Source organism: Dongia deserti (assembly GCF_003574735.1).
GTDB lineage: Bacteria > Pseudomonadota > Alphaproteobacteria > Dongiales > Dongiaceae > Dongia_A > Dongia_A deserti.
In genome coordinates this window covers 1-56709 of sequence record NZ_QORW01000009.1, presented here as the reverse complement: position 1 = coordinate 56709, position 56709 = coordinate 1, and the positions used below count along the sequence as shown (strand labels likewise).

Below are 56709 nucleotides of genomic sequence, written 5' to 3'. Positions count from 1 at the left end.
CCAGCTTCCTGGATATATCCGGCAAGACGCGCGCCAAGCGTGATCAAGCCCAGTACGCTGCTGATCGTGCAGCCAATGACGCCCAGCCAGAGCACTACCATGATCGGCAGGTCGGAAAAGGAAAAGATGCTGTCCATCATGTAACGAAAGCGCCGCGACAGGGCCCACGCGCTCTTTCCCTCCAGTCTCGGGCGGCGCATATACGGTATGAATTCGCGTCGGAAGCCCACCCAGAACAGCTGGGCGATCAAGGAACTGTTGGGCTCCTCGATCTCCAGGACGGCGTCGCGCACCTTCCGACAGCACGCAAACACGTCGATCCCGCCCGCCGGCATGTCCGGCAGGATGAAGCGGCGATACATGCGCCAGAAGACCGCTGATAGCAAGCGCGACAACAGCGGATCGCCGCGTCCTTCACGTTTGGCGAAGACGACCTCCGCGCGCCCGGCGGCAAGGACTCGGAAGAACTCCACCATGAGCTCGGGCGGCTCCTGGAGGTCGGCTGCCATGACCGCTAGGTGCTCTCCTTGCGCCAGTTCCATCCCAGTGCGGATCGCCGTGAATGACCCGAAGTTCCGGCTGTGGAAGGCAACCTTGCTCGGAAAGGAGCATTTCGGCGCACGCTCGAGGAGCAGGGCCCCGGATTCGTCCGGCGAACCATCGACAACAAAGACGACCTCGAGCTCGCCATTCAGCGCGGCGCTGATGCCTTCGAGTGCCTCAAGGAGACGAGGGACGCTCTCCGCATTGCGGTAGATGGGAATGATGAGTGAACGCGCGGTCATTGCCTCCACTCCTCGAGCGCAGTGCAGAGCGCGGTGAGCTCGTGCTTCGTCATGCCGGGAAAGCAGGGCAGGGTCAAAATCTCGCCCACGCTCCGGCGCGCGATCGGTAGTCCGCCGGGTGCGATGCGCATCGGCAGGTGTTCCCAGCCCAGCTGATCGCAGTCCAGTACCGGATAGTGGATTTCGGATTCCACACCCCGCTCGACCAGGAAACGTCTGAGGGCATCGCGCGTAGGCGATCTTACGACGGCGAGATGCACAACGGCGCCCGGGCCACCGTCCACGAACTCCAACGAATCTCCGGCCGCCTCGCTCAACCGCGAACGGATCCGGGCTCGTTCGGCGTTCAGTGCGCCAAGACGCGGCAACATGGTTTGGAGAATTGCGGCTTGAACCTCATCCATGCGCGAATTCCGACCGCCACCGAGGTCCACGTGATACTTAGCACTCCAGCCGTACTGCCGAAGCTTTCGAACGATGTCCGCCAACACCGCGTCAGAAGTTACGATCGCGCCGGCATCTCCCATGGCACCGAGGTTCTTGGTAGGATAGAAACTGAACGCCGCGATGTCACCTAACGAGCCGACCGGTGCGTCGCCTGAGCGAGCGCCATGCGCTTGGGCGCAGTCCTCTACGATTGCGACGTGGCCGTAGCCCGCCTCCCGTAGCATCCGCCTGAGCACGGGAACATCGACCACCCCACCATAGAGATGCGTTGCGACGATGGCGAGGGTCTGGTCCGACAGTGCCGCGACCGCCGATTCGATTGCGAGGAGCTGGCTACGTTCCTCGACATCCGCGTAGACCGGCACCAACTGGCTCTGCCGGCAGGCGACTGTAGTATATCCGCCCGCATTGGCGACGGTGATCACCTCCCGGCCTGCTGGAGAGCGGGCCGTCGCGACGGCGCGTAGGGCGATCTCTAACGCGTCGGTTCCGTTGGCCACCGGGATGCATTCTGATGCCCCACACGCACGCGCGAAGCTGGCACAGAATGATTTGGCGCAGCCTCCATTCAACCACCAGCCCGATCTCATCGCTGCCAACGCCGCGGTTTCGATATCTGCTTGGTATGCAGTGTATAGGCGCTTAAGGTCATTCATCGGAACGATGAGATTACGGGACATCGGCAGTCTCTGCGGAGGGGGCCATTGTCAGGCCGAGATACCGATGTACATCCGCTAAATGCTTCTGCGCTTTGGCGCGGCAATCTTCGTTTAGCTTCACTTCACGTGCGGCGAGCATCTGGATCTGCCGAATCTCTTCAACATGCCGCTCCTTCTGCAGTGAACTCGTTATGCTTTGTTTGTGCCGACGGTGCCCATTCAATGCTTTCGCCAGATAGGCCACACTCTGGCCTGCCGCACAGGCCGCCGCGTAGAGGCGCCAGTCGCCGGCGATCCTGAAGCTTTGAAGTTCCTCGCCGGTGGCCTTGATGGCCTGCTCCAAGGCTTCGCGACGCCATAGCACACCACTCATGTTCAAGATGACGTTCTTGACGCTCAGGAAGCGGCGCAGGAACTCCTCGCCCGCCATGACGAAATCGTGCGTGAATGTCCCCGGTTCGATCTCGTCGACGTAGCGTATGTAGCTGTCACCGACGCGTTTGCCGTCGTCATCGATCTGCCAGGAATCGGTGAAGCAGAAATCAGCGCCGCTGCGCTCGAGCGCCTGCACGCATTCCGCAAGGAATGCCGGATCGGCGACATCGTCGGATTCGGCGATCCAGACGAAATCGCCGGTGCACTGGGCGAGCCCCTTTCTCCACTGCTTGGCCAGGCTGCCGCCATTGGTTTCGTTGGCAATCAGTGCGATCTCGCGCCGATGCTCGGTTGCTATGCGGCGGATCACGGCAACACTGTTGTCCGTCGAGGCGTCGTCGAGAACAACAATCTGGCAGATGGGCCACGATTGCCTGAAAATGCTGCCGAGTCGCTCCCGAAGGTATCGCTCATGGTTGTAGTTCGGCACCACGACAGAGACGCGCTGCAGGTCGGGGCTGAGCTGCTGCAGCAGCCAGAAGCAGTAGTCCTTGAAATCATAGTTGGTCCGGATCTCCGCAATCCTCGCCTCGGCGTTCGCGCGGGCGCGATCGGTTGGGATCTCCAGAACGCCTTCGATCGCCCCGACCGCGGCATCGATGTCTTCGAACGGCACGATGGTGCCGTGCGCCTTGATCAGGTCCTCGCATCCGGTCGCGCCAGCGAAGCCCAGCACTGGAAGCCCCGCGGCCATCGCCTCGAGCACGACCGAGGGGTAGGGATCCTCCCGCGATGACAGAAAGAACACATCGGCCGCAGCATAGTATCGAGAGACGTCCTCCTGTTGGCCAACGGCCATGACCTTGTCGTTGTTGCGCCTGCCACCACCATCTAATGAGTCTACGTCGGGTCCTTTGCTCAGCACCTTTCCGACCCAAACGAAGTACACATCATGCCGGTGCTTCGCGACAGTCTTCGCGGTGCGAATGAACAGATCGAATCCCTTGCGGAGATCGCCGTACCCGACATTCAGTACCAGCTTCGCATCGCGCGGCACACCGAGAGCGTCGCGTACCGCCCCGGCCGCAGCGGGATCTGGTGCGATCTCGTTACGATAGAGACCTTGAGGCTTTATGAGCGTGCGGCCGGTGATTTCGCCGGATATCTGCCGGAAGCTGTCACGGACGAACGATCCCGCAAACACCACCAGATCGCTGCTGCGTCCGACGGCAGCCGCGCTCTCCTCATGACCATAGCTTCGAATGAGGTGAGGCAGCTCATGAATGAGCGACAAGGTGCGAAGTCCCGCCGCTTTCATCTCCGTGACTAGACTGCCGACCACCGTCGTGTTGCTGATCCCCAGCGTGTAGCCCTGCTCCGCCAGGTCCGCCAACACATCCTTTGCCGAGCGCATGGGGGACAGGATGATGCAGGGCGCGATTGCCTCGTAGCGCGGGAGCAGAGAACCACCCTCGAACAGGACATACCGCACCCGAACTCCGAATTGACGGGTCAGCACGCCGCCGATGTTCAACAGCAGTCGCTGAGCCCCGAAATCAAGAGCATCGTGGCCGACGAGGACGACACCGTTCTTGGACCGTCGGGCATCAACCTCCGAGTGCGGCAGCAGCGCCCGGGCGGTTGCATTCAAATAGGCGGAGCCATAGTACAGGTCCGGCTCGAGATAGGCGCCCTCCGCCCACTCGTTCCAAGCGTTGATCGCAACGATCCGCTCGCCCAGCGTGGGCTTTGCCCTGGCTCGTGCAACGAGTTCTGTAAGCCACCGCCCGTATTTGCGCGGGGTCGAACCTTCCAGGGTCGTCCCGCGCATCGGGCGGCGAGCATCGTTGTCCCAGCCCGGAGCAATAGTCTTGATGAGCGGATAGGCGGGCTCTGCCTCCGCGAGCGAGATCGCTGCCACCTCATCGTAGCTGACGACCCTGCCTTTGAACGCAGGATCGAATGCGTCGGGGACGGGGCGTCCGGGCAAGTTGTTCGTCAGCTTGTGCGGCGGGAACTCGATCGCGCCATCCAGACCGAATTCGCTCGGGTCCTCCACGCCGAAGGTCTGGGCCATGAAGATGAGCGGCTCCAGTCCAAACTCGGACTTCCAGCGCGCGCGCCAGCGGGCGAAGGTCTCTCGCGGATCGGGAACATGCCTCGGCTGGTAGATCACGAAGAACGGCCGATTACCGAACCGAATATACCGCGGGTCCTTGAAATGGCGCGCAAGGTCGGCGAGCAGCGCCGGTTCGTGCTGCGGATCATAGTTCTGGTGCAGCAGGATCTCGCCGCTCATGCCATCCCAGGTCCGGGTCCAGTTCTCGTTCGCCCAGATCGCCATGAACGGCATATCCATGTCGGGGGAAGTCAGAAAGGTTTCGACCGGTTGCTCGAGCACGCGGTGAGAGTCGAACCAGTAGTAGTAGAATCCAAACCCGTTAATGCCTGCCGCCTTGGCGAGCGCGATCTGCCGACGCATAACATCGGGATCGGTCAGGTCGTAGAAGCCAAGATCACGCGGCAGGCGCGGCTGGTAGTGGCCCGGAAATCTCGGCAGGCCTCGGGCGACCTGGCGCCACTCAGTGAAACCCTTTCCCCAACTCCGGTCGTTCTCGGGGATGGCATGAAACTGCGGCAGATAGAATGCCAGCACCTTCACGTCCGGGGTGACGCCTGCCAGGATTCCAGAATCGAACTCTTCATATTCGGGTCCGCGGCGCGTGAATTTGAGATGCTCGGCCGTGACGCCTGCCCCGGATGGCTCCTGCTTCGCCGGCTCGGCAATTGCTGTCGCTGTCGGCGGCAAGCCGCCCGCCGGCTCGATCAGGCGCGCTTCGTTGATGCCGAACTCCAGAAAATGCACCAGCGGATTCGCCTTGGCCGACGCCACGTCCAGGTGGCGCCGCAGGTACGCGCTGGTCGAGAAGCGGGGCCCTGGATCACGAAGCTCCGCCCAGCCGTGGCGCAGATAGTGGAGCACCGGGTCGATACCGGCCTGGCTGACGTCGGGGTAGTGCAACAGGTACCATTCGGAACTGAACAACCCGGACACCCGGATGAGATCCGCCTGCCGCTGCTCGCGTTCGGCCTTCGACATGCGCTGCTTGCCGGCGGAACCCGGCCAACCGACCGAGAGCTTTCGAGCAGCATCCTTGTTCAGCGCCTTGTGAAGGGCAACGCGCGCCCTGACGAGATCGAGCCAGGACTGTGCGTTCTCCGTCTCCAACACGCTTATCCGCGCCTGCATTTCTGAACGCGTTCTGCCGGACTCCTGTGTTTGCGCCGCCAGGCTCACCTCGGATGCTGCCAGCCTGCTACGGTAGTCCTCCGCCTCTTGTGCGCTCCGCTCGAGTCGTTTGCGGGCAATTTCGGTCTCTGTCTTGGCTCGCGCGGACACTTCCTGGAGATTTGCATTGAGGATGGCGATCTGCTCGCGAGCCACCTCGGCCTGTTCCTGGGCGCGCGTGGACACCTCCTGCAGTTTCGTATTGAGAGCCGCGATCTGCTCGCGCGCGGTCTCGGCCTGGGCGTGTGTGCGCGCGGACAATTCGTGGAGATCGGTTTCGAGGCGGGCGACCTGCTCGCGGGCGGCCGTTTCGAGGTCGCGCGCTTCGCGCGCAAGGCTCTCGCGTGCCCGAATGATCGAGCGGAAAGCCGGCGTCGCGGTATTGAAGTTACGGCGGACGTCATCCAGCTGCTCAGCCCTGGCGGGCGTCAGCTCCCCGCCACGCGCCAATTCCAACATTATCTCGTATACGCAGGGCACCCACGCGGGCACCCAGTGAAGCTGCTTGAGCTCATCCAACGGAATACGATGATGGCGCAGTTCGGCGGACAAAAAGGCGTCGATCGTTTCTTCCGCCGCCGGGTTCGTGGGCCACTCGATGCCCAAGGTCGCCGTCAGCCGATCCGCGACCCGTCGCCAGTCGTCCAACAGATCGTCGAACCAAACGAAGCAACGAGGATGGCCGCGGCTCGCTTTCTCCGCGTCGAGCATATGCCGCAACCACAACAGTAGCCCTTCCTCCAGAGCCATCCGATCGCGCTCATAGAGCGACTGTGCCGATTCCAACGGGTTTCTGACTGGAATGACAATTCGTGGTTGGACCGATAGATTCTCCAGCGCGCGCATCAATAGCGGCGCGATGCGACAAAGCCGCGGATCTTTAACAACAAAGAGACGCGATTCTCCGTATTCTTGAGTGATGACTTCGGCAAGTCGTTCTGCTCGCTCAGCTGTCTCGCTTGAAAGAGAATCAAACCGAAGCTCGCTCCAGTCGCTCCAGTTGCTTCCCGAAGCGCTCAGCAACTGATCATCGAATGCGCGAATGGCGGCACTCTCCCAGTAACCCTTGGGATTGTATTGGTTGGCGTCGTCAAAGCGTGATGGACCGCCAGCACCAAGCATGTGAAGGATGCCGCTTAGTGCGGATGTGCCGGTACGATGCATCCCGAGCACGATGACGGCCGTGCGTTTGCCTCTACTATCCACTGCCTGCGCCTGCTTACGTCGCGAATCGTTCACCTGAATAACCTTACGCCAATCACTATTCCGAAATACCGGGCTCGTTGCGCGACGCATGCCACCGCCACGCCGATGCGATGATGCTGTCCGCGTCGCGATAGCGGGGCGTCCAGCCGAGCACCGAACGCGCGCGGCTCCCATCCGCGACCAGTGCGCTCGGGTCGCCGGCTCGCCGCGCGCAATGCGTGGTCGGCACTGGCCTGCCCGTGACGCGCTCCACCGCGCGGATGATCTCCAGGACCGAGGTACCCTGTCCCGTTCCGAGATTGAGGGCAAGAGAGTCGCCACCACCCGCGAGGTAGTCCAGCGCCTTCACATGCGCCGTCGCGAGATCGGCGACATGGATGTAGTCGCGCACGGCGGTGCCGTCCCGCGTCGGGTAATCGGTGCCGTAAAGCTGGAATGACGGGATCCGGCCGAGCGCGGCGAAGATCGCGAGCGGGATGGCGTGAGTCTCGGGCTCGTGCATCTCGCCGATCTCACCGTCGGCATCCGCCCCGGCCGCGTTGAAGTAGCGCAAGGCCGCCCAGCGCAGGCCGTACGCCTGTCCATAATCGTGCAGCATGCGCTCCACGGCCAGCTTGGTCGCCCCATAGGGATTGACCGGCTGCTGCGGGTGGTCCTCGTCGATCGGCGTCCGAAGCGGCGGGCCATAGGTCGCGCACGTGCTCGAGAAGACCAGCCGGTTGATGCTGTGCCGTCGCATGGCGTCGAGCAGGCAGTGGCTGCCGACGACATTGTTCCGGTAATACAGCGCCGGATCCTCGACCGATTCGCCGACATAGGCGAGGGCCGCGAAATGCAGCACGCCGTCCGGCCGGTGGCGGCCAAGAACCTCGTCCAGCCGCGACGGGTCGAGAATGTCCCCCTGCTCGAAGGTTCCCCACTTCACCAGGCTCCGGTGGCCGCGGGAGAGATTGTCGTAGACGATGGGGTGGTGACCTGCCTGAGCCAGCGCCTTGCAGGCATGGCTCCCGACATAGCCTGCGCCACCTGTCACCAGAATCTTCATCGTCTTTGAACGACCCTACTCGCCAGCAAGCTGGCTTTGAAAATACGCGATGGTCTTCTTCAGCCCCTCGGCGCGGGGGACCGTGGGCTGCCAGCCCAGGACACTGGTCGCCAGCGAAATGTCCGGCCGCCGGCGCACCGGGTCGTTCTGGGGCAACGGGTGGAACGACAGCGTCGAGCGCGAGCCGGTCAGCGCGATGATCTCCTCGGCCACCTCTTTCACCGTGACCTCCGCCGGGTTGCCGAGGTTGATCGGGCCCGTCACCTCATCGGGGCTGTTCATCAGGCGGATCAGCCCGTCGATGAGATCCTCGACATAGCAAAAAGACCGGGTCTGGCTGCCGTCGCCGTAGATGGTGATCGGCTCGCCGCGCAGCGCCTGCACCGCGAAGTTCGAGATCACGCGCCCGTCGTTGTGCAGCATGCGCGGGCCGTAGGTATTAAAGATGCGCGCCACCTTGATGCGCGTGCCATGCTGCCGGTAGTAGTCGAAGAAGAGGGTCTCGGCGCACCGCTTGGCCTCGTCGTAGCAGGCGCGCGGACCGGTCGGGTTCACGTGGCCCCAATAATCCTCGCGCTGCGGATGGACCTGGGGATCGCCATAGACCTCGCTGGTCGAGGCCTGCAGGATCCTGGCGCCGCAGCGCTTGGCGAGCCCCAGCATGTTGATGGTGCCATGGACGCAGGTCTTCGTCGTCTGCACCGGGTCATACTGGTAGTGAACGGGCGAGGCCGGGCACGCCAAGTTGTAGATCTGGTCCACCTCCACATAGAGGGAGAAGGTGATGTCGTGGCGCAGGACCTCGAAGTTCTCGTGCGGCGTCAGATGGAAGATGTTCTGTCTGCGGCCGGTATAGAAATTGTCGACGCAGATCACGTCGTGGCCATCCTGCACCAGCCGCTCGCACAGGAAGCTTCCCAGAAATCCAGCGCCTCCGGTGACGAGCACCCTCGGCCGATCGCGCAGAGCCATAGGCGTTTCGCAGCCCCCAATTATTCAACGGCCGGCAAATCGGTATCCGGCTGGGCAAGTCTGGACCGTATAGCCAAGACCATGGGCGGTGGGAAGAAATCTTGTTCGGGAAAATGCCCCAAAAAGCGAACGCCCGGCCAGGGGAGGACCGGGCGTTCTTTCTCCGTTGTCGGAGCCCAGGGGCGGTGGGGGAGACCGCTTCCTGGGAAAACCGCAGCCATTGCGGCTACGGCTATCTGCTCTAGTAAACTATGTGGCAATGCTTTCCAAAGTTTCAACAGCGCTTTCCAAGAATCTGCTCACAAAATCGCGAAGCCTTGAAATGTAAGCGAAAACGGCCTGCTGCCGCTGTTTCTTTAGTCGTACATCCTTTTTCCCGCCGTCCTGTGAATTGCCTACGCCGCTGCGCCGGCCTTCCTGGCTGCTGATTTCGCGCCACCGCCCAGGCGCTGCTGACGCCGTGCGCGAGCAGCCGCGCCGAACGCTTTGAAAAGGGCCATGGAATCGGCGTTCTCGGTCACCCGGAATTCCGGATGCCACTGCGCGCCCAGGCAGAAGCCGGCATAATCCTGGAGGCTCACCGCCTCGATAACCCCGTCTTCGGCGCGGCCTTCCACCTGGATCCGCGGTGCCGGCTTTGCGATGCCCTGCCAGTGCAGCGAGTTCACCTCCGTCTCGTTCTTGCCGAGGATGCGCGCGAACTGGCCACCGGCCGCGAAGGTGACCTTGTGGCGCGGCCCATACATCTGCTCGTACGGCACGTCCTGCGGCGCACGGTGGTCCATGCGCCCGTCAGCGATGTGGACCTGGGTGTCCAGCGTGCCGCCCAGCGCCACGTTCAGCTCCTGGAAGCCGCGGCAGATGCAGAAGATCGGCACCTCCCGCGCGATCGCCGCGCGGATCAGCGGCAGTGTGACCGCATCGCGCCCGGGATCCTGGGGGCTGTCGGGCCGGTCCGGCTCGCCCTCGTAGTGATGTACCGCGACATTGGACGGGCTGCCGGTGAACAGCACGCCATCCACCTGGCCCAGCAGCGCCGCCGGGTCCAGCACCGGCCCCAGGGCCGGGAAGGACAGCGGATAGGCCTCCGCGCCCTGGATCACCGCGGTCAGGTATTTCTCGCCGACGGTGTGGAAATTCTGCCCGTCGATCTGCTTCACGCACATCGGGACAGCCACGATCGGCGCGTCGTTCGCAAGCTTCATCAGACGTCAGGTATCAGGTATCAGGTATCTGACAAAGCGGAATCTGATCTGACATCTGATTCCTGATCCCTGTCATCTGTTCCTCGGCCGCTTGCGTGGGGTGGCGAACAGGGCTGCACTGAGGGGGATGCCGAACTCGGTGTTATAGAGGCCGACGCGCACCTCGCTGCCGGCGGAATCGGTAATCGACCATTGCCGCAGCTCCAGCGGCTTGTCGCCAAACTCCAGCAGGACTGAGCCGGCTTCCGGTTCGTCCGACTGCACCATGCCGATCAGGATAGCGTTGGCAGCCTTCTTGAACGACGTGACGGTCACGTCGCCGCCCAGCCGCACGTTGTCGCGCAGCAGGAACCACATGGGCGAGAGTCTCAGCGGCACCTGCTCAATGTGGTTGAGCTCCGCGTCGTAGTAGGAGAGCAGGGTGCCGTCCGCGATCAGCAGGATTTCCGACGGCGGATCATATTCGACGCGCAGCCGCCCCGGCCGGCGCAAATAGATGCGCCCGAATGCCAGGCCCTCGCCCTGGGTGAATTGCTGGAAGCTCGCCTTCATCGAGCTGATGCCGTTGAGGTAATCCTCGACGCGCGTAAGGTCCGCCTTATCGGACTCGCTCAGCTGCGCCGCCTGAATGCCTTGCGCCAGGGCCATGGATGGCAGGAGGCTGCCGACCGCGGCGGCGCCAACGAGGCCAGCGCTCGCGCGCAACAGGCCGCGGCGATCCATGTGATAGTGCTGTCGCTTCGAGGTCTTCATGCGCTCCCTTCTGCGCTTTGGGGCTCTGGGTCCAGTCTCGTAACCAATGGCAAGAGATATAGTTTGTTGCGCGACCCATTGCCACGACCGGCCCATCACGATCGCGCAAGCGCGCTCTAGTCCATTAAATCTCTGAAATCGTGTCCTTTTGATGGGTGCGAGCGCGATCTCCGGAGAGCCATTGACGGCGACGTGGTACATTAGTACAAACATACCAATGGCCAAGAACGAGCCCACTGTCGCGGTCGAGCGGGTGCAGACCGGCATCCGGCTGGAAAGGCGCCTGCTGAAGGTGCTGAAGGCGCTCGCGGAATATTGCGACATGACCCTGGGCGACCTGGTCGAGGGCATCGTGCTGCATTCCTTCGAAGGCAAGGCGCCGTTCGAAAAGACGACGCTGAAGCACATCGAGGATCTGAAGCGGATCTATGGGCTGACCTTGAGTGCGAACGACAGCCACCGGCTGAAGGAGAAACGCGGATGACGTGCGATGAGCTGATCGAGCGGCTGGAGGACCTGACGTTGCCACCGGCCGCGTTGGATCACCGCGCCCATGTGCGGGCGGGCTTCACGTATCTGCAGCGTCTCGGGTTTGCCGGGGCCTTGAGCGCGATGGCGCAGGCATTGCGCCGCTTCGCCGCCCATCACGGCAAGCAGGGGCTCTATCACGAGACCGTCACCGCCGCCTTTCTCGCACTGATCCACCAGCGCATGGCGGAGGACCTGGTCGAGCAAGGGACTGTCGTCGAGCTGGCGGGTGCAAGAGTGCTCGTGTGGGAGGACTTCGCCGCGCGTCACCCGGAGCTGTTCGCGCCGGACCTTCTGTTGCGCTACTACCCGAAGGAGACGCTGCGCTCCGAGCTGGCGCGCGACTGTTTCGTGCTGCCGAAGGCGAGCTAGCCGACAGGGCGAGAACACCCCGCCAATCAATTGCGCAGCCCTGCTCGGCGCGAATTGAACTCAGAAGGGCGGAGCGGCGGGACTTCCTTCAGTCCGCCGCGAGCCGAGGATCGCCGGCCCTGAGGCGGCCGGCGGCAACCCACTGAGCGCAGGCCGACGACAGCATCGCTGCGGCTTTGATCTCGTAGAGCGAGAGGTCCTCGTCGCGGAAGACGCTCCGCCAGCGCTCGTTCGTGCCCTTGTGGAAGAAGTGGTCCGCGCCCCCGCGGAAGCTCTCTGCGACACGCCCCATCAGCGCGGCGCCGCTCCGGCGCATCGCCTCGAAGCCGGCGGCCTCGACGAGCGAGGGCCAGAGATCCGGGTCGATCGCGATGCCGAGGAAGTCGGCGAGGCGCCACATCTCTCCCGCAAGATCTGCCTTCAGGTCATTGAAGTGGACGAGCAGCACGTTCGGCCGGTGCCGCTCCGCCCACCAGGTCCGCTCGCAGTGGAAAAAGGACATTGTGGGCAGGCCATCCTCGTTGCCTGGCACCGCGCCTTCGGTCAGCCATCGGTGGAAGAACACTTCCGGGTCGGCAGGGACGCGCGGGTAGGGCCGACCGACAGACTCGTCCGCCAGTCCGGCCCGATCGAGATCTTCCAGCATCCGGGGTGTGAAGCCCGAGCCGTGGTTGTGGAAGGACATGCACGCGTCGCGCCCGTCCCGCGCGACATGCACGTACTTCACGTCGTCGTAAATCGGCAGGCCATCGGCAGGCAAATGCGCCTTGAGGAAGCGGCGGTGTTCCTGTGCGTCGAGCCGGCCGAGAACGGCCTCGATCGGCTCGGGGAAGCGGCGATCAATCCACGGCGAGATCTGCATCACCGGCAGTGGTTCCGGGCTTTGAAAGATGAGCAGCCCGACGATCCGCTGCATCCAAGTGGTGCCGCATTTCGGATAGGTCGCAATGACGATGTCGTCTGAACGCGGCCGATACTGTCCCCAGCGACGGCTGTCGAGTATCCAGGTGCGATAGTCGCGCCGCGCAGGCCGGACGAGCATGGGGACTCACCCCGAGAGGATACACAAAGCGAACGGGTTTAGGCCGATCGAGGTCCGGTGAAGGCGCACATTCTACCGCAGCATCGGTGCATAAGCGATCAGCTTCTTACCCGTGGCGGCAGATCGCATACGGCGCCCTGCCCTACCGTGCGCCGCCTTCCGGTGCCAGCACTTCGCGTTTGCCGACGTGGTTGGCTTGGCTCACCACGCCTTCCTTTTCCATGCGCTCGACGATGCGGGCGGCGCGGTTGTAGCCGATCTGCAGGTAGCGCTGGATGAAGCTGGTGGAGCATTTGCGCTCGCGCGCGACCAGCGCAACGGCCTGGTCGTAGAGATCGTCGCCGGAGCCGCTGTTGCTGCCGAATCCCCCGTCCTCGCCGAGCGGGCTGTCCTCGTCGCTCTCGGTCACTTCCTGCAGGTAGGCGGGTTCGCCCTGGGTCTTCAGGAACTTCACGATTGATTCGACTTCGCGGTCGGAGATGAAGGGACCGTGGATGCGCGTGATGCGCCCACCGTTCGCCATGTAGAGCATGTCGCCCTGGCCCAGCAGCTGCTCCGCGCCGGTTTCCCCCAAGATGGTGCGGCTGTCGATCTTGGTCGTCACGTGGAAGGAAACGCGAGTCGGGAAGTTCGCCTTGATGGTGCCGGTGATGACGTCGACCGACGGCCGCTGGGTCGCCATGATGATGTGGATGCCGGCCGCGCGCGCCATCTGCGCCAGGCGCTGGATGGCGGCCTCGATATCCTTGCCGGCCACCAGCATGAGGTCGGCCATCTCGTCGACCACCACGACGATGAACGGCAGGGGCGAGAGATCGAACGGCTCTTCCTCGTAGATCGGCTTGCCGGTCTCGGGATCGAACCCGGTCTGGACGCGCCGCGTCAGCTGCTCGCCGGCGTTGCGCGCCTGCTCGAGGCGCTGGTTGTAGCCCTCGATGTTGCGCACGCCGAGCTTGGACATGGCGCGATAGCGGTTCTCCATCTCGCGCACCACCCATTTCAGCGCGACGATGGCCTTCTTCGGCTCGGTGACGACCGGCGACAGCAGATGCGGGATATCGTCATAGACCGACAGCTCCAGCATCTTGGGATCGATCATGATGAACTTGCACTGGTCGGGCGTCAGCCGATAGAGCAGCGACATGATCATGGTGTTGATCGCGACCGACTTGCCCGAGCCGGTGGTGCCGGCGATCAAGAGATGCGGCATGCGCGCGAGGTCCACCACGATCGGCTGCCCGCCGATATCCTTGCCCAGCACCAGCGCCAGCTTCGCCTGCGACGAATGGTAGGCGTCGTCCTCTAAGAGCTCGCGCAACGCCACGGTCTCGCGCTCACGGTTCGGCAGCTCGATGCCGATGACCGAGCGGCCGGGCACCACCGCGATGCGCACGCTGACGGCACTCATGGAGCGCGCGACGTCGTCGGCGAGGGAGACGACGCGCGAGGTCTTGGTGCCGGGCGCGGGTTCCAATTCGTAGAGCGTCACGACCGGCCCAGGGCGGATGCGCACGATCTGGCCCTTGACCCCGAAATCGTCCAGCACGGTCTCGAGCAGCCGCGCGTTCTTCTCCAGGCTCTCTTCGTTGATGCGTTGCGCGGCGGCGTTGGCGACAGGGCGAGACAGCAGATCGACCGAGGGCAGTTCGAACTCGCCTTCGAAATCGAGCTTGGTCTGCTTCACGCTTTCGCGCTTGGCCGGCTTGGCCTTCGGCTTCTTCTCACGCTGGAACACGGAGACCAGGCCGCCTTTCGGCTCCGGCTGGACGGAAGGCGCGGGCGGCAGATCGATGTCCTGGGCGCGGGCGGCGGCGCCGAGGCTCGGCTCGATCCGCGCGCGCGGCGCGGCGGCGGGCTTCGGAGACCGCTGGAACAGGCGCTTGAAGAAACCCGGGCGTTGCGCGGCGGCTGAGTCTTCGTCTTCGTCGTCCTCATCGGCCTTGCGACGGCCCAACGACAGACGGCCGCGATCCAAGGCCTCGCCGAACTTCTGGCCGGCGGTGGCGACGCGCTTGCCGGCGCGGATATAGCCGCCCAGGGTGATGCCGAGGGTGAAGAACAGAGCGACGGCCGCCGCGAGCGCAAGGATGAGCGTAGGGAGCAGCAGCGGGTGCTCCAGCACTGCCGGCACGCCGAGCGTGTCGAGCAGCGCTCGGAGCCCTTGCTTGCCATCGGCGCCGATCAGCAGCAGGCGGCCAGAGAACCCGCCCATGCCCGCCGTCCACGGCCATTGCCCGCTCGAGGGGATGGCGGCGCAGGCGCCGGCGCTGAGCAAAGCGGCAAGGGGCAGCAGCGTGATCTTGAGCCACCAGCGCTCGAGCCGCCGGTCGCGGATCAGCTTCCAGCCCCAGGCTGCGGGCGCCAACACGAAGATGATCGCGGCTAGCCCTAAGCCCTGCAGCGCGAAGTCGCCGACATGGGCGCCGATCGGCCCCATCAGGTTCAGCGTCGGCCCATCGACCGCGCGGTTGAAGCTGGGGTCGCTCTCGTGCGCGGTGAGCACGCTCAGCAGGTACGCGAGCGCGATCAGAAGGAGCGTGCCGCCCGCGATCTCGGCCAGCCGCCGGCGCACAAACGCGCCCCACCCGCCGCCACTCATCCGCGGCAGCGAAGGCCGTCCATAAATCTGATCGCCGGTCATCGCCATGCAGTCACCGTTGTTCGCACTCGCTCACCGCCTCACCACCTGTCATCCCGGCCAAGCGCAGCGCGAGCCGGGATCCATGGGGCCGGCGCTGGAGCAGTTGACGAATGGACCCCGGCTCAAGGCCGGGGTGACGTGCGAGAGTGGGTCGAGTCCGAGTGTTCATTCAAAACATCATACCATCTTCGCCCGCTCTTGTGCTTTGCGCTGTTGGTCCACCACGCGCTCGAGCACCGGCGCCATGCGTTTCAAAGCGGCAGACATTTCAGCGGGTTCGAGCACGAGTGCGACGCGAATGTAACGCTGGCCGGGATTCATTCCGTTCGCATCGGGTCTTGCCATGTAGCCGCCGGGCAACACCCTGATCGCGGCATGCTGCCACAACGCTTGCGCGGCCGCTTCGCCATCGCCGACGTCGAGCCACAGGAAGAAGCCGCCTTCCGCGCGCACTTCGCCAAAGATGTCTTCCAGTGCATCCTGCGCGGCGTTGAAGTTCTCGATATATTTGGCGCGGTAGCCCTGGACGTGCTCCTCGTCCTGCCACAGCTCGGTCGCGGCGGCGAGGATGGGATACGGCGTCGCGACGCCGCCGAAATTGATCAACTGCGCCTGGCGCTGGATCAGCCGCGCCTCGCCCGCGACGAAACCGGAGCGCATGCCCGCCCCGCTCGAGCGCTTGGAGAGCGAATGGAAGATGATGAGGTTGTCGAGGCTCGCTGGATTCTGGCCGCCCAGATCGCGTGCGGCTTCCAGCGCGCCATGCGGCGGTGTCCCGCGATAGATCTCCGAATAGCATTCATCGCTCGCCAGCACGAAGTTGTGCCGCCGCGCGAGCGCGAGCCAGTCGCAGAGATAGGAGAGCGGCGCGACGGCGCCTTGCGGATTGGACGGTGAGCAGATGTAGGCGAGCGCGGTGCGCTTCAGGATCGCCTCGGGGATCGCGGCGATCTCCGGCAGGAAGCTGTTCTCTCCCGTCGCGTTGAGGAAATAGGGTTCGGCGCCAGCCGCGGCCGCAGCGCCGGCATAGACGTGATAGAACGGGTTCGGCATCAGCACGACCGGCTTCTCCTCGCCCGGGCCGACTTCCGGCACGGCGGAGAGCGCGATGTGGAACAGTGCCTCGCGCGTGCCGGTGACCGGCATCACGTGGCGCGCGGGGTCGACCATGTCGTCGGGCAGGCGGAACCGGCGGGTGAGCCATCCCGCCACCGCTTGGCGGAACGGCTCGGTGCCGGTCGGCAGCGGATACTTGCCCCAGAGCGGCGCCTGCTCGTGGATCAGGCGGGCGACCATGGCGGGCGGGGCGAATTGCGGCTCCCCCACGGACAACGCGAGCGGCGTATTCCCGCCGCCCGCTTGTACGCTTTCCAACAGTTTGTTGAGGCGCGTGAACGGGTGAAACCGCATCAGCGACTCGAGTCGGTCTGTCGTCATTCGCGCCTGTTACCCGCCGAAATCCGAAAATGCCAGCCGCTTCAATGTGCGACTCGGGCGCGACTCGGGGCGGCCCAACCGGCACAAAGCGGAAACATCGAAACCACTTTAAGAACGCTACCGCAAGCCATTGTATTGGCTCACTTTGAATCGCACAACCGCGTTCTCCTCCGGAATCTCGAATCGTTCCGATTCAGTTCCGCGGCGAAAGGGCGCGTTGGGTTTACGTAAAAGGCGGTAAGGCTGCTCTCAATCTGCAAGGGCTCCCTCCACCAAGTTTTAGGGAATCCCATCCCAGGATGGCAGCGCACGAATTTTCACGTCCTCGCCACATGCCTCTCCTCCCCATTCCGGCCTCGTCCAAGAAACTCTGGTGGCTCCTCGCCGCGCTAGTCGCGCTTGGCTCGTTCGCCCTCTGGGAGCTTTCGAAGCGGCCCGATCAAATTCCACCGCGCATTTACGGCAGCGGCTACAGCACCGGCAGCATGACTCCTGTCGATGTTACCATCTACGAATACACCGATCGCGAAAGGTGGATCACGAATGGTCGCAGCATCACATTTCGAGTCCCGCTCGCTTATTTCAACTTCACGACGGCCCTAAGCGGTGGGGCGCAGTCCGAAATATCGATCGATTTCGACTACGATACCGGCGAGCCCTGGACACGAGAGTATTTCGCTAGATTGCGAGATCAAGGAGCAGCGGAAGCTCCAAAAAGTTCGGATGCGCAGACGACTTACCCTTGGCTCAGGAGATTGGGTGCAAAGCTCAGCGTGTTCCGCCACCCATTTGATGAGCGGGAGGCAAACGGCCTACTCGGCGCGAAGCTAGGGAATCCAGACTGGTATTATAAGAACCACGTCTACTTGGATGATGCAATCTGCGACTATGATATGTACAGAAGGCGTCGGCATGGAGCCCAACACCTCACGCCTCCCCGCTATCCATTCGATAGAGCGACGGTATTTGCGCGCGTGCGCGAAGGAAAGAGCTACGACACGATGGTGGAATGTACCGCGCTCTATCATCATGCGTGGTGCCACGCGACGCGGGAATTCGAAGGGTTTCCGCTAACGATCTACTTTGATGGAAGCCGCTTGTGCAAGGTGGATGCGGTATTTGATCGCGCGACCGAAGTGCTCGAAGGATTTGTTATCCAAAGGACATCGCCAGTAGAGGGATGGGGATCGACGGAGTAAGTTGGCCCTTTCGGCATCACATCGCTTCCCGCAGCATCTTCTCATAATCCCCCGCGCTCGCCTCGCGCGGATTGGTCTTGTGCGTGTGGTCGGCGAGGGCGCCTTGGATGATCTTGGGGAAGAGGTCTTCCGTCACGCCCATCGCCTTCAGGCCGCTGGGCAGGGCGAGCTTGGTGTTCATCGTCTTGATGGCTGGGGCGACGTCCTCGGCGCTCTTGAGGCCCATGCATTCAGCGAGGCGTTCGATCTTGCGCTCGCGCTTCACGCTCTCGGCTTTGGCGTTGAAGCGGATCACGGCGGGCAGGAACATCGCGTTCAAGGTGCCGTGGTGGAGCTTGGGGTTCACGCCGCCCAGTGAGTGGCTGAGCGAGTGCACGCAGCCCAATCCTTTCTGGAAGGCGAGCGCGCCTTGCATCGAGGCGCTCATCATGTTGAGACGCGCTTCAGGGTCGGCGCTGCCGTTCTTGGTCGCGCGCTCGATATGCGCCCAGGCGCGGCGCAATCCGTCGAGCGCGATGCCGTCGGCCGGCGGGTTGAAGGCCGGCGACAGGAAGGTCTCGATGCAATGGGCGATCGCGTCCATGCCGGTCGCGGCGGTCAGCAGCGGCGGCAAGCCATAGGTCAGCTCGGGATCGCAGATCGCCACCTTCGGGATCATGTGCGGCGAGATCATGGTGAGCTTGCGCCCGTCTTCCATGATGATGACGGCACCGCGGCCCACTTCGCTGCCGGTGCCCGCCGTGGTGGGAATGGCGATGATCGGCGCCATCGCGGCGGTGATCTTCGGAATGCCGCCTTCGATCACGGCGTAGCCCTTGAGCGGCCCCTCGTGGGTGGCGGCAAGCGCGACACCTTTGGCGAGGTCGATGGAAGAGCCGCCGCCCAAGGCGATCACGCCGTCGCAAGCGTGCGCCTTGTAGAGCTGCGTGGCGTCCAGGACCGAGGCTTCGGTCGGGTTGGATTGCGTGCCGTCATAGACCGGCACGCCTTCCTTCAGGTGCACCATCACGCGGTCAAGCAGGCCGGCCGCGCGCACGCCTTTGTCGGTCACGATCAGCGGCCGCGCGATGTTGAGGCGCGCGCATTCCTGCCCGACGAGGCGCACCGCGCCGGGGTCGAACTGGATGAGGGTGAGATATTGGATCAATGCCATGCCAGCGTGCGCTCGCTCTTGCCACTCTCCAATTTGTCATCCCGGCCGAGCGTTAGCGAGAGCCGGGACCTATGCGCCTGGTCCGCGTCGCTGAGCCATTGTATGGGTCCCAGGGCGCGCTACGCTTGCCCGGGATGACATTATAATGTGCCACTCATGGCGCGCTATCTATGATGCGTCGTGGTGAGGAACTGGCGCAGGCGGTCGGACTTGGGGTTGGCAAACACCTCTTTGGGGTTGCCTTGCTCCTCGATCCGGCCCTGGTGGAGGAAGATGCATTTGTTGGCGACCTCGCGGGCGAAGCCGATCTCGTGAGTCACCACCAGCATGGTGCGCCCCTCTTCGGCGAGCTGGCGCATGACCCGCAGCACCTCGCCAACCAGCTCGGGATCGAGCGCAGAGGTGGGCTCGTCGAACAGCATCACCTTCGGCTCCATCGCCAGCGCGCGGGCGATGGCGGCGCGCTGCTGCTGGCCGCCGGAGAGGTGGCTCGGATAGTGGTTGCGCTTGTCGGCGATGCCGACCTTGGCAAGCAGCTTCTCGGCTCGCTCGACCGCTTCCTTTTTCGGCACCTTCAGCACATGGACCGGCGCCTCGATCACGTTCTCGATTACCGTCATGTGGGACCAGAGGTTGAAGCTCTGGAACACCATGCCAAGGGTGGAGCGGATGCGGTCGACCTGCTTCCAGTCCTCCGGCACCGCATGGCCATCCTTGGTCGGGCGCATGCGGATCAGCTCGCCGCTGACATAGACATGGCCGGAATCCGGCGTCTCCAGGAGGTTGATGCAGCGAAGCAGGGTGCTCTTGCCGGAGCCGGAGGAGCCGATCATGGCGACCACATCACCGACATTGGCGTCGACCGACACGCCTTTCAGCACCTCCAGGTCGCCGAATCGCTTGTGCAGATCCTCGACGACCAGCGCCTTTTCCGCCATTCAGACCCCCTGTTTACGCCTTGCGCTCGTCACTCGTCAGACCGGCGCGGCGGGCTTTTTACCCGCGTTAACGCGAGATTAGGCCCGGCTTACTAGGGATGGCAAGAAGTCAGATGTCAGATACCAGATGCCAGCAATCAGGAGCGAGAGGTTCCAGCAAGCCTCCTGACATCTGACGCCTGATATCTGTCCTCTGGCTTCTGACCTACTTGCGGGCCGGGCGGCAGTTCGGCAAGAGTTGTCACTATATTTGGGGCCTCGCGGAGGGGGCGGATTTCATGAAGGTCTGGATGGCGGCCTTGGCGGCCGCATTGGTGTGCGGCGCACTAATGGCTTCGCCGGCCTCGTCGGCCGAAGAAGACGCGATCGATTGCAGCAGCACGCCGTTCAGCTTCTCAGGCGACGGCTATCTGGTCGACTGCCTGCGCTACGAGGCGCAGCCCCGCAAGGACGGCGCCACCGGCCAGAGCCAATCGGACGTGATCAGCGTCACCTCCGACGAGCGCTCGATGTTCCTCACTCTGGTCAGCATCCGCCTCACCTCCAGCGGCCTCCACATGCGCTACCAGAACCTGCGGGAGAACACGCGCGACTTCTTTTCCGGCGTCGAGGTGAAGGACTGGAACGGCATCGGCAACAAGGCCGGCTATGACACCGCCGAGTTCGTTTCCGATATCAGCGGTACGCCCTCGCACTGCATCGCAATCCAGCGCTACCTTCACCCGGCTTTCGGCGGGTTCAAGCGCCACGTGATCGGTGTGGGCTGCGCAGCCGGCGGCCTGGACCCGGTCTACGCCGCCCTGGCCAAGATGCGGGCGCCGGGGGACTAACCAGCCTATAAAGTTCGTCATGCCAAGGCTTGGCCTTGGCATCCACGAGTTTGACAGAGGTAGGATAGGGTGGATGGGTCTACATCACGACCAACAAGCCCAATGGGACGCTTTACGTCGGCGTCACCAGCAGCCTTGCCCATCGTGTGTGGCAGCATCGCACGGGCGCGATACCGGGCTTCACGAAACGCCACGGATTGAAACGGCTGGTTTTTGTCGAGCCCCACGAGACAATCCAAGGTGCCATCCGGCGCGAGAAGGTCATCAAAGGCTGGCCGCGGGCCTGGAAAATCAGGCTGATTGTTAAGGAAAATCCTGAGTGGAATGACCTCTATGACCTGATCCTGGCCTAGGCAAACTCGTGGATGCCAAGGCCAAGCCTTGGCATGACGGAGTTGAAAGGGCGGCGGAGCTTCGCTTTCCCTATAGGCCTTCAGGTCTTATGTTCGCCCCATGAACATCCAGACTCGGCCCGACATCGAGAAACAGCGGGAGATCCTGGACCGGCGGGCGCTGACCCAGGCGTTGAAGGACGCCGTCGCCGGGTCGCGCGATCCCCACGCCGACACGGCGGCGGTGGGGGCGGTCCTGCGCGAGCACCTGGCGCTGGGCCGGGCGGAGATCCGACGCCGGTTCGAGGCCGACCCGCGCGCGGCGGAAAGCGGGCGGCGCCTGGCGCGCGAGACCAGCTTCATGATCGACCAGCTGATCCGCGCCATCTACGACTTCACCACCACGCAGCTCTATCCGCTGTCCAATCCGTCGGAAGCGGAGAAGATCGCGCTGGTGGCGGTCGGCGGCTACGGCCGCGCGGAGCTGGCGCCCTATTCCGATATCGACCTCTTGTTCCTGCTGCCCTACAAGCTGACGCCGCATTGCGAGCAGGTAGTGGAGTACATCCTCTACCGCCTGTGGGACCTGGGCCTGAAGGTCGGGCAGTCGGCGCGTTCGATCGACGAGTGCATCGGCCGGGCGAAGGGGGACCTCACCATCCTCACCAGTCTGCTCGAGGCGCGCTACCTGTGGGGCGAGCAGGCGCTGTTCGACAAGTTCCGCAAGCGGTTCCACAAGGAATGCGTCGCGGGGCAGGGCGAGGCCTTCTACCAGGCCAAGCTGAACGAGCGGCGCGTGCGGCACGAGAGGTTCGGCCCGTCGCGCTACGCCCTCGAGCCCAACATCAAGGAAGGCAAAGGCGGGCTCAGGGACCTGCAGACCCTGCGCTGGATCGGGCGCTTCCTCTATGGCTCTGACACGATCGACAAGCTGGTGGATGAAGGGGTGCTGACGCGAGATGCGGCGCACCGCTTCGACAAGGCGGAGGCGTATCTCTGGCTGCTGCGCTGCCACCTGCATTTCCTGCGCGAGCGGGGCGAGGAGAAGCTCACCTTCGACATCCAGCTCGAGATCGCCCGGCGGTTGGGCTATCGCGACCATGCCGGCAACAACGCGGTCGAGCGGCTGATGAAGCATTACTTCCTCACCGCGAAGTCGGTGGGCGAGCTGACGCGCTTCTTCTGCACGGCGGTGGAGGCGCAGCACGTGAAGCGCTCCTTCATCCGCCTGCCGTCGATCGGACTGCGCAAGCGCGAGCTGGAAGGGTTTGGGCTTGATGGCGGGCGGCTCTCCGTCCCCAATGCCAAGCATTTCGACAAGCATCCGCTGGATCTCCTGCGCATCTTCCGCGTGGCGCAGAAGCACGACCTCGACGTCCAGCCGATGACCTTCACCTGGATCGCGGAAAAAACCCGGTTGATCGACAGGGCCTATCGCGAGAATCCGGAGGCCAACGCCATCTTCATGAAGATCCTCACCTCGCGGTCGAAGGGGCCGGAGGTGGCGGTGCGCCGGATGAACGAAGCGGGCGTGTTCGGCCGTTTTGTCCCCGATTTCGGGCGCGTGGTGGCGCAGATGCAGTTCGACATGTACCACCATTTCACGGTCGACGAGCACACGATCTATGCGCTCGGCATCCTGCACAAGATCGAGACCGGAGAGCTCTCCGAGGAAGCGCCGATCGCCACGCGGGTGGTGCATGAGATCCAGTCGCGCCGCGTGCTCTATGTCGCGGTGCTGCTGCACGACATCGCCAAGGGGCGCAAGGGCGATCACTCGATCCTGGGCGCGGAGCTGGCGGAGCAGCTCTGCCCGCGGCTCGGCTTCACCGAGGACCAGACGGAGACGGTGGCCTGGCTGGTGCGCAACCATCTGCTGATGTCCAACACCGCGTTCCGGCGCGACCTCGATGATCCCGCCACCATCCAGGCCTTCGCGGAGCAGGTGCAATCGATGGAGCGGCTGCGCCAACTGCTCGTGCTGACGGTCGCCGACATCCGCGCGGTGGGGCCGAAGACCTGGAACGGCTGGAAGGCGCAGCTGCTGCGCGACCTCTTCAACCGCACGGAGGAATTCCTCTCCGGCGGCCTTATCTTCGCAGGCCGCGAACGTGAAGTGGACAAGGTGCTGGCGGAACTGCGCGGGAAGCTCGCGGACTGGCCGGCTGAGGATGTCGAGGTGCATCTCGAGCGTGGCCACCCGGGCTATTGGCTCTCGTTCCCCATGCCGATCCTGGAGCGCCATGCGCGTCTCGTGCGCGATGCCGAGCTGGATGGGCGGGCTCTGTCGGTCGATTTCCGCGTCGATTCCTGGGAGGCGATGACCGAGGTCACGATCTATGTGCCCGATCGCGTGGGTCTGGTCTCGCAGCTCGCCGGCGCGTTCGCCCTGTGCGGCGCCAGCATCGTCGAAGCACGCATCTTCACCTTGAAGAACGGCAAGGCGCTGGACGTGTTCGCGATCCAGGATTCGGAAGGCGGTGCCATCGAGCAGCCGACACAGCTGGCGCGCCTCACCGCCACGATCGAGCGCGTGCTGGGAACACCGGAGCAGACTCTGGCGACGCTGAAGACCCTGCCGCCCCACGTCAATCCGAAGACCAAGGCGTTCCCGGTGGCGCCGCGCGTCCTCATCGACAACAAGGCGAGCGCCGCCTACACCCTGGTCGAAATCACCGGCCGCGACCGACGCGGCCTGGTCCACGCCCTGACCGCCGTCCTGACCGAGCAGGACCTGCGCATCGCAAATGCCAAGATTTCGACCTTTGGCCACCGCGCGGTCGACACATTCTACGTGAAGGATCGCTTCGGCCTGAAGGTCGAGGCCGAGCCGAAGCTGACGGCGATCAAGACGGCGCTGCTCGAGGTGTTGGCCGAGGGCAGGGATCAGGAATCAGGTATCAGGGATCAGAGGGGCGTCGGCTGATTCCGCGCGAATCATCAGGACGTGGTATTCATGGGCTGCAAGCTTGCTTTCTGATTCCTGATATCTGACCTCTGATCCCTGATGTTCTCCATCCGCTCCGTTCTCAAGGTCGGCACTTTCACACTCGGCTCGCGCGTGCTGGGGTTCGTGCGCGATGTGCTGATCGCGAATTTGATTGGCACGGGGCCGATCGCGGATGCGTGGTTCGTGGCGCAGCGTCTGCCGAACCTGTTCCGGCGCCTGTTCGCGGAGGGCGCTTTCAATTCCGCGTTCGTGCCGATGTTCGCCGCTCGCCTTGAACAAGGGGGCCGGCTGGAGCAGGGCGGGCAGGCGGCGGCGCGCGCCTTCGCGGAGCGCGTGCTGGCCAGCATGCTCGCCTTCATGCTGCTGCTGACGATCGTAGCGGAGGTCGCGATGCCGCTGCTGATCATGATCTTCGCGCCCGGCTTTATCGACGATCCCGGCAAGTTCGGCCTCACCGTGCTGCTGACTGCGATCGCCTTTCCCTATCTGCTGTTCATGTTCCTGGGCGCCTTGCTCGGCGGCATCCTCAATTCGCTGCAACATTTCGGCCACGCGGCGGCGGCGCCGATCCTGCTTAACGTGGTGCTGGTCCTGGGCCTGCTGTTCATCGCGCCGAACGTCGAACAGCCCGGCCTGGTGCTCGCCTGGGGCACGACGCTGGCGGGACTGCTGCAATTTCTCTGGCTCTACATCGTGGCGGCGAAGCTGGGCTACGGGCTCAAGCTGCCGTGGCCCAGCTTCAATGCGGAGATCCGCCACGTCGTGAAGCTGATGGTACCGGGGCTCTTGAGCGGCGGCCTCGTCCAGATCAGCATCATGATCGCGACCATCCTCGCCTCGCTGCAGGATCAAGCCGTCTCGTACCTCGCCTATGCCGACCGGCTCTATCAGCTGCCGCTGGCGCTGATCGGGGCGGCGATCGGCGTCGTGCTGCTCCCGACCCTGTCCCGCTCCATCCGCGGCGGCCGCGATGCGGAGGCAATGGCGGCCTTCAACCGCTCGCTGGAGTTCGCGGCGCTGCTCATCCTCCCGGCGACGGTTGGCCTCATCGCCGCGGCGGAGCCGATCGTGCGCGTGCTCTACGAGCGCGGCGCCTTTTCACCCGCGGCGACGCACAACACCGCGCTGGCGCTGATGGCGATCTCCATCGGCTTGCCGGCCTTCGTGCTCAACAAGGCGCTGCAGCCCGGCTTCTTCGCGCGCGAGGACACGGTGACGCCGTTCAAATACTCGATCGTCACCGTGGTCGCGGACGTCATCATCTGCCTCGCCCTGTTCTGGTGGCTCCGCCGCTGGGGCATCGGCTTTGTCGGGATCGCGCTCGGCACCGGCCTCGCTGCCTGGATCAACAGCGCGCTCCTCTATCGCACGCTGCGCCGCCGCGGCTTCCTGGTGCTCGATGCGCGGTTGAAACGCAACCTGCCGCGGCTCCTGATCGCGAACGTGGCGATGGCGATCGTTCTCATCGGCGGCCAGCAGGTGCTGGCACCATGGCTCATCGGCTCGCTTATCGAACGTATCGGCTCGCTCGGACTGCTGGTCGGGGCGGCAGCAATCGTCTACCTCCTGCTGGTCCTGATGTTCGGCGCCTACACGCTGACCGACTTCAAACGCCACGCGCTGCGGCGATGAGCTAGCTTCTCATACTATCACCCAGCCTTGAGCCGAGGTCCATTCGCAATCGCACGTGCGGTGGATGGATGGATTCCGGGTCAAACCCGGGATGACGAACTGAGAAGTTGCGTCATGGTACGTCGTGTTGAAAGGTCACTCACCGCCGCTCCAGCACCTGCGGTGTGCCGGCTTCGCGCTCCGGTTCGTTGCGGGCGAGGTCGGCGAGGGAGCGGCGCTCGGCGAGCCAGACCGCCAGGATCATGTCGACGTTGTGCCCGTCATGCGCCAGCGGCAGGCCAAGGCGCTTTACCCAGACGTAATCCTGCGAAGGCACGCTGAGGCAGCCGGAGAGGAAGACCGGCGCCTTGCGCTCGACGATCAGGTCGAGCGCCCGGATGACCGGCAGGGAGCGCTCGGGCGCGCCGATCTCGTCATAGTGCAGCCCAGTGACGTCGCGCCCGGCAATGGCGGCAAAGCCGGTGCCGGCGAGGCGGAACCGATAACGGCGGCGCGCCTTCGGTGGCGCACCGTCCACTACGTCCAGCAGCAGCACCTGGGAGAGATGGCGCGGCTGCAATTCGGTCGGGTCGATGTGCTGCCGCCCGGGCAAGCGGCCCGGCACCAGCTTCGACTGCCAATAAGACAACAGCTCGCGGAACTCCGCCTCGGATGCCTCCGGCGGTAACAGATACATGCGCCCGGCCCTCACTCCTGCCCACTTGAGACCCGTCCCCACAGGTCCGTCGGTCGCGGGCGCGATCCTACCAGATTCAGATGGGATGGCGATTGATATTTCGCCTAATGCGGGTGTGGCTATTCGTTGCGCAGGAACGGTGCGGCCTTTGCTCCTAAGGCGCGCCAGGAGCCCCAGAAGCCGAGCACCAGGGCCAGCGCCAGAGCCAGGGCCAGGACGCCCGCCAGCACAACCGGCTCCACCACCAGCGGGGTTTCCAGGTTGAGCTTGAGGAACAGCCAGGCGCCAAAGCTCCCCAGCACGATGGCAAGGGCAACACTCACCAGCGCCAGCAGCGCGAACTCCCAGACATAGCCGAACGCGATGTCGCGCCGCCGCCCGCCCAGCATCTTCAGCAGCACGGCTTCGTAGATGCGCTTCTCGCGCCCGGCCGCCACGGCGCCCGCCAGCACCAGGATGCCGGCGCCGAGCGTCGCCAGGGCGGTGCCGCGGATCGCGCCGCCGACTTGGGTCAGCAGGTCGAGCGCGGTCGCCAGCGCATCCTTTACCCGGATGGCGGAGATGTTCGGGTATTGGGCGGCCACGCGGTTCATCAACGCGCCTTCCTCGTCCTCCGGCACGCGCACGGTGGCGATGCTGGTCTGTGGCGCCGATTCCATGAGGCCGGGAGAGAACACCATCACGAAGTTGATCGAGAAGGTCGACCAGTCCACCGCGCGCAGGTTGGCGATCTTTCCCGTCACCTCGCGGCCCAGCAGGTTGACGGTGATGCTGTCGCCGATCTTGAGGCCGAAGGCTTCGGCGGTGCCCTGATCAAGCGAAATCAGCGGATCGCCCTTGTAGTCGCTAGGCCACCAGTCTCCGGCGACGATGTTCGCGTCCGGCGGCGGCGCCGCGGACCAGGTGAGCCCGCGATCGCCGCGCAGCACCCATTCGTGGTCCTTGGGCGGCGTGATCTTGTCCACGGACACGTCGTTCATGCGCACGATGCGTCCGCGCAGCATCGGCACGCGCTCAAAGTCATTGGCGCCGGGCGTCGCCATCACGGTGGACTCCAGACCTGCGACCTGATCCGGCTGGATGTCGATGAAATAGAAGCTGGGTGCTCGCGCCGGCATGGAGCGCGCGAAGTCGTTGAGGATGCTGTGCTGGATCAGCGCCACCACGATGATCACCGTGAGGCCGAGCCCGATGGAGAGCACGATGCTCGCGACCGGCGCGGAGCGGCGGCCGAGGGTGGCGAGGGCGAAGCGCAAGGCGCGCGCGCTCCGGCCTGGCTTCAAGCGTTGCTGTCCGCGATGCGCGGCGGCCTGGATGATCGTGGCCAGCCCGCGGAAGGCGGCGAGGGTCGCGATCGCGGCCAGGGCAAAACCGGCGGACAACACCTTGTTCTCGGCCGTCGCGACGACCACGGCCGCGAGCGCAAGGCCGGCGGTGCCGACCGCGATCACATCTTTGCGGTTGACGGTGCCGAGTTCGATGGCGGCGGCGCGGAACAATTGCGCCGGCTTGGTACGGCGCGCGCGCAGGAGCGACGGCAGCGAAAAGGCAAGCGCGGTCAGAGCCCCGAACGCAGCCGCGCGCAGCAGTGGCACTGGGTAGATGCCGGTCGCCAGATCCACGTCCATCTGGGCGAGCGAGGCCTGGAATATGAAGGGCGCCGCGGCGCCGATCGCCAGCGCAATGACGATGGAGATGCCTGCCATCACGCCAATAGTGATGAGGTTGATGGACGCGATCTGGCCGGAGGTCGCGCCGATGCATTTCAGCATGGCGATGGTGCGCGCCTTGCCCTCGAGGTGCGCGCGCACGGCGTTGGCGATGCCGAGCCCGCCGATCAGCAGCGCGCTGAGCCCGATGAGATCGAGATAGGCGCGGGTGTTCTCCAGAAAATTGCGCGTGCGGGCGCCCGCATCCTCGAGCTGGCGAATGCGCCAGCCGGCATTGGGGAACTCCGCATTGAGTGCCGCCGCTGCGGCGACGCGGTCGACGGTCGGCGGCATCTTGATGCGATAGGAGTGGTAGACGAGACTGCCCGGCTGGACAAGGCCCGTCGCATCCAGCGCCGCCTGCGAGATCAGCAGGCGCGGGCCGAACGCGAAGACCTGCGTGGTGGAATCGGGCTCGCGCTCGATCGCGCCGGTGATGGCGAAGCGCGCATTGCCAACAATCAGGCGATCGCCGACCTTCAGGTGCGCACGCTGCAGCAGCACGCGATGCGCCAGCGCGCCATAGGTTCCGTCGGGTTGCTTCGCCAGCAGTTCGGCGAGCGGCTTCTGCTCGGTCAGCGTGAGCGCACCGTAGAGCGGGTAGACGTCATCTGCGCCTTTGAGCTCCACCAGCACCGGCAGCGCGCCCTCGCTCGTCGGCTTCGCCATGGCGCGCATCTCGATCACGTGCGAGATCTCGCCAAGACGTTCTATCGCGGCCAGCTCATCGGGCGTCGCGGCGCGGTGCGTCAGGCGCACCTCCATGTCGCCACCCAGGATCGCCTTGGCATTGGCCGCGATCCCGGTGATCGCCGCCGTGCTGATCGAACCGACCCCGGCAATCGCCGCGACGCCGAGGATCAGGCACGCAATGAACAAGCGAAAGCCATGCGTGCCAGCGCGCAGCTCGCGCCCAGCGAGGCGGAAGGGGAGGAAGAGGGCAGAACGAGTCATACTTCGCACCCTGCTACCGCTTCTCGTTCCGTCACCCCGGACAGCCGCGCAGCGGCGTGATCCGGGGTCCATTGGGCAATCGCACGTGCGGTGGAAAAATGGATCCCGGCTCGCGCTTCGCTTGGCCGGGATGACAGGAGAGTGGTCGGTGCGTCGCCCGCCATTACGCGGCGACCCTTGCGCTGTCGCGGACGATGTGGCCGTCAGCCATGTGGAGCTGGCGGCGGCAGCGTCCCGCTAGGGAGGGATCGTGGGTGATGAGCAGCAATGTGGCGCCGATGGCGTGGGCGCGTTCGAACATCAGGTCGATGATCCTGGCACCGGTATCGAGGTCGAGGTTGCCGGTGGGTTCGTCCGCCAGCAGGATCTTCGGTCGCGGTGCGAGCGCGCGCGCCAAGGCCACGCGCTGCTGCTCGCCGCCGGACAACTGCGACGGGTAGTGGCTCAAGCGACGTGCGAGGCCGACGGCGCCAAGCGCCGCCTCCGCGCGCTCGAACGCATCGGCTGCGCCGGCCAGCTCGAGCGGTACGGCGACGTTCTCCAGGGCGCTCATGGTGGGGATGAGATGGAAGCTCTGGAACACGATGCCGACCTGATCGCGGCGCAGCAAGGCGAGTTCATCCTCCGACATTGTCGTAATGTCACGGCCCGATAACGCGATGCGGCCAATGGTCGGCTGTTCCAAGCCAGCAATCAGAAGCAGCAGCGAGGTCTTGCCGGAACCGGATGGGCCGACCAGGCTGACGGTCTCGCCCACGTCGATGTGAAGGTGGATGTTCTGCAGGATGTTGACGCGGCCGGCCTCGCTCGCCAGTGTCAGAGAAACGTTCTCCAGATGGATTGCCGGAATGGCCGGGCTTATGCGTTCAATGCTGCCTTCGTTCACGCTTCTCACCTTTCGCATTACCGCCGCGTTACTGCTCTGTTTCGGCCTTGCCACAACCCCCACGCAGGCCGCCGAACCGATCCGCATCCTGGCCTTCGGTGATTCCCTCACGGCAGGCTACGGGCTGCCCGAAGCCGATACGCTGACGGCCCGGCTCGCGGACGCCCTCAACAAGATGGGTCGGCCTGCGGTCGTGATCAATGGTGGTGTTTCCGGCGATACGACGGCCGATGGCCTGACCCGCATCGATTGGGCGCTCGCGGACAAGCCCCAGATCATGATCCTGGCGCTGGGGGCCAACGACATGTTGCGGGGGCTCGATCCCAAGACCACCCGCGCCAATCTGGAAGGAATTATCGAAAAAGCCAAGGCGGCGGACGTCGAAATCGTGCTGGCCGGGATGCTGGCCCCGCCCAATCTCGGCAGCGAATACAAGACCGCCTTCGATGCCATCTATCCAGAGTTGGCGAAGGCGCATAATCTTTTGCTCATGCCATTCCTGCTGCAGGATGTGGCGCAGATCTCTGATCTCAATCAGGGGGACGGAATTCATCCCAATGGCAATGGCGTGGCTGTGATGGTGCGCAATCTGCTGCCCTATGTGACGCACGCGATGGACCGCATGGAAGGTGCGTCGTGACGCGCTTCCGTGCCGGACATGCGGCCGGCGCCGATTGGCGCGAGGCGGTCGATGCCTGTCTCAAGGAGCTGAAACAGGCACCGCATGACAATCCGTCGAAGACGAGCCGGTTGGGATTCCTCTACGTCACCGACGTGATCGCGGAGCAGGCCGGCGAAGTCCTCGACCGGCTGCGGCGCGAGACCGGCGTCGAGCATTGGATCGGCGCGACGGGCATCGGCATCCTCGGCGCCTCCGCCCACGGCAGCGGCGAATACTACGATCAGCCAGCGGTCAGCGCGCTCATCGCCGATCTGCCGGATGATTCCTTCCGCGTGTTTCCCGGCCGCGGCGATGACGCTGCGGGTGCCGGCAGCGAGTGGTTCGAGGCGCAGCGCCCCAATGTCGCGATCGTGCATGCCGATCCGCGCGCCCAGCGCCTGCCCTTGATGCTGGACCGCCTGGCGGAGGCGAGCGGCGCCTATCTGGTCGGCGGCTTGGCCTCCTCGCGCGGGGCGATGGTGCAGATCGCGGGCGAGGTGAGCGAAGGCGGCGCCTCCGGTGCGTGGATTGGCTCCTCCATCAACCTGGTCGCCGGCTTGAGCCAGGGCTGCGCGCCGATCGGTCCGGCCCACGTCGCCACCACGGCGCAGAAGAACGTGGTGATGGAGATCGACGGCCGCCCGGCGCTCGACGTCTTCAAGGAGGAGATCGGCGAGATGCTGGCGCGCAACCTGGAGCGCTGCGCCAACTTCATCTATGCCGCGCTGCCGGTCGGCGGGTCGGACACCGGCGACTACCTGGTGCGCAACCTGATGGGGATCGACCCCAACAAGGGCTGGATCGCGATCGGCGATCAGATCGAATCGGGCGACGGCATCATGTTCACCAAGCGCGACCGCTCCACCGCCAATGCGGACTTGGTGAAGATGCTGGAGAGCGTGAAGAAGCGCATCGCGCGGCCGATCCAGGGCGGGCTCTATTTCTCCTGCCTGTCGCGCGGGCACAACCTGTTCGGCGACGCAGGGACGGAGATGGCGATCCTGCGCGACCATCTCGGCGACATCCCGCTCGCCGGCTTCTTCGCCAACGGCGAAATCAGCCACCGCCGCCTCTACGGCCACACCGGCGTCCTCGCCCTGTTCGTGGAGCCGGAGTAGGCGCGCGCGGACGAACGGCGAAAGACGGCGCCGGCCGATACCGACCGATCGATCAAATTTTACGAAAGATGTGTGCGCTTACTGCGCCGCCTGCTCTGTGGCGCCGCCGAGGGAGAAACGGTCCTTTTGGGCGCGCTGTTCCATGCGCTCGGCCACAGCAACGCCGATGGTCAAGGCTACAATGATCAGAACGGACAGGGCTGTGACCGGCTTCTTCATATTACTAAACCGCGCTTGGTGTGATGCGGTTCCTCTGATCGTCATCATCCGACAGCTTGTTTGATCACTCGTTAATGCAGCTCACTTCTTCTGAGAAGAAAGCACACGAACGTGCGTCGATTTCCATTGGTCTTAGGACGAACGAGGTGGTTTTCGGCCGACATAGCGCAGCGAAAAAATGTCGCAGCGCTGCGAGTGGCGCTCAGCCCTACTTCGCGATCTCGCCGACGCTGAGGCGATCCTGCGTGGCGCGCTCCTCCATGCGCTCGGCGAGCGCGCCGCCGACCGAGAGGCCCAAAACGACCAGCAGCGCGGCGAGCGCCAGCGGGCGCACCAGCGGACGCGAGATCGGTTGGATACGGAAGATGGTCTTGGTCATTTTCTTCACTGCCCCTGTCCTCTTGACCTCTGTCCTCATGAGATCAGCTTCGGGGACTCCTTCGGCTTTTTGATGTGCTAATCATGGCGATCCCGGGGCATTCCGGCTGTGACTTGCGTCACCGGCCCGCCAAAATCGCAACGCCTTCGATCATCAGGAAATTTCATGGAATACAGACGGTTAGGACGAAGCGACGTAAAGGTCAGCGCAATCTGCCTGGGCACTATGACCTGGGGGCAACAGAACAGCGAAGCGGAAGGCCACGCCCAGATGGATTATGCCTTGGAACGTGGCGTGAACTTCTGGGACACGGCGGAAATGTATCCCGTGCCGCCGACTGAGGAGCGCTTCGGCAACACCGAGCGGATCATCGGCAGCTGGTTCGCGAGCCGCAGGAAGCGCGACGAGGTGATCCTCGCCACCAAGATCATCGGGCCGGACCAGCGCTTCAGGAATGTCCGCGGCAACAACAGTTTCGACCGGCGCAACATCCTGGCGGCAATCGATGCCAGCCTGGAGCGGCTCAAGACCGATTACATCGACCTCTACCAGCTGCATTGGCCGGAGCGCACGGTCAACGCTTTCGGTCGGCTGATGTATCAGCACCATCCCGAGCAGACCTTCACGCCGTTCGAGGAGGTGCTGGGCGCGTTGGGCGAAGCGGTGAAGGCGGGCAAGATCCGCCATGTCGGCCTCAGCAACGAGACGCCATGGGGCACCATGCGCTGGCTCAAGGCGGCGGAGCAGGGCGCCGGGCCGCGCATGGTCTCGATCCAGAACTGCTATCACCTGATGAACCGGATGTTCGAGGTGGGGATGGCGGAGGTCGCGATCCGCGAGCAATGCGGGCTGCTCGCCTTCTCGCCGCTCGCGATGGGCACGCTCTCCGGCAAGTATCTGGGCGGCGCGCGGCCGGCCGGCGCACGCATGACCATGTTCCCCAATTTTCCGCGTTACATGGCACCGCGCGCCCAGGAGGCGACAGCGGCCTATGTCGGCCTCGCCCGCAAGCATGGGCTCGACCCGGCGCAGATGGCCCTCGCTTGGGTGAATGGCCGGGACTTCACCACCTCAACCATCATCGGCGCCACCACGCTCGACCAGCTGAAGAGCAACATCGCCAGCATCGATCTCAAGCTGTCGCCGGAGCTGGTGAAGGAGATCGAAGAGCTGCACAAGGTGTGGACGATCCCGGTGCCGTAGGCGCTCGCCACAAAACAGCCGGCAGCCGCGTTTAATTGGGAACCTCGACCCATCCGATCGATTCCTCCTGAAACCACATGGGAGGATGCGATGCGGTCTGTCCGGATTCTGCTTGGATTCGTTCTGCTCGTCACTGCGGCCTTGGCCGGCGGCGCGGCGGAGGCCGAGGTCAAACGGATCCTGGTGTTCGGTGACTCGAACAGCTGGGGCTGGATCCCGGTGGAGAAAGGCAGCCCATCGGGCCGCTATCCCAAGGACAAGCAGTGGCCGTTCGTGATGCAGGCCAAGCTCGGCAGCGACTATGAAGTGGTGGTCGATGCCCTGAGCGGCCGCACCACGGACGTAGCCGATCCCACCTTCCAACAACTGACGGGCGCCGGGCTCGACGGCAGCGCCGCCTTGCCGTCTGTGATCGCAGCGCACCTGCCGCTCGACCTCGTCATCATCATGCTCGGTACCAACGATACGAAGCAGTATTTCAAGCGCAGCGCCTTCCGCATCGCGCTGGGCGCCGGCAAGCTGGTCGACATGGTGCAGAGCAGCGGCAACATGTTCGGCGCCGGCTGGTACACCTATCCCGCGCCCAAGGTCCTGCTGGTGGCGCCGCCGCCAGTCGGCCCGCAGAGAGTTTTCGGCGAGGTGTTCGCCGGCGCCGAAGAGACGTCGAAAGAGATGGCGGCAGCCTACAAAGCGATCGCGGAGGCCGCCGGCGTCTCCTTCCTGGATGCCGGCACGCTGACGCCGACGGATGGCGTCGACGGCATCCACTTCACCGAGCAAGGCCAGCGCAAGCTCGGCGAGGGGATCGCGGAGGCCGCGCTCGCCGCACTCAAATAAAGCGCCCCCTGTTGACCAGATAGATCCCGGCGCCGATCAGGGCGAGGGCGGCGAGGATGGCACTCGTCACGGGCTCGTCTAAGACCATGGCACCGAACAGCACGCCTGACACGGGCGTCAGGAAGGTGAAGGCGGCCAGGTTGGACGGCGCATATTGGGTGATCAGCCAGAACCAGACGATGTAGCTGGCGAACGAGACGACAACGATCTGATAGGCGAGGGCGATCAGCACCGGCCCTTGCGAGAAATCCGGAAGCGGCTCGCCCAGCAGCGGGGAGGCGGGCAACAGCGCTAGCGCCGAGACGGCGAGCTGGTAGAACAGGATCTTCTCGGCGCTGATCCGCGCCAGGCGGGTGACCTTGATCACCAGGGTCGCCGCACCCCAGGTGACGGCGCCCAGCACGCAGAACAGGTCGCCGAGCAGATGCGCTTCGCGTTCGGCGCCCGAGAATACAAAAGTGAGGCCGCTGAAGGCCGCGATCAGGCCGACGAGCTTGACGACGGAGAGGCGATCACCCGGCACCAGGAAATGCGCGCCGATCGCCACCACAAAGGGCGAGAGGTAGATGAGCAGCACGGCGCGCGCGACATCGGTGCGGGCGATACCGAGATAGATGAAGGCGAACTCCAGGGCGAACAGCACGCCCGCCAGCAATCCCGCGCCGAGCGTTCCGTCCCGGCCGAACAGCGGCACATGGCGCAACCGGCACCAGCCCATCACCAGGAGCGCGCTGCCGAGGGAGCGCAGCCCCGCCTGCATCAGCGGCGGAACGCCGGCGCCTGCGATCTTCACCGAAACCTGGTAGAGCCCCCAGCAGACGCACAGCAGCGCAACCAGCAGCAGGGCGCGGCGATCCAGCGGGCGAACATGGTGCAGGACGGCTTCCATGCCGCAACGCTACGGCGCCGCGTGCTCCGTGATCTTGAACGCTATGAACCTCAGAGCGCTTCTCTCGCATATGAGGAAGGTTGAGGTCTCGTCTCCCGAGCTGGCAGGGCGATCGCATATGGCTCTCGCAGCGCGCTGTGATTCCCTCCCCCGAGGCGAGGGAGGGTTAGGGTGGGGGCGAGGCGGTTCAGCTCGACATAGTCTTCGCTAGAGAGAACAAACCCCGACCCCAGCCCTCCCTCGGCTTGGGGAAGCAGAACCGAGCTGCGCATTGCCAAAACGCGACAGCCCTGTGTGGGAGAAAGATGCGGAGCCGAACGAAATGAGCGTCCGCTCAGCTCCATAGTCTCCCACTGGCCGGACTTGGCCGATTTCCGCAAGGGGTGGCGACATCATTTCATCGGTTGTGGGCCGGTTATCGGGTGCTGCCTGGCCAAACTTGTCGCGGATCGCGCACCGGAACGGATGCGCACGGCTGTCGATTGCCCCGCATCCGTTGTGGCCCTATTCTTCAACTATTCTTCTCGCTCCCGGAGCCCGGCCATGAGCGAACAGGTCGACGATATTTCTAAGTTCAAGCAAGAGGCCATGACCGTGCTCAAGGATGCCGATCTGGATCCCGAGCTCAAGAAGCTGCTTGTGGAAAAGCTGTTCGACGAACGCAACCAACGACGCACAGCCTCGCTCGCCCAAAAGCAATTCTGGCACAATACCCCGCTCGTCGTTGCTCTGGTCGGAACCATCACGATTGCTGCCAATGCCATCAGCGGGCTGGTGTTGAGCAAAGACAACGCGGAGAACACCGCACGACTGAAACAGATCGAATCTCAACTCGAGGAACAAGGCAAGAGCGCGGATGCCAGCCGCGAAACGACTAAGGAGGAGCGCGCCTTCGCCTATAAAATCATAGAGCAGGAACTGGCCAAGAGTGGCGACATGGAGGGCCGCGCAAAAGTCCTGCTGTTCCTCGTTCGGGCCGGCGTGTTGAACAGCCTCAATCGCGAAGAGCTCGAGAAAATGGCGCTGAACGACCTGAAGACGCTCGGCAAGGGCAGCGAGAGCGTCGGCATTCCGCCGACATTGGGCACAGGCATACCGGCTTATGATCTAATGTTGCCTGATGCGAATCCGACCCAAACCAAGGCCGCAACACGTCTGCTGTCAATCGCGGTCGGCGAAATCAATAATGACGTCGAAGAGAATGCCTCGCCCGATACGATCAGGAAGTACTGGTCGGCCATCCCTGGACCTTTGGCCGAGACCATCGATCCGGCAATGCCGTGGAGCGCCGTCTTCATCGCGTGGTTGCTCAAGCAAGCGGGGAATCCCGATTCGATCCAATTGGCTGCGACGCATTTTATCATGTGGGGCAGCAGCGTCGAAAAGGGGATCGCGTTCAAGAGCGGCGAAAGGGCGGTTCTTCCGGGTGATCTAGTCTTCCTGGCACGGACGCCGGAAGACGTCGCCAAATTCGTTGATCCGCGTGGCCAGATTCCATCCGGAACCTCTGGCGTCGTATACAGCATCACCGGCACGAAGCTCTCGATCATTACCGGCAACATGGCAAACGCCGTCCGCCTCGTGGAGCGCGAACTGAACGATCCCAGAATTGTCGGCTTTGTGCGCATTGGAAGCGGGCCTGCGGGCGACATCGCCGAGGGCGGTGCGCCACCCAATCCGAACTAGATCAGTGAGGCGGCAATGTCCTGCGGAGGGCATTTTGCTCGCATGGTGTGCGATCGTCCGCACCATCCATGCGTTCAGCTCCGCACCGTCTCCCAGTGACCGGACTTGGCCGAATTCAGCACCGCGTCCGTGACGTATTCCGTCGCGAGCGCGTCGCGAAAGGTCGGCGATGCCGGCTTGCCGCTGGAGAGGCCTTCGAGGAAATCGGCGGCCTGGTGGATGAAGGTGTGCTCGTAGCCGATCTGCAGGCCGGGCACCCACCAATGGCTCATATAGGGATGCTCGCCGTCCGTGATGTGGATCGAGCGCCAGCCGCGCAGCTGGCCTTCATCGCGGTGGTCGAACCACTGCAGGCGATGGAGGTCGTGCAGGTCCCAGAAGATCGAAGCCTTCTCGCCGTTGATCTCCAGCGTGTAGAGCGCCTTGTGCCCGCGGGCATAGCGCGTCGCCTCGAACATGCCGAGCGAGCCGTTCCTAAAGCGCGACAGGAACATGCTGGCGTCGTCGATCTTGACCTCGGCGGTCTGGCCGGTCTCCGCGTGCTTGCGCTGCTTGACGAAGGTCTCGGTGGCGCCTGTGACGCTGTCGATGCCGCCGTTGAGCCACATCGCGGTGTCGATGCAATGGGCCAGGAGATCGCCGGTGACGCCGCTCCCCGCGACATTTGCGTCGAGGCGCCACGTGCCGCGGCCGCCCTGCGGCACCTCGGCCGAAATGGTCCAATCCTGCAGGAATTTGGCGCGGTAGTGGAAGATGCGGCCCAAGCGGCCCTCGTCGATCAGCGTCTTGGCCAAGGTCACCGCCGGCACGCGCCGGTAGTTGTACCAGACCATGTTCGCGACCTTGGCCTTCTCGACCGCGGCGACCATCCTCTCCGCCTCGGCGGCCGTGCGGCCGAGCGGCTTCTCGCACATCACCATCTTGCCGGCTTCGGCTGCCGCCACGGCGATCTCGGCATGGGTGTCGTTGGGGCTGGCGATGTCGATCAGGTCGATGTCCTTGCGATCGATCAGCTTGCGCCAATCGCTCTCCGAGGACTCGAAGCCCCAGTTGGCGGCGAAATCGGCCGCACCCTTGGCATTGCGTGTGCAGACCGCCTTCAACACCGGCTCATGGTCGAGCACGAAGAACGCCGGCGCCTGGCGAAAGGCGTTGGAATGGGTGCGGCCCATGAAGCCGCCGCCGATGATCGCGATATTAAGCTTCTTCCTGGTCATGATGCCTCGCGCCAGCCTTCCTACTCTTGCCAACCGTGCGCGTCGCGCACCTTGATCATGGTCGCGAGCACGTCGTTCCAGGTCTGCTGTTGGGTCATCACCGCATTGGGGAACATGCAGCCGTCCCAGCAGATATGCCGCATCTTCCTGGTGAGGGTGCCGCTCTCGTCACGCAGCCAGTAGCCGGCATTCTTCGGCACATCGAGCTTGCCGTTGGGATCCGTCGCCTGGACGTGGCGGCCGGTCTTCTCATGATCGCCGGAGCCGAAGACCGTGCCGTCGTTCTGCGCGACATGGAAATCATAGGTCCAGGGCCGCAAGGCATCGGCCACCTTCTTATAGGCGGCGTCGAGTTGCGAACGGTCCTTCCAGTCGTAATCCTTCGGCAGCAGCCGGTCCTCCTCGGAATTGTAGCCCAGAGTGAAGAGCATGGAGTGCGCCATGTCGGCCTGGTAGCCGACCACGCCCGGCATGCCGACCTCTTCGAGCAGGTTCACGTTCTTGCGCCAGGACTGCATCCCGCCCCAGCAGATTTCGCCCTCGGCGAAGAGGTATTCGCCATGATCCTCGGCGATCTTGCCCGCCTCGCGAAAGGTCTCGGCGATCTTCCTGGTGTTGCCGACGGGGTCCTTCTCCCAGTCGGTCACGCTGCAGGAGGAGTCGATTCGGACGCCGCCGCTCGGACGGATGCCCATCTCGCGCATTTGCTGGCCGATCTTGCAGGCCTTCTTCACCTGCTCGACGAAGCGCTTCCGCTCCTCGGCCGAGCCCATGGCCGAACCGCCGCCGGCCCCCGCCCAGATCGGTGCCACGAAGGAGCCGATCTTCAAGCCATAGGAGGCGATGTGATCGGCGACGCGCTTCACGTCGTCTTGTGCGCTCTCGATCGAGATGTGCGGATCGGCGAGCCACAGATCGACACCGTCGAACTTCACGCCGTCGACCTCGGCATTGGCGGTCAGCTCCAGCAGTGTATCGAGCGGAATGATCGGCTCCGCCCCCGGCGCGCCCTTGCCGACCACGCCTGGCCAGGTCGAGTTGTGCAGCTTCGGATAAGTGTTGGTGTGCGCAGCCATGCGATCGTCCTCCCTCCCAATCGGCGCGCACGAGCGGCGCCGGAACGGACTTCACATGGAGGGAGAAGGAGACCTGCCGCCGCACCGACAATCGTTGCGCAACAAATCTCCGGCAATCGAAACATGGTTCTGTTATCGCGGCGTCACCGCACGCGCAGGGCCAGCTCCCTCCCGCCCGTCAGCCATTTCTCCCGGCTGCGTCGGGCATGAGGCTAGTCTTTGGGCTGCGAGGGAGGGAGTCAAGCGGGACCGCTGCGGCGACCGCAAAGACGAGCGATCTGTTACTGAACGCGAGCGATTTATTATACCAGGACCTCAAGCGCTCTTTGGTCGCTTCAGAGAGCGGACTGGGCGAGCGGCAGCCTTCGACGTATTCAGTGCCACGGCGGCGCGGATGAGCGCCTTCAACGCCTTCTCATCGATCTTGTCGCCCTCGTGGAGATCGATGGCACGCCTGGTGTTGCCCTCGAGGCTGGAATTGAAGAGGCCTGAAGGGTCCTCCAACGATGCGCCCTTGGCGAACGTCATCTTCACGACACTCTTGTAGGTCTCACCGGTGCAGATGATTCCGGCGTGCGACCACACCGGAACTCCTCTCCACTTCCACTCTTCGACCACGTCGGGGTCGGCCTGCTTGATGAGCATTCGGACTCGAGCGAGCGTCTCGCCTCGCCAATCATTCAGCTCCTTGATCCTGGTATCGATCAGCTGAGAGGGGGAGTCGCCTCCTGTTGCTTGTTTCGAGCCGCTCTTGCTCTTCTTCATGGTGGTGTCGCTTTCTTAGCTGTTGTCGGCGGCCTTCATTGCGTCGCAGCCACCTTCGATCTTGAGTGTCAGGCGTACGGACAAATGAAGCTCGCCAACGCGTTTTGCCATCGCGTGAGCGCGACTGTTATTGACGATTTGAAGCTGCCTCACCTTACTTGCTGGTGGCGTGCCAGGTGAATTCCTTCCAGGAAAAACGCGCCTGTGCTTTCTCTGCATCCATGATCTCAAGCTTGGGCGACTTCGACAAAGCCTCGGTGACCATGGCTAGGCGCCAGCACCGGGGATACGCCTGCATATAGGCATATTCCTTATGCGACATCAGAAAATGCGGCACTTTATTCTGTGTACCCTTGACCTCAACATGCAGCTCATCTCGGGACTTTTTCGCGCGCACCAGCAAGTCGAAGCCGCAATTGTCGGATTGCCGATCTATTACTTCGTACCGGGTTTCGGAATAGTGCGCTCTCACAAGCGCAACAGCCGCCTGCTCAACCTCTTGACGTCGCTTGGCGTCTGCACAGATCCCGCCTTGGCCGGCGTCAATCACTGGGCTTTGGTCAGTGGCCTCACCGTTATTCCAGCGTTGGCGGATCTCCAGTAGGCGCTGCGCGAGATCCTCGCACCAGCCGTTCTTCACTCCATTGCCCCTGAGGTAGAAGACCGACGCGCGCTTCATGTGTTCGCCGGCGAACACATGCTTATTCATCCGCAGATCAAGGTGCGCGGCCTGCAGCGCCGATAGAATATATTGATAAGGTTGGCCGTTCTCATCACGTGGCAGCGATGGATTAGCGGCGTCATATTCGGGCCGGTCGGCGAAGTCGCCCACAAAGGTCGCGCCCTCATACCAGCCAGTGAGATAAAGCCCCCGTTCCTTTGGCTTCTTGGCGACCGAGAACACCAGCCAGCCTTCAAGCTCCTTCGGTCTTGGAGCAACCATCTTCCTTCCCAGCGGCGGCGTGTAGGCGTAGAAGCGCCCGTCAGGTCTGGGCAAGAAATTGTACTTCTCGTGCCCGTCCTTGAATTTGCGCACGTGTTGGTGATCGGCCTCGACCGGACTGCCCATGAAGTCGTCTGACCAACCGGTCTTAATGACGGCTATTTTGTCCGCCATGAAACTCCCCCAGAGTTTTGAAGTCCATGCGCCACGGGCCCCAAGACACACACACACGGCGCACAGACGATCCCAGTGCATATACTCACTCACATGCGTTCGCCAGGCAATTGGCTGGCTTGCTTCACCCAATCGACGAACTGCGCTTCGTCGAGCTGGCCCTCGTAGATATCGAGGTAGCGCACGTCCTTGTGCTTGGACTCGCCGGCCGGGACTGGATGCAGCGACGCGCCGCGGAAGAAAGTCACTTTTATGTATTTCGTGAAGCAATGAAAGCTGAGGAACCAGGCGTGGTCCTCGACTCCGTAGAAGGGCGAGTTCCACTTGACGGCCTTGTGCACGCCGGGGACGGTGCGCACGATGAGCGCGTCGAGGCGCCGCCCGAGATCGCGTTTCCAGCCGGGCATTGCCGCGATGTAGGCCTGCACGGGCGCATCGCCGTAGGCCTTAGCAATCTGGGGATTGCCGCCTGAGAGGAGCGTCGGCTTCCCGTTGGCACGTCTGGCGGCGACCTTCTGTGCGACCTTCGCCGACTTCTTTGAGGTCTTGCCGGCCATTGTCCTTATCCCCCAACTGGCTGACCCATAGTCAACCGATGATACTAGCGTTGCGCTTGAAAGTTGACACCGCCCTGCTCGATCTCATGCAGTTTGCGCCCTGGCATAGGCCGCCGGCGTAATGCCGAGGGCGTTGCGGAAGGCGCGGGTGAGGTGGGCCTGGTCAGCGAAGCCCGTCGCGGCGGCCACGGCGGCAGGGCTCTCGCCCTGCCGCAGCAGCGACTGGGCGCGATTGATGCGGATCTGCCGCTGATAGGCATGGGGCGGCAGTCCGGTCGCGCGGCGGAAGGCGCGGACCAGGTAGACCGGGTTGAGATCGACCAGGGCGGCGAGCGCCCGCAGGCTGACACGCTCCTCGAGGCGATCGTGCAGATACTGGCGAACACGCCGCACGTGGGATGGCTCCGCGCCGGAGCGCGCGGAGGCGATCTTCGTTGCCGTGGACTTCTGCAGCAAAGCCGCGACGGCTTGGGTCAGGCGCGTTTCGCCGGCCAACGCCTCGTCCTGGGTGCGCAGCAATCCGGCATGGGCACTTTGGAGGGCCGCGAACAAGACCCCGTCCTTGTGGGGCGCGAGCTGGCGGAGCGTTGGGATCCGCATGTCGCCGCGCTCCAGACCCGCAAAGGCGACGAAGCCGGGATCGAGATAGAGGCAGCGATAGGACCAGCCGCTGCCGTCCCCCTCCCAGGAGGTATGGACCTCGCCCGGCTCCAGGAAATCGACGTCGCCGGGGGTCAGCACGTTGCGGCGGTTGCGATAGAGCGAGACCATCGCGCCGCGCTCCTGCACCGGGACGCAATAGGTGTCGTGGAAGTGCCTGGGGAAATAATGATGGGTGTCGACGGCCTGCAGCAGCTCCACGCCCTCGAGGCCGGCGGGACGCGCGACGACGATGGTGTCCCGCCGCGCCATTCCGGACCTCAGCCCGTCGGATCGAACGGCAGGTGCTCGGCGTTAGCGAGCGACTTGCCGGTGAGGCGCAGCAGGAAGCCCCAGTGGCTCACCACCGCGACCTCGCGCCAGTCGATCCAGGTGGCGGCGCGCAGCTGGAAGGAGCGGGCGCGGCGGATGACGTCGGCCTCGCTCTCGTCCAGGGCCGGCCACCAGGTCTCCTCCAAGTGATCGAATTTGAGGGCGGGCCAGCTTTGGCTCAGAGCCGAGCGGCACGTGCCGACATCGCACTGGAACATGGCGTGCTCGCGCACCAGCGGCTCGACATCGACCGGCACCCTCAGCACGTCGGCGAGGATCTCCGCGGTCTGCAGCGCGCGGGTGTAGGGACTGGTGACGACGCGCACGATCGGGCGCTCGCTGCGCCGGATTGCCTCCGCAGTGGTGCGCACCTGGGTGCGGCCCGCTTCGGTCAGGTGCGGATCGGTGATGCCCGGGTCGATGCCGGTGCGGCTGAAATGGACGTTGAACTCGGACTGGCCGTGGCGGATGAGGATCATGGAACCAAGCTATTCGACATCGATGATCTTGCGGTCGTGACCGATGCGCGGGGGCGGCTTTTTCTCGTCCTTCGGTGCATCTTCGTCACCATCCGGCACGACGGTGAATTCGCCGTGAATCGTGCCCGTGCTGTGATAGACGTGCGCCTCGAAATGCGCGGCAGTTCGCCGCAGCAACCAATGGCGCGTGATGGGCAGCATCAGGACCACCGCTAGGGCATCGGAGACGAAGCCCGGCAGGATCAGCAGCATGGCCGCCGCGGCAAAGCAGGCTGCGTCGATGATCGAATGGCCGGGCTCCCGCCCCTCGGCCAGGGCGGCGCGCAGGCGCCCGACAGCCTGCAGCCCGGTCCGGCGCAGCAGCGCGAGGCCGGCCACTATGGCGCCGATTACCCAGACCAGGGTCAGGACCACGCCCAGCTTGCCGCCCAGCCAGACAAAACCTGCAATTTCCAGGAATGGCAGGGCGATAGCGGTGAAGGCGATCAATCTCAGCATCTTTACTAGTTCTTTAGTCAACCTATCCCGGGCCAAGCTTGCTCTTGCCCCGCCAATTGCCTATCTAAGAGGGACAGGTCGCCACCGCAACGGCGATCGGTCCAAAGCGCATGGCGCGGTTGCTCCAGACATTTGGGCCAGTTTCCTTTAGAGGAATGTCACAGGTCGCATAACGTGCTGGAAATCCTGTTCTTCGCCATCGTTGCCGCATTCCTGGGCTGGCGATTATACAGCGTGCTGGGGCGCCGCACCGGCCATGAAAAGCCGTTCGACCCGTTCCGCACCAAGGACACGGAGGCGCCGGCCACTCTGCCGGAGCGCGACGGCAATGTCCGCCATCTGCCGGAGCCGCCCGCGCGCCACGATCGCGCGGATCGCGAGCGGCGCAAGCTGGAAGCGGCGATCGGTGCGGTCGCGGGCGATGTGCGGCGCGGCCTGGATGCCATCCGCAACGCCGATCCCAAGTTCGATCCGGTCGACTTCGTCGTCGGCGCCCGCGTGGCGTTCGACATGATCGTCAACGAATTCGCGCAGGGCGATACCAAGGCGCTGCGGCCGCTGCTCAACGATCAAGTCTATAGCAATTTCACCGCCGCGATCGAGGAACGCAATCGCAACAAGCATCGCCACGAGACGACCGTGGTCGGCATCCTGAGCGCCGACATCGCCGCCGCCGAGCTCAAGGGCGACGAGGCGCAGGTGGCGGTGAAGTTCGTCTCCCAGCAGATCAATGTCACCAAGGACCAGGAAGGCCGCATCATCGATGGCGACCCATCCGAGGTCGCCAACATCACCGACATCTGGACGTTCGCGCGCTCCATCAAATCGCGCGACCCGAACTGGGTCCTCGTCGCCACCGAAAGCCCCCTGTAAGCGCAGACGAGAGTTGGCAATCACCGCCCACTCATGGCATGGGTGGCGGATGGTTTTGTCGAGTCTTCTGCATCCCTTTCTTCGCTCCAGGCGAGTCAAGAAAATCCTTCCCTCTCTCCTTGCGGACAGGGCGGGGGCACGTGACGAGCACGCGCTGAAGTCCCCTCCCTCAAGGTGCGGCAGGGGGAGCGATGCTCACCCGGTCACCCGTAATCGCCCCGCCCCGCGAGGGGGGAAGGGGATTCTTTCTTTGACGGTGTTCATTCTCGCCGCCTGCGTCCCAACTGGGGAAACGCCGCTGCCGCACCTTGTGGAACTGTCGCGGCTGCCCGGCTGGCAGGCGGATGCGAGCTTTCAGGCGTATCCTGCGCTGCTGGCGAGCTGCGGGGTGATCGCGACCTTGTCCTCCGACAAGGCACTCGGGATCGGCGGGTCGCCGACGGAGTGGCGCGAGGCATGCGATGCGATCGCGGAACTACGGGCGGCTTTGGTCGCCGATCCCGACCAAGCGCTACGGCGGACACTGGAAGCGCATTTCGTCGCACTCGACCCCGGTGCCGGCACGTCGGCGCTGGTGACTGGCTACTATGAGCCGGAGCTGAAAGGCAGCCGCATCAAGGACGCGGCGCATCCCCATCCGCTCTACCGTCTGCCGCCGAATCCGACGCAGTACGACAGGGCCGAGATCGATGGCGGCGCGTTCGCGGGCAAGAAGCTGGAACTGCTGTGGGTCAATGACCGCGTCGAGGCGTTCTTCCTGCAGGTGCAGGGCTCGGGGCGCGTGCGGCTCGAGAACGGCGAGGTCGTGCGCGTCGGGTTCGCGGGCACCAACGAACGACAATACGTCTCGATCGGCAAGGCGATGGTCGATGCGGGCATCATGACCAAGGAGGAAGCCTCGCTGCAGACGATCCGCGCCTATCTCAACGCGCATCCCGACGAGATCGACAGCTGGCTGCATCGGAACCCCCGCTACGTCTTTTTCAAGGAGGCAAAGGCGGATCCGAATGTGGGGCCGCTCGGCGCCCTCGGCGTGCCGCTGACGCCGGGCCGCTCCATCGCGGTCGATCCCGCCTTCGTGCCGCTCGGGCTGCCGGTCTGGCTGGATACGACCATCCCAAAGACAAATGCGCCCTTGCAGCGCCTGGCGGTGGCGCAGGATAAAGGCGGCGCGATCAAGGGCCCAGGGCGGATCGATCTGTTCTGGGGCGCGGGGGAGGAAGCGGAGGCCATGGCTGGTCCGATGAGGCAGCAAGGCACCTATTGGGTGATCGTGCCGCGCGCCGTGGGCGAACGCTGGCTGAGGCAGCAGGCTGGCTCATGAACGGCACGCCGCGCAAGCAGGTCGGCCTGTTCGTCACCTGCCTGGTCGATCTCTATCGGCCAGTGGTGGGGTTCGCCGCGATCGCTCTTATCGAGCGCAGCGGTCCGTTCACCGTCGTAGTGCCGGATGCGCAGACCTGCTGTGGCCAGCCGGGCTACAATTCCGGCGACAAGGAGAGCGCGCTCGCCATCGCGCGGCAGGTCGTCCAGGCGTTCGAGGGATTCGACCACGTGGTGGTGCCCAGCGGATCCTGCGCGGGCATGATCAAGACCCACTATCCGGAGCTGCTGGCCGGCGATCCCGCGTTCGCGGCGCGGGCCAAGGCGCTCGCCGACAAGACCTATGAGCTGACGCAGTTCCTGCGCGACGTTGCGCAATGGGACGGCGTCTATTCCGAGTTCGCGCAGACCGTCACCTATCACGATTCCTGCTCGTCGCTGCGCGAGCTCCAGGTGAAGAAGCAGCCGCGCGAGCTGCTGGCCAAGGTCGGCGGACTTAAGTTCAAGGAGTTGCCGGACAGCGAGCCGTGCTGCGGCTTCGGCGGCACCTTCTGCGTCAAGTTCCCCGACATCTCCAACCGCATGGTGGAGGACAAGGTTGCCAACATCGAAGCGACCGGCGCCGACGTCGTGCTGGCCGCCGACATGGGATGCCTGCTCAACATCGCCGGCAAGCTGAAGCGCAAGGGCAGCAAGATCGAGGCTCGTCACGTCGCCGAGGTGCTGGCCGGCATGGCGCAGGATTCCGCCATCGGCGAAGGGCAATAGGCCGATGCAATCGACCTCGCACCTGTTCAAGGACAATGCGGCGCGCGCGCTGAACGATGCGCACCTGCAGCAGGCGCTGACCCACGTGCGCACCAAATTCATCACCAAGCGCCAGGACGCGATGGATGCGCTGCCGGAGTTCGACGCGCTGCGCGACGCGGCGCGCGATCTCAAGAACCACGTGCTGAGCCGGCTGGACGAATATCTTGTCGAGTTCGAAGGCAACGTGGTGAAGAACGGCGGTCGCGTGCACTGGTGCGCGACGCCGGCGGACGCGCGCAAGACCATCCTGGATATCTGCCGCACGGCCGGCGCCAAGACCGTGACCAAGGGCAAGACCATGGTAGGCGAGGAGATCGGCATCAACGATCATCTCGCGGCCAACGGCATCGAGCCGATCGAGACCGACCTCGGCGAATACATCATCCAGCTCCGGAACGAACCGCCCAGCCACATCATCGCGCCGTCGGTGCACGTGACCAGGGATCAGGTGGAGGCAACGTTCCGCAAGATCCACACCGATCTCGATCCCAATCGCAACCTCACAGAGCCCTCGAGCCTGCTGCACGAGGCGCGCGTGAAATTGCGCGGCCGCTTCCTGGTGGCGGATGTCGGCATCACCGGCGCCAATTTCCTGATCGCGAACACCGGATCCACCACCATCGTGACCAACGAGGGCAATGGCGACCTGACGCAGACCTTGCCGCGCATCCACATTGTGCTGGCCGGCATCGAGAAGATCGTGCCGAGCCTCCAGGATGCCGGGCTGCTGCTGCGCGTGCTGGCGCGCTCGGCAACCGGGCAGGAGATGTCGGCCTACACGACGTTCTCGACCGGGCCGCGGCGGCCGGGCGATGTCGACGGTCCGGACGAGTTCCACGTCGTGCTGGTGGACAACGGCCGCAGCAAGTTGCTTGGCACCGAGTTCGAGGAGATGCTGCGCTGCATCCGCTGCGGCGCGTGCCTCAATCACTGTCCGATCTATCACAATGTCGGCGGGCATGCCTACGGCTGGGTCTATGCCGGCCCGATCGGCGCCATCACCACGCCGGCCTTGATCGGCATCGAGCATGCCTCGCCGCTGCCGGAAGCGTCGTCCCTGTGCGGCCGCTGCGAGCAGGTGTGCCCTGTCCGCATTCCGATTCCCAAGATGCTGCGCCACTGGCGCGAAGAGGCGTTCGAGCGGCGCTTGCACGGCAACCGCGCGCGCTGGGCGCTGAAGGCGTGGGCGGCCCTGGCGACGCGGCCGGCGCTGTATCGTCTGGCGATGCGTGTTGGGGTCGGCGTGCTCGGCATGCTGGGTAGTCGGCGCGGGCGGTTCTCGTCCCTGCCGCTGGCCGAAGCCTGGACCAGGCACCGCGATCTGCCCGCGCCCCAGGGCCGTACCTTCATGGCGATGTATCGGGGCAAGAAGTGAGTGCGCGCGACGAAATCTTGAATCGCATTCGCGCGGGTCGCGCTGGGCCGAAACCTTATCCCGGCTCCGGCCCTGTGCCGCAGCGCGGGCAGGTCGGCGGCGAGGAACGCAAGGCGTTGTTCACGCGCATGGCGGTGCAAGCGGCGGCTACGGTCGATCGCGCCAGCTCGCGCGCGGACGTGCCCAGCCTTGTGAAGAACTATCTCAGCCAGCACAACCTGCCGGCGGAAGCGCGGCTGGCGCCGGACCCGCGCATCACCGAGCTCGATTGGGCTTCGCAGCCATTGCTCAACACCAGCATAGGCGGGACTGACGGCTCGCATCCTGTCTCGGTGACCGGTGCGTTTGCGGGCATCGCCGAGACGGGCACGCTTGCGCTCACCTCCGGCGCGTCATCGCCGACGCTGCTCAACTTCCTGCCCGAGACACACATCGCTGTTGTCGATGCCAAGGACCTCACCGGCACCTACGAGGAACTGTGGGAGCGGCTGAAGGCGCAGTATGGCGAGGTGATGCCGCGCACGTTGAATCTCGTCACCGGCCCGTCACGTAGCGGCGATATCGAGCAGACCATTCTGATGGGGGCGCACGGGCCAAAACGTCTGCACATCATCTTGGTCGACGAACCCTAGAGCGATGCCGAAGCGGCGGGTCACGCCCGAGGAACTCGAGCTTTGGCGCAACGTCGCGCAAACCGTGCGGCCCATCAAGTCCAAGCGTCGCGCGGCCCTGCCCAAGGAAGAGGCGCCAGGCGCGCCCGCGCCGAAGGCGAAAACTGCCAAGCCTGCAACGCCGGCTCCTCCACCGCCCAAGCCGAAGCCAGCGCCGTCTGCCAAGCCCCATGAGCTGGCCCACGGCCTCAGCCACGGTATCGACCGGCGGCAGGCCGAGCGCTTCCGCAAGGGCAAGCTGCCGATCGAAGGCAAGATCGATCTGCATGGCCGCACGCAACAGGACGCGCATGACGATCTGCTCGCGTTTCTGAGGCGCGCGCACGCAGCCGGCAAGCGCACCGTGCTGGTCGTGACGGGCAAGGGCATGACGACATCGAAGACCGGCATCCTGCGCCAGGCCGTCCCGCGCTGGCTGAACGAGCCGGCGTTCCGCTCGCTGGTGCTCGCCTTCGACTACGCCGAGCCGCAGCACGGCGGCGAAGGCGCGCTCTACGTGCTGCTGAAGCGGGTGCGGGAGAAATGACCACTGGCACGGCTCGAACACATAACACTTCCCTCCCCCAACTTGGGGGAGGGAGTTGCTTGCCATGCGCGGAGCAGGCTCCTCGATGACTCCCTTCGGCCGGAAGCTGCGCGATCTGCGGGAGGCACGGCAGTGCCAGCTCAAGGACCTCGCGAAAGCGCTGAAGGTGAGCTCGGCCTACCTGTCGGCGCTGGAGCACGGGCATCGCGGCAAGCCGACCCCTGGACTGGTGCAGCAGGTCGCGGCCCACTTTAATCTCGCCTGGGAAGAGGTGGATGAATTGAAGGCGCTGGCGGAGCTGTCGGACCCCCGGGTGACCATCGACACCGCGGGCTTGAGCCCGCAGGCGACAGAGCTTGCCAATCGCCTCGCCACGCGCATCGGCGGCATGAGCGAAGCGGAGATTGCACGGCTGCTGGCGATGTTGAAGCAGATGCGCTGAGTAATGCGGCCAATCGACCATGACGAATGGGGGAAGCGTTCTGCCTAGCGCCTGCGATGGAGAAAATAGCGGCCCGGCTTGATGCCGGCAGGCAGCGGAAGGGCTTCGAGGTCGGCGCTTTCGACCGGCTGATCGCTGATGAGGATGCTGCCTGGCTTCAGCAATTGCAGGACGGATGGCAGCATGGCGCGCGCGAGCTGTTTGCTGGCTTCCTCATCGCCGGAGCCGATGTCGAGATTGGCAAGAGCGGTGTTGCGGCCCAGTTGCGCGATCGCCTTGGGCAGGCTCTCGAGGAAGTCGCCGAGGAATAGGCGATCGTCCGGGGGGATGCAGTCGGGGTGCGCGGCCACCTTGCGCTCGAATACATAGATGTCGCGCTCCCGTAGCGTTTCCCGCAGGTGATCGTAGGTGCGCCCGTTGCCGAGGCCGAATTCAAGCACGTTGCCCGGGAGCGCCGCGATCAGCTGCGCGGCGCGGTTGAGGCACGCGCGCTGTGCCTCCAGACGGCGGATGAAGGAATCGAGACGGCTCAATGCCTGGTCGCTGCCAGCAGCTCGTTGGCGTGCTCGAGGCGCTGGGCGAGGACGCGCATGACCTCGATGGAGATGGTCGGGAAATCCGTCACCATGCGGAAGAACAGGTCCTTGGTGATCTTGAGCGTGGTGAGATCCTCGGTCGCCACCACGGTCGCGGTGCGAGGCACATCGCACAGAATACCGATCTCACCCACGAACGCATCGCGCCCGACCTCCGCAACCTTGAGGTTCCCGGTCGGGGTTTCGACCAGCACATCAGCCCTGCCCTCCAGGATGATGTAGGCGGCGTCGGCGGGATCGCCCTGGTGCACCATCTCCTCGCCTTTGCGGAACTGGGTACGTTCCGCCGCGAAGGCCATCAGCTTCAGCTTGGCCGGCTCCACCTTGGCGAACAGTTCCATGCGCTTCAGCGCTTCAACGTCGTCGATGATGCTCATGTGTCTCGGTCTCCGTCCCTGAAATTATGACTCGATTGTTGTGAACTTGGCTAGCTCGCGGCCATCTGCAGTCCGATCCCGAGATCGGACAGGGCCGTCCCCGGCCGCGCCAGTCGATCCAATGGTCCCTGCTCGATCACGCGGCCGTCGCGCATCACCGCCACCCGGTCCATGATGCTGCACAAGGCAGCGTTGTCGGCGATCAGGATCAAGCAGCGGTCCTTCATCTCCTGCCGCAGCGCCTTGACGAGGCGCGTCTGCGCTGCGCTTTCCAGCGGCGCCAAGGCGTTGTTGAGGATCAGAATCCTGGGCCGGCGGACCAGCGCGCGCACCAGCGCCACTTTCTGCCGCTGCGCTTGCGTCAGGCGCCGTCCGCCCGTCCCGACGCCATGCTCCAGGCCGACCGCCAGCACCTCGGACTTGAGGCCGATCTCGGTCACCACGTCGAGCAGCAGGCGATGGATGCGCTGTGCGGCCTGTGCCTGGCCATAGACCAGGCGGCCGAACAGCATGTTGTCCTGCACCGTGGCGGCGGCGTTGTAGCGGTCCGGATCGAAGAACTCGATGTAGTCCTGGTATTCATCCGGCAGGGTTTCGGCGAAGCTGCGGCGTCCGGCGAGCAGCCGCGCTTCGAGTTCGGCATCGATCAAGCCCAAGCGATGTCGGGATTCGATATAGGGGAAGGTGATGGCGACCAGGCGCTGCTGATCGGCCGGGGCGGCGTTCTCCAACCCACTACGCTGCACGCGGTTCAGCAGTTGCTGAACCAGCGGCAGATCGTCGGCGGAGACGAAGCTGAACTGCTCGAAGAAGGGATGGCCGGGCGGCAAGTCAGCGAACAGCTCGACCATGGTCTCGCCGATCTTGGCGCCCATCGCCATCAGGGCCGGCTTCAGGCCCACGGCGTCAATCACGTTCGCGAGCACCTTGTTGTCGCGCAAGGCGGCGAGGTCGAACACCGGGCCGCGTGGCGTGCCGAACAGCAGGTTCTCCGCCACCGTCATGTTGCGGTTGTAGCGGTTGGGATCGAAATGCTCGACCAAGTGACTCATGCCCGGTTCCTCCAGGCGCCGATGGATGGCAGCGCGTGCTTCCAGGAAGCGGGCGGCGACGTCGGGCTGCTCGTCGGGATCGATGCGGCCGCGCAGACCGAACTGGTAGACATCATCGTCCAGCTCCACGGCCGGCAGCAGGTCGATGATGCGGCGCTTCAGTCCGGCAAGATCGTCGACACCGGCCGCTCCGAAATCGATCCATTGCGCATAGATGTCGAGCGTCGGATTGGCCGTGCGCCTGGCCTCCGTGATGCGGCGCTGATAGTGCATGAGCGCCCGCCCTTCATAATGCGCCGGCGCGATCGGCCGATGCTTTAGGCCATAGACCACGTTGTCGAGGATGGAGAGCGGGAAGAGGTAGGTCTCGTCGGCGACGTAGGAGATGTGCCGGCCGATCGCGCCTTCCGGCAGCGTGGCCATGTCGGCATTACCCCAGCGCAGCGTGCCGGTCGTCGGCCAGGTCAGCCGCGCCAGGATCAGGCCCAGCACCTCCTTGCCTGAGCCGTTGAACCCAACGATCGCCAGATGGTCGCGGCCGCCGACCTCCAACGCCGCATTGTCCAGCAGCCGTGCCCCGCCTTCGTCGTAGTAGGCCACGGATTGAGCGGAGAAGCCGCCCGCAGGAGCGGCTGGAACCTGGTCGGTTGGCTGCTGCAACTCCGGCGGCATCATGCCGTCCGGCGTAAACTGCTCGATCACCTGCTCGTATTTGATCTGCACGTCCTGGCTTTGCTGCTGCCAGTCGATCAGCTCCTTGATCGGGCTCGGCAAGTTGCTGTACGCGGCGATGACCGCGACCAGCGACCCGACGTCGAACCGCCCGGTCAGCGCCAGGTAACCGCCGATCAGGTAGAACAGGAACGGCGTGACCTGCGACAGCATGTTGTTGATGTATTTGACGAAGTACTTGCGCTGATAGAGCTCGAACCGGATCAGGAAAATCTTTTCCAGGCGGTTGACGATATCCGCGCGTTCGTAGTTGGAGGTATCGTTTGCATGAATCTCGACCGCGCCATCGACATTCTCCGCGATGCGGCCGGCCAGCTGGCGCGCGGTCAATTGCCGTTGGCGGCCGAGCTCGAGGATACGTCGGCGCAGGATCGGAATGACCACCAGCTGTACTGCCAACACGACGACCGAGATGAGGCCAAGCCAGACGCTCTGCAGCATGATGAAGACGAGGGCGGTGAGCGCCTGCCCACCAAGGAAAGCGGGCGTCACGTAGGCATCGCCAATGAAGCCGCCCAGCGGTTCCACCTCGTCCTTGATCATGGTCGCGATTTCCGCCTGCTTTACCTTGCGGAAATGGCTCAAGGGGAAGCGGAGGACGCGGTCATAGAGCTCGTAGCGCAGGCGGCGCAGCATGCGCTCGCCCAGGCGGCCCTTCTCCGTATTCACGATCTGCTTCACCCAGCCGTTCAGGATCACAAAGAACAGGAACGAGAAGCAGAGGGCGACGAGATAGGAAATGCGATCGAGGTCGAAGCCGGGAAGCAAGGTCAGCTCGGGCAGACCGATCGATTCGATCGGGCCGATGGAGAGATCCAAGAACTTTGCCGTGGTGTTGCCGGCAGCGAAGGCCTCGCCCTGGATCGCCTTGTTGACGATCTGCTTCGGCAGGTCGAGGGAGATGAAATAAAAAATGTAGGAAACGGCGACGATGGCCAGAATGACCGATTGGTCACGCCAGCTATTGCGCCATATATAGCGAAATAGATTGTGTTCCATGCCCGCGCCCCGTACCGACATGCGCCGGTTGCTTGATTCTGTTGTGTTTTGGGACAATAGGGGGCTGCGCCGGAACTCGGAAGCCGGAAGTCAGAAGTCGGGAACGAACGATTGCATTCCCGCCCTCTGATTTCCGAGCTCTGATTTCTGTCACCTGCGGGCAACAGGGTTCGCGTTTTCTGCCGCAGGAATTCCGTCGCGGTGAGCCGATTTGTGACAAAAATACCAAGGTATATCAATAGCTTGAAAAGATCATGCGGCGATGATGGAATGCCCGCTATCGATCCCGGTTCATACTTTTTTTCGGTAAAGAGCCTATGTCATACTCACGCCGCTCGCCGCTGACAGGGGACAAGGCGCGTGTCCGATAATCAAACGAAGAACAAGGACGTGCGCGTCCTCATCTATTCACACGACACGTTCGGATTGGGCCACCTGAGGCGATGCCTCACGATTGCCCATTCCCTGGTCGACCAGAACAAGGATATGTCGGTCATCATCCTGACCGGCTCGCCCATCATCGGCAGCTTCAATTTTCGGGCCCGCGTGGATTTCGTGCGCATTCCCGGGGTCATCAAGCTGCGTTCGGGCGACTACACGCCCTTGAGCCTGCTGATCGATATCGACGAGACGCTGGCGATGCGCGATTCGATCATCCAGCACGCCGCCGACATCTTCGATCCCGACATCTTCATCGTGGACAAGGAGCCCTTGGGGCTACGCGGCGAAGTGGAGAATACGCTCCGCATGCTGAAGGAGCGTGGCACGCACCTGGCGCTTGGACTGCGCGACATCATGGATGACCCTGTTCACCTCATCCCCGAATGGGAGCGCAAGAAGGCGGTGCCGGCCTTGCGTGATCTCTACGATTCGATCTGGGTCTATGGCCTGCCGCAGATCTGCGATCCGCTGGAAGGGATCGAGCTGCCGAAATCGGTGCGGCGCAAGATGACCTATACCGGCTATCTGCATCGCTCGCTGCCGCACGGCACCCCGGCGCACTGGACGCTGCAGAAGATCGAGGCGCCGTACCTGCTGGTCACAACCGGTGGCGGCGGCGACGGCGAGGAAGTGATCGATTGGGTGCTGCGCGCCTATGAGAACGACAAGGCGCTGCCGTATCCGGCGCTGTTGGTGCTCGGCCCCTTCATGCATTCCGACCGCCAGGCGGAGTTCATCCACCGCGCCAACAGGCTGCCCAATATCGAGGCCATCACCTTCGACGCGCAGATCGAGCATCTGATGGCGCATGCCATCGGCATCGTGGCGATGGGCGGCTACAACACGTTCTGCGAGATCTTGAGCTTCGACAAGCGCGCGGTCATCGTGCCGCGTACCGAGCCGCGCATGGAGCAATATATCCGCGCCAAGCGGGCGGAGGAGCTCGGCCTCTCTTCCATGCTGGAGGATCACGGTCAACGCGACTGGAAGCGCATGGCCACCGCCTTGCGCCAGCTGCCGCAACAGGCGCTGCCCAGCGATGTGGTGGTGCCCGGCCTGATGGACGGGCTGGAGAACCTCAACCGGCTCGTCACGCATGCCGTTGATCGCGTGCGCAGGAACCGCACCGGCGAGCGCACCGAGCGCACCGGCAACAGCCGCCCCCGCCTCGCCCGCCTCGCCGGACGCAAGTCGCGGTAAGGGGCGACGACCGTCTAAAGCGATGACCTTCAACTTCTTCGTCATGCCCGTGCTTGGCACGGGCATCCACGAGTTTGTCCGGGGCGGCATCACGTTTGCAGATAGAAAGTCGTGGATGGTCGAACCAAGCCCGACCATGACGATTCGGAGTGCGTCTATGGTTCGTGTCCAGTGTCCCGCCTGATTTTCATCCTCAAGGGCTATCCGCGTTTGTCGGAGACGTTCATCGCGCAGGAGATCCGCGCGCTCGAGCAGCGCGGGTTTCCGATCAAGATCGTCTCGCTGCGCTCTCCAACCGACACGCATGTGCATCCCGTGCATCGCGAGATCGCGGCGGGCGTCGCCTATCTGCCGGAATATCTCTATCAGGAGCCGTGGCGCGTCCTGCGCTCCTGGGTCAAGGCGAAGTTCCGGCGTGGCTATTGGCGCGCTTTCAAGCAATGGATCAAGGATCTGCTGCGCGATCCGACGCCCAACCGCGCGCGGCGCTTCGGCCAGGCCTGCGTGATGGTGGCGGAGCTGCCGAAGGACACGACACGGCTGCACGCGCATTTCATCCATACGCCGGCGTCGGCGACCTATTACGCACATCTGATCACCGGCCTGCCGTGGAGCTGCTCGGCCCACGCCAAGGACATCTGGACCTCGCCCGACTGGGACAAGCGCGAGAAGCTGGCGACGCTCGACTGGCTGGTGACCTGCACGCGCGCCGGCTATGAGCACTTGCGGGAGATTGCACGGCCGGAGGATCGCGACAAGATCCACCTGGTGTACCACGGTCTCGATTCCGCGCGCTTTCCCGAGCCGCCGCTCCACAGACGCAACTTGCAGGCGCCGCTGCGCATTCTCTCCGTCGGCCGCGCGGTGCCCAAGAAGGGCTATGCCGACCTGCTGCAGGCCCTCGCCCTGCTGCCCAAGGAAGCGCAATGGCACTTTCATCATATCGGCGGCGGGCCGCTGCTGGAGGAACTGAAGAACCTCGCCGACACCCTGCAGATCGCGGACTCCATCACCTGGCAGGGCGCGGCACCACAGGACCAGGTCTTGGAGGCCTATCAGGCCGCGGATATCTTCGTGCTGGCCAGCTGCATCGCGGAGGATGGCGACCGTGACGGATTGCCCAACGTGCTGATGGAAGCGCAGAGCCAGAAGCTGGCGGTGATTGCGACCAACCTGCCCGGCATTGCAGAGCTGGTGGTACCGGGGGAGACCGGCCTGCTGGTGCCGCCGAACGCGCCGGAGAACCTGTCGGGCGCGCTCTTGCGCCTGATGCGCGATCCCGAACTGCGCCTGCGCCTGGCCGAGGCCGGCTACGAGCGCGTGCGCCAGCACTTCTCGCTCGAGCGCGGCATCGACGACCTGGAGCGCAGGTTCAGGGAAGACGGATGAGCGCCATGCGCGAACGCTCCCCCCTTGCGCACTCGTTACTCCGTCATGGTCCGACTTGGTCCGACCATCCACGAGTTTCGATGGGCAGCACTCAGCCGTGGCAGGCAAACTCGTGATGGTGTGGACGGCCCCCGCGCGGCATCGATGTGCCAGAATGAGGTCGTTGCAGATCTCATTGAAGGGAGCCGTCCATGGATAAGCTTATCCGCATTGGC

The 56709-nt window shown here is 64.1% G+C and carries 50 protein-coding genes (1 of these 50 only partly in view); 21 read left to right on the top strand and 29 right to left on the bottom strand.

What is annotated here, in order from left to right; translation table 11 throughout:
• The 7 genes from DTX69_RS15235 to DTX69_RS30160 all read right to left on the bottom strand — a co-directional run.
• Positions 1 to 785 carry the 5' portion of a glycosyltransferase family 2 protein gene (locus DTX69_RS15235; RefSeq protein ID WP_119302412.1) on the bottom strand. 172 nt of this gene lie to the left of the window's left edge, so the window shows 785 of its 957 coding nt (coding positions 1–785); its start codon is at positions 783 to 785; its stop codon lies off the left edge, out of view.
• Positions 782 to 1888 (bottom strand): DegT/DnrJ/EryC1/StrS family aminotransferase, encoded by a 1107-nt coding sequence (locus DTX69_RS15230; RefSeq protein ID WP_284735823.1) that lies wholly within the window; start codon positions 1886 to 1888, stop codon positions 782 to 784. Before DTX69_RS15230 ends, DTX69_RS15235 begins: the two co-directional genes overlap by 4 nt.
• A 13-nt stretch (positions 1889 to 1901) precedes the next feature.
• Positions 1902 to 6851, bottom strand: coding sequence for a glycoside hydrolase family 99-like domain-containing protein (locus tag DTX69_RS15225; RefSeq protein WP_284735803.1), 4950 nt, complete (start codon positions 6849 to 6851; stop codon positions 1902 to 1904).
• Positions 6817 to 7794, bottom strand: a complete 978-nt coding sequence (gene galE / locus DTX69_RS15220) for a UDP-glucose 4-epimerase GalE (RefSeq protein WP_284735802.1) — start codon at positions 7792 to 7794, stop codon at positions 6817 to 6819. Before galE ends, DTX69_RS15225 begins: the two co-directional genes overlap by 35 nt.
• A gap of 27 nt (positions 7795 to 7821) precedes the next feature.
• Complete coding sequence (locus DTX69_RS15215; protein ID WP_119302408.1) at positions 7822 to 8778, bottom strand: UDP-glucuronic acid decarboxylase family protein; 957 nt, start codon at positions 8776 to 8778, stop codon at positions 7822 to 7824.
• Positions 8779 to 9173: 395 nt separating this feature from the next.
• Positions 9174 to 9983, bottom strand: a complete 810-nt coding sequence (locus DTX69_RS15210) for a gamma-glutamyl-gamma-aminobutyrate hydrolase family protein (RefSeq protein WP_119302407.1) — start codon at positions 9981 to 9983, stop codon at positions 9174 to 9176.
• Between the two features lie 72 nt (positions 9984 to 10055).
• On the bottom strand, positions 10056 to 10736 hold the full coding sequence (locus DTX69_RS30160) for a LolA family protein (protein WP_162917205.1): 681 nt from the start codon (positions 10734 to 10736) through the stop codon (positions 10056 to 10058).
• 217 nt (positions 10737 to 10953) lie between these two features.
• Here DTX69_RS30160 and DTX69_RS15200 point away from each other — a divergent pair, with 217 nt between their 5' ends.
• Together DTX69_RS15200 and DTX69_RS15195 are read left to right on the top strand one after the other, a co-directional pair.
• Positions 10954 to 11220: a hypothetical protein gene (locus DTX69_RS15200; RefSeq protein ID WP_119302631.1), complete on the top strand. Its 267-nt coding sequence runs from the start codon at positions 10954 to 10956 to the stop codon at positions 11218 to 11220.
• The gene (locus DTX69_RS15195; protein WP_119302405.1) at positions 11217 to 11636 is read left to right on the top strand and encodes a hypothetical protein; all 420 of its coding nucleotides are present in this window, start codon (positions 11217 to 11219) and stop codon (positions 11634 to 11636) included. Before DTX69_RS15200 ends, DTX69_RS15195 begins: the two co-directional genes overlap by 4 nt.
• A gap of 88 nt (positions 11637 to 11724) precedes the next feature.
• On the opposite strand, the gene DTX69_RS15190 is transcribed toward DTX69_RS15195, so the two are convergent.
• The 3 genes from DTX69_RS15190 to DTX69_RS15180 all read right to left on the bottom strand — a co-directional run bounded on the left by DTX69_RS15190 (position 11725) and on the right by DTX69_RS15180 (position 16756).
• Positions 11725 to 12678 (bottom strand): sulfotransferase domain-containing protein, encoded by a 954-nt coding sequence (locus DTX69_RS15190; RefSeq protein ID WP_119302404.1) that lies wholly within the window; start codon positions 12676 to 12678, stop codon positions 11725 to 11727.
• 142 nt (positions 12679 to 12820) lie between these two features.
• Positions 12821 to 15325 carry an FtsK/SpoIIIE family DNA translocase gene (locus tag DTX69_RS15185; RefSeq protein WP_119302403.1) on the bottom strand — a complete coding sequence of 835 codons (2505 nt, stop codon included), beginning with the start codon at positions 15323 to 15325 and terminating at the stop codon, positions 12821 to 12823.
• A 171-nt stretch (positions 15326 to 15496) separates the two neighbouring features.
• Positions 15497 to 16756 carry an aminotransferase class I/II-fold pyridoxal phosphate-dependent enzyme gene (locus DTX69_RS15180; RefSeq protein ID WP_119302402.1) on the bottom strand — a complete coding sequence of 420 codons (1260 nt, stop codon included), beginning with the start codon at positions 16754 to 16756 and terminating at the stop codon, positions 15497 to 15499.
• Between the two features lie 299 nt (positions 16757 to 17055).
• Here DTX69_RS15180 and DTX69_RS15175 point away from each other — a divergent pair, with 299 nt between their 5' ends.
• Entirely contained in the window at positions 17056 to 17955 is a 900-nt protein-coding gene (locus DTX69_RS15175) for a hypothetical protein (RefSeq protein WP_162917204.1), read from the top strand.
• 16 nt (positions 17956 to 17971) lie between these two features.
• Here DTX69_RS15175 and DTX69_RS15170 read toward each other — a convergent pair whose 3' ends face one another.
• Positions 17972 to 19108 (bottom strand): iron-containing alcohol dehydrogenase, encoded by a 1137-nt coding sequence (locus DTX69_RS15170; protein ID WP_119302400.1) that lies wholly within the window; start codon positions 19106 to 19108, stop codon positions 17972 to 17974.
• Positions 19109 to 19272: 164 nt separating this feature from the next.
• On the bottom strand, positions 19273 to 20046 hold the full coding sequence (locus tag DTX69_RS15165) for an ABC transporter ATP-binding protein (protein ID WP_119302399.1): 774 nt from the start codon (positions 20044 to 20046) through the stop codon (positions 19273 to 19275).
• A 278-nt stretch (positions 20047 to 20324) separates the two neighbouring features.
• Here DTX69_RS15165 and DTX69_RS15160 point away from each other — a divergent pair, with 278 nt between their 5' ends.
• From DTX69_RS15160 to murJ, 4 genes are all read left to right on the top strand, one after another.
• Complete coding sequence (locus tag DTX69_RS15160; protein WP_119302398.1) at positions 20325 to 20876, top strand: hypothetical protein; 552 nt, start codon at positions 20325 to 20327, stop codon at positions 20874 to 20876.
• An 83-nt stretch (positions 20877 to 20959) separates the two neighbouring features.
• Complete coding sequence (locus DTX69_RS15155) at positions 20960 to 21229, top strand: GIY-YIG nuclease family protein (RefSeq protein ID WP_119302397.1); 270 nt, start codon at positions 20960 to 20962, stop codon at positions 21227 to 21229.
• Between the two features lie 100 nt (positions 21230 to 21329).
• The gene (locus tag DTX69_RS15150; protein WP_119302396.1) at positions 21330 to 24134 is read left to right on the top strand and encodes a [protein-PII] uridylyltransferase; all 2805 of its coding nucleotides are present in this window, start codon (positions 21330 to 21332) and stop codon (positions 24132 to 24134) included.
• An 81-nt stretch (positions 24135 to 24215) separates the two neighbouring features.
• Positions 24216 to 25790 carry a murein biosynthesis integral membrane protein MurJ gene (gene murJ, locus DTX69_RS15145; RefSeq protein ID WP_119302395.1) on the top strand — a complete coding sequence of 525 codons (1575 nt, stop codon included), beginning with the start codon at positions 24216 to 24218 and terminating at the stop codon, positions 25788 to 25790.
• Between the two features lie 139 nt (positions 25791 to 25929).
• Here the strand turns inward: murJ and DTX69_RS15140 are convergent, their stop codons facing one another.
• The 3 genes from DTX69_RS15140 to DTX69_RS15130 form a co-directional block, all read right to left on the bottom strand.
• Entirely contained in the window at positions 25930 to 26466 is a 537-nt protein-coding gene (locus DTX69_RS15140; protein WP_119302394.1) for a PAS domain-containing protein, read from the bottom strand.
• A 119-nt stretch (positions 26467 to 26585) separates the two neighbouring features.
• Entirely contained in the window at positions 26586 to 29129 is a 2544-nt protein-coding gene (locus tag DTX69_RS15135; RefSeq protein ID WP_162917203.1) for an ABC transporter permease, read from the bottom strand.
• 163 nt (positions 29130 to 29292) lie between these two features.
• Entirely contained in the window at positions 29293 to 30015 is a 723-nt protein-coding gene (locus DTX69_RS15130) for an ABC transporter ATP-binding protein (protein ID WP_284735801.1), read from the bottom strand.
• Between DTX69_RS15130 and DTX69_RS15125 the strand changes: the two genes are divergently transcribed.
• Together DTX69_RS15125 and DTX69_RS15120 are read left to right on the top strand one after the other, a co-directional pair.
• Positions 29999 to 30655, top strand: a complete 657-nt coding sequence (locus tag DTX69_RS15125) for an arylesterase (RefSeq protein ID WP_119302391.1) — start codon at positions 29999 to 30001, stop codon at positions 30653 to 30655. The genes DTX69_RS15130 and DTX69_RS15125 overlap by 17 nt on opposite strands.
• Positions 30652 to 31794 carry an FIST signal transduction protein gene (locus DTX69_RS15120; protein ID WP_119302390.1) on the top strand — a complete coding sequence of 381 codons (1143 nt, stop codon included), beginning with the start codon at positions 30652 to 30654 and terminating at the stop codon, positions 31792 to 31794. The genes DTX69_RS15125 and DTX69_RS15120 overlap by 4 nt, the downstream gene beginning before the upstream one ends.
• A gap of 78 nt (positions 31795 to 31872) precedes the next feature.
• Here DTX69_RS15120 and DTX69_RS30155 read toward each other — a convergent pair whose 3' ends face one another.
• Both DTX69_RS30155 and DTX69_RS15115 read right to left on the bottom strand, forming a co-directional pair.
• Positions 31873 to 32013 carry a hypothetical protein gene (locus DTX69_RS30155; RefSeq protein WP_284735800.1) on the bottom strand — a complete coding sequence of 47 codons (141 nt, stop codon included), beginning with the start codon at positions 32011 to 32013 and terminating at the stop codon, positions 31873 to 31875.
• Between the two features lie 208 nt (positions 32014 to 32221).
• Positions 32222 to 32392: a hypothetical protein gene (locus DTX69_RS15115; protein ID WP_162917201.1), complete on the bottom strand. Its 171-nt coding sequence runs from the start codon at positions 32390 to 32392 to the stop codon at positions 32222 to 32224.
• Positions 32393 to 32557: 165 nt separating this feature from the next.
• Here DTX69_RS15115 and DTX69_RS15110 point away from each other — a divergent pair, with 165 nt between their 5' ends.
• Positions 32558 to 33595 carry an NADP(H)-dependent aldo-keto reductase gene (locus DTX69_RS15110; RefSeq protein ID WP_119302388.1) on the top strand — a complete coding sequence of 346 codons (1038 nt, stop codon included), beginning with the start codon at positions 32558 to 32560 and terminating at the stop codon, positions 33593 to 33595.
• 90 nt (positions 33596 to 33685) lie between these two features.
• Complete coding sequence (locus tag DTX69_RS15105) at positions 33686 to 34432, top strand: SGNH/GDSL hydrolase family protein (protein ID WP_119302387.1); 747 nt, start codon at positions 33686 to 33688, stop codon at positions 34430 to 34432.
• Here DTX69_RS15105 and DTX69_RS15100 read toward each other — a convergent pair.
• Positions 34425 to 35321, bottom strand: coding sequence for a DMT family transporter (locus DTX69_RS15100; RefSeq protein WP_119302386.1), 897 nt, complete (start codon positions 35319 to 35321; stop codon positions 34425 to 34427). The genes DTX69_RS15105 and DTX69_RS15100 overlap by 8 nt on opposite strands.
• Positions 35322 to 35864: 543 nt before the next feature.
• On the opposite strand from DTX69_RS15100, the gene DTX69_RS15095 reads away from it, so the two are divergent.
• Positions 35865 to 37007 carry a DUF2272 domain-containing protein gene (locus DTX69_RS15095; protein ID WP_162917200.1) on the top strand — a complete coding sequence of 381 codons (1143 nt, stop codon included), beginning with the start codon at positions 35865 to 35867 and terminating at the stop codon, positions 37005 to 37007.
• A 74-nt stretch (positions 37008 to 37081) separates the two neighbouring features.
• On the opposite strand, the gene DTX69_RS15090 is transcribed toward DTX69_RS15095, so the two are convergent.
• The 8 genes from DTX69_RS15090 to DTX69_RS15055 all read right to left on the bottom strand — a co-directional run bounded on the left by DTX69_RS15090 (position 37082) and on the right by DTX69_RS15055 (position 43679).
• Positions 37082 to 38224 (bottom strand): Gfo/Idh/MocA family protein, encoded by a 1143-nt coding sequence (locus DTX69_RS15090; RefSeq protein WP_284735799.1) that lies wholly within the window; start codon positions 38222 to 38224, stop codon positions 37082 to 37084.
• Positions 38225 to 38244: 20 nt separating this feature from the next.
• Positions 38245 to 39300 (bottom strand): sugar phosphate isomerase/epimerase family protein, encoded by a 1056-nt coding sequence (locus DTX69_RS15085; RefSeq protein WP_119302384.1) that lies wholly within the window; start codon positions 39298 to 39300, stop codon positions 38245 to 38247.
• A 315-nt stretch (positions 39301 to 39615) separates the two neighbouring features.
• Positions 39616 to 40065, bottom strand: a complete 450-nt coding sequence (locus DTX69_RS15080) for a DUF1801 domain-containing protein (protein ID WP_119302383.1) — start codon at positions 40063 to 40065, stop codon at positions 39616 to 39618.
• A 154-nt stretch (positions 40066 to 40219) separates the two neighbouring features.
• Entirely contained in the window at positions 40220 to 41182 is a 963-nt protein-coding gene (locus tag DTX69_RS15075) for a DUF3883 domain-containing protein (RefSeq protein ID WP_162917199.1), read from the bottom strand.
• Between the two features lie 89 nt (positions 41183 to 41271).
• Positions 41272 to 41739, bottom strand: a complete 468-nt coding sequence (locus tag DTX69_RS15070) for a DUF1801 domain-containing protein (protein WP_119302381.1) — start codon at positions 41737 to 41739, stop codon at positions 41272 to 41274.
• Positions 41740 to 41823: 84 nt separating this feature from the next.
• Positions 41824 to 42651: an AraC family transcriptional regulator gene (locus DTX69_RS15065; protein ID WP_119302380.1), complete on the bottom strand. Its 828-nt coding sequence runs from the start codon at positions 42649 to 42651 to the stop codon at positions 41824 to 41826.
• An 8-nt stretch (positions 42652 to 42659) separates the two neighbouring features.
• Positions 42660 to 43190, bottom strand: coding sequence for a histidine phosphatase family protein (locus tag DTX69_RS15060; RefSeq protein WP_119302379.1), 531 nt, complete (start codon positions 43188 to 43190; stop codon positions 42660 to 42662).
• A 9-nt stretch (positions 43191 to 43199) separates the two neighbouring features.
• Positions 43200 to 43679 carry an FxsA family protein gene (locus tag DTX69_RS15055; protein WP_162917198.1) on the bottom strand — a complete coding sequence of 160 codons (480 nt, stop codon included), beginning with the start codon at positions 43677 to 43679 and terminating at the stop codon, positions 43200 to 43202.
• A gap of 183 nt (positions 43680 to 43862) precedes the next feature.
• Between DTX69_RS15055 and DTX69_RS15050 the strand changes: the two genes are divergently transcribed.
• The 7 genes from DTX69_RS15050 (at position 43863) to DTX69_RS15020 (ending at position 49708) form a co-directional block, all read left to right on the top strand.
• Positions 43863 to 44561: a Tim44/TimA family putative adaptor protein gene (locus tag DTX69_RS15050; RefSeq protein ID WP_119302377.1), complete on the top strand. Its 699-nt coding sequence runs from the start codon at positions 43863 to 43865 to the stop codon at positions 44559 to 44561.
• Positions 44562 to 44817: 256 nt separating this feature from the next.
• Positions 44818 to 45885 carry a murein transglycosylase A gene (mltA, locus tag DTX69_RS15045; RefSeq protein WP_284735822.1) on the top strand — a complete coding sequence of 356 codons (1068 nt, stop codon included), beginning with the start codon at positions 44818 to 44820 and terminating at the stop codon, positions 45883 to 45885.
• Positions 45882 to 46652: a (Fe-S)-binding protein gene (locus DTX69_RS15040; RefSeq protein WP_119302375.1), complete on the top strand. Its 771-nt coding sequence runs from the start codon at positions 45882 to 45884 to the stop codon at positions 46650 to 46652. The genes mltA and DTX69_RS15040 overlap by 4 nt, the downstream gene beginning before the upstream one ends.
• A 4-nt stretch (positions 46653 to 46656) precedes the next feature.
• Positions 46657 to 48069, top strand: a complete 1413-nt coding sequence (locus tag DTX69_RS15035; RefSeq protein ID WP_119302374.1) for a LutB/LldF family L-lactate oxidation iron-sulfur protein — start codon at positions 46657 to 46659, stop codon at positions 48067 to 48069.
• Positions 48070 to 48086: 17 nt separating this feature from the next.
• Positions 48087 to 48701, top strand: a complete 615-nt coding sequence (locus tag DTX69_RS15030; RefSeq protein ID WP_284735798.1) for a LutC/YkgG family protein — start codon at positions 48087 to 48089, stop codon at positions 48699 to 48701.
• A gap of 4 nt (positions 48702 to 48705) precedes the next feature.
• Entirely contained in the window at positions 48706 to 49266 is a 561-nt protein-coding gene (locus tag DTX69_RS15025; protein WP_119302372.1) for a Smr/MutS family protein, read from the top strand.
• Between the two features lie 85 nt (positions 49267 to 49351).
• A complete protein-coding gene (locus DTX69_RS15020; protein ID WP_119302371.1) occupies positions 49352 to 49708 on the top strand; it encodes a helix-turn-helix domain-containing protein in 357 nt (118 codons plus the stop codon).
• Positions 49709 to 49752: 44 nt separating this feature from the next.
• Here DTX69_RS15020 and DTX69_RS15015 read toward each other — a convergent pair whose 3' ends face one another.
• From DTX69_RS15015 to DTX69_RS15005, 3 genes are read right to left on the bottom strand one after another with little or no spacing between them, the layout of a single operon-like run.
• The gene (locus DTX69_RS15015) at positions 49753 to 50241 is read right to left on the bottom strand and encodes a class I SAM-dependent methyltransferase (RefSeq protein WP_119302370.1); all 489 of its coding nucleotides are present in this window, start codon (positions 50239 to 50241) and stop codon (positions 49753 to 49755) included.
• Positions 50238 to 50681 (bottom strand): cyclic nucleotide-binding domain-containing protein, encoded by a 444-nt coding sequence (locus DTX69_RS15010; RefSeq protein WP_119302369.1) that lies wholly within the window; start codon positions 50679 to 50681, stop codon positions 50238 to 50240. The genes DTX69_RS15015 and DTX69_RS15010 overlap by 4 nt, the downstream gene beginning before the upstream one ends.
• 50 nt (positions 50682 to 50731) lie before the next feature.
• Complete coding sequence (locus tag DTX69_RS15005; RefSeq protein ID WP_162917196.1) at positions 50732 to 53464, bottom strand: ABC transporter ATP-binding protein/permease; 2733 nt, start codon at positions 53462 to 53464, stop codon at positions 50732 to 50734.
• A 360-nt stretch (positions 53465 to 53824) separates the two neighbouring features.
• Between DTX69_RS15005 and DTX69_RS15000 the strand changes: the two genes are divergently transcribed.
• Entirely contained in the window at positions 53825 to 55105 is a 1281-nt protein-coding gene (locus tag DTX69_RS15000; RefSeq protein WP_284735797.1) for a glycosyltransferase family protein, read from the top strand.
• A 171-nt stretch (positions 55106 to 55276) separates the two neighbouring features.
• Positions 55277 to 56494 carry a glycosyltransferase family 4 protein gene (locus tag DTX69_RS14995; protein WP_119302367.1) on the top strand — a complete coding sequence of 406 codons (1218 nt, stop codon included), beginning with the start codon at positions 55277 to 55279 and terminating at the stop codon, positions 56492 to 56494.
• Positions 56495 to 56709: the final 215 nt, after the last annotated feature.

What these genes read in the sequence shown, in the direction of transcription:
- DTX69_RS15075 (WP_162917199.1), bottom strand. Translation starts at nt 41,182, where the DNA reads ATGGCGGACAAAATAGCCGTCATTAAGACCGGTTGGTCAGACGACTTC.
- DTX69_RS15170 (WP_119302400.1), bottom strand. Translation starts at nt 19,108, where the DNA reads ATGGCATTGATCCAATATCTCACCCTCATCCAGTTCGACCCCGGCGCG.
- DTX69_RS30160 (WP_162917205.1), bottom strand. Translation starts at nt 10,736, where the DNA reads ATGAAGACCTCGAAGCGACAGCACTATCACATGGATCGCCGCGGCCTG.
- DTX69_RS15190 (WP_119302404.1), bottom strand. Translation starts at nt 12,678, where the DNA reads ATGCTCGTCCGGCCTGCGCGGCGCGACTATCGCACCTGGATACTCGAC.
- DTX69_RS15005 (WP_162917196.1), bottom strand. Translation starts at nt 53,464, where the DNA reads ATGGAACACAATCTATTTCGCTATATATGGCGCAATAGCTGGCGTGAC.
- DTX69_RS15090 (WP_284735799.1), bottom strand. Translation starts at nt 38,224, where the DNA reads ATGACCAGGAAGAAGCTTAATATCGCGATCATCGGCGGCGGCTTCATG.
- DTX69_RS15110 (WP_119302388.1), top strand. Translation starts at nt 32,558, where the DNA reads ATGGAATACAGACGGTTAGGACGAAGCGACGTAAAGGTCAGCGCAATC.
- DTX69_RS15040 (WP_119302375.1), top strand. Translation starts at nt 45,882, where the DNA reads ATGAACGGCACGCCGCGCAAGCAGGTCGGCCTGTTCGTCACCTGCCTG.
- DTX69_RS15175 (WP_162917204.1), top strand. Translation starts at nt 17,056, where the DNA reads ATGGCAGCGCACGAATTTTCACGTCCTCGCCACATGCCTCTCCTCCCC.
- DTX69_RS15115 (WP_162917201.1), bottom strand. Translation starts at nt 32,392, where the DNA reads ATGACCAAGACCATCTTCCGTATCCAACCGATCTCGCGTCCGCTGGTG.
- DTX69_RS15210 (WP_119302407.1), bottom strand. Translation starts at nt 9,983, where the DNA reads ATGAAGCTTGCGAACGACGCGCCGATCGTGGCTGTCCCGATGTGCGTG.
- DTX69_RS15085 (WP_119302384.1), bottom strand. Translation starts at nt 39,300, where the DNA reads ATGGCTGCGCACACCAACACTTATCCGAAGCTGCACAACTCGACCTGG.
- DTX69_RS15180 (WP_119302402.1), bottom strand. Translation starts at nt 16,756, where the DNA reads ATGACGACAGACCGACTCGAGTCGCTGATGCGGTTTCACCCGTTCACG.
- DTX69_RS15100 (WP_119302386.1), bottom strand. Translation starts at nt 35,321, where the DNA reads ATGGAAGCCGTCCTGCACCATGTTCGCCCGCTGGATCGCCGCGCCCTG.
- DTX69_RS15080 (WP_119302383.1), bottom strand. Translation starts at nt 40,065, where the DNA reads ATGAAGAAGAGCAAGAGCGGCTCGAAACAAGCAACAGGAGGCGACTCC.
- DTX69_RS15150 (WP_119302396.1), top strand. Translation starts at nt 21,330, where the DNA reads ATGAACATCCAGACTCGGCCCGACATCGAGAAACAGCGGGAGATCCTG.
- DTX69_RS15140 (WP_119302394.1), bottom strand. Translation starts at nt 26,466, where the DNA reads ATGTATCTGTTACCGCCGGAGGCATCCGAGGCGGAGTTCCGCGAGCTG.
- DTX69_RS15215 (WP_119302408.1), bottom strand. Translation starts at nt 8,778, where the DNA reads ATGGCTCTGCGCGATCGGCCGAGGGTGCTCGTCACCGGAGGCGCTGGA.
- DTX69_RS15060 (WP_119302379.1), bottom strand. Translation starts at nt 43,190, where the DNA reads ATGATCCTCATCCGCCACGGCCAGTCCGAGTTCAACGTCCATTTCAGC.
- DTX69_RS15195 (WP_119302405.1), top strand. Translation starts at nt 11,217, where the DNA reads ATGACGTGCGATGAGCTGATCGAGCGGCTGGAGGACCTGACGTTGCCA.
- DTX69_RS15065 (WP_119302380.1), bottom strand. Translation starts at nt 42,651, where the DNA reads ATGGCGCGGCGGGACACCATCGTCGTCGCGCGTCCCGCCGGCCTCGAG.
- DTX69_RS15020 (WP_119302371.1), top strand. Translation starts at nt 49,352, where the DNA reads ATGACTCCCTTCGGCCGGAAGCTGCGCGATCTGCGGGAGGCACGGCAG.
- DTX69_RS15160 (WP_119302398.1), top strand. Translation starts at nt 20,325, where the DNA reads ATGAAGGTCTGGATGGCGGCCTTGGCGGCCGCATTGGTGTGCGGCGCA.
- DTX69_RS15225 (WP_284735803.1), bottom strand. Translation starts at nt 6,851, where the DNA reads ATGCGTCGCGCAACGAGCCCGGTATTTCGGAATAGTGATTGGCGTAAG.
- DTX69_RS15185 (WP_119302403.1), bottom strand. Translation starts at nt 15,325, where the DNA reads ATGGCGATGACCGGCGATCAGATTTATGGACGGCCTTCGCTGCCGCGG.
- DTX69_RS15095 (WP_162917200.1), top strand. Translation starts at nt 35,865, where the DNA reads ATGAGCGAACAGGTCGACGATATTTCTAAGTTCAAGCAAGAGGCCATG.
- DTX69_RS15135 (WP_162917203.1), bottom strand. Translation starts at nt 29,129, where the DNA reads ATGACTCGTTCTGCCCTCTTCCTCCCCTTCCGCCTCGCTGGGCGCGAG.
- murJ (WP_119302395.1), top strand. Translation starts at nt 24,216, where the DNA reads ATGTTCTCCATCCGCTCCGTTCTCAAGGTCGGCACTTTCACACTCGGC.
- DTX69_RS15125 (WP_119302391.1), top strand. Translation starts at nt 29,999, where the DNA reads ATGCTGCCTTCGTTCACGCTTCTCACCTTTCGCATTACCGCCGCGTTA.
- DTX69_RS15165 (WP_119302399.1), bottom strand. Translation starts at nt 20,046, where the DNA reads ATGGCGGAAAAGGCGCTGGTCGTCGAGGATCTGCACAAGCGATTCGGC.
- DTX69_RS15200 (WP_119302631.1), top strand. Translation starts at nt 10,954, where the DNA reads ATGGCCAAGAACGAGCCCACTGTCGCGGTCGAGCGGGTGCAGACCGGC.
- DTX69_RS30155 (WP_284735800.1), bottom strand. Translation starts at nt 32,013, where the DNA reads ATGAAGAAGCCGGTCACAGCCCTGTCCGTTCTGATCATTGTAGCCTTG.
- DTX69_RS15025 (WP_119302372.1), top strand. Translation starts at nt 48,706, where the DNA reads ATGCCGAAGCGGCGGGTCACGCCCGAGGAACTCGAGCTTTGGCGCAAC.
- DTX69_RS15230 (WP_284735823.1), bottom strand. Translation starts at nt 1,888, where the DNA reads ATGAATGACCTTAAGCGCCTATACACTGCATACCAAGCAGATATCGAA.
- DTX69_RS15010 (WP_119302369.1), bottom strand. Translation starts at nt 50,681, where the DNA reads ATGAGCATCATCGACGACGTTGAAGCGCTGAAGCGCATGGAACTGTTC.
- DTX69_RS15035 (WP_119302374.1), top strand. Translation starts at nt 46,657, where the DNA reads ATGCAATCGACCTCGCACCTGTTCAAGGACAATGCGGCGCGCGCGCTG.
- DTX69_RS15070 (WP_119302381.1), bottom strand. Translation starts at nt 41,739, where the DNA reads ATGGCCGGCAAGACCTCAAAGAAGTCGGCGAAGGTCGCACAGAAGGTC.
- DTX69_RS15105 (WP_119302387.1), top strand. Translation starts at nt 33,686, where the DNA reads ATGCGGTCTGTCCGGATTCTGCTTGGATTCGTTCTGCTCGTCACTGCG.